Raw genomic sequence first — 57,671 nt, 5'->3', positions numbered from 1 at the left:
GCAACCGCCTACGTTAGAGAAGATGCGGTAATCCTGCTAGTTTCGCCTAACCGCCGCCAATATCTCATGGAATGGCTGGATAAATATATTTTCTATGCAGATAAGGTGGAATTATCTGATATTACCCAATACACCAATACCTTCAGCCTCATTGGTCCGGGAAGCGACGCTGTTTTAGAAAAGTTGGGTATTGGCGAACTCATCGGCCAACCTTACGCTAGTCATAAAGTATACACGATCGCTCCGGCTGAGGGCGTGCGAATTGCTGTGGGTAGTGGGTTAGCTGCGCCTGGATACACCTTTACTTTCCCCTATACTGACAAAGAAACGGTGTGGAACAAATTGTTAGAAGCTGGGGCGGTAGAGATGAGCGATCGCGCCTGGGATGCTTTGCGAATTTTACAAGGTCGCCCCGCTCCAGATGCGGAACTCACAGATGATTACAATCCTCTGGAAGTTGGTTTGTGGCAAACAATTTCTTTTACTAAAGGTTGCTATATTGGGCAAGAAACTATTGCTCGGTTAAACACATATAAAGGTGTAAAACAACACCTTTTGGGTATCCGCCTCAGTGCCCCTGTAGAAGTTGGAAGTGCGATCGCAGTTGGAGATGAAAAGGTCGGCAAACTGACTAGTTACACCCAAACCGTGGATGGTTACTTTGGACTAGGTTACATTCGCACCAAAGCTGGTGGCGTAGGCTTAAAAGTCAAAGTGGGAGAAACTGAGGGTGAAGTCATAGAAATCCCGTTTGTTTCTCACGAATATCCGTAAGTAATTCAAATCAAAATATCTTTCTCTTTCTCCCTAGCGCCGTAACAAAATTCATCTACCCAAGAAGCTATACTACGCGCATTTGTAGTTGGTAAATTCACTTTGCTCTTAACTTCTTGTGGTTGAATATTCGGATCTTTGACGTTACTTTTAACCTCAGTAGTAATTGCTAGCGATGCTCCTGAAGGGAGCCGCCCAAGGGGCGATCGCACTGGTTTGCCGTTAGTAGAAATCTCATTGGTAACTGCCAACGATGCATCCACAGGGATTCGGCTAGATGGCGCGTTGCTCTTAACTTCGGTAGCTAATGCTACAGATGGCATAGTTTTGGCTTTGCTGTTAACCTGACTGGTCATTGTCGCCGATGCTCCTGAAGGTAACTGACCAGAGTGCCAACGTACTAGTTGATATTCCCTTAGCAAACCGGAGGATGGTGTTTTTACCGGAGTATCAGGAGCAATTTTAGTTGCTGCTACTACCAACTCAGGTTCGCGTGTGCGACTTACCTCAGTAGTAGCTGTAAACGATCGGACAACTCGATCGGCGCGTGGCAAGTTGTAGTCTAGAGTTTTGGCGAGAGAATTAGGCGCAATCTTGGTAGCAGTTTCAACCGATGACAGATGTTTATCCTCAGAATACTTCTCATCTGCCGACTCGTTTTCAACTTGACTGGTAGTTATAGAATGGTCTGATTTGATTAAACGTAACTCTTCATCAGGATTGAAGTTAAGACCTAAAGCAGCGACTATTTTATCTGGATCGTTATTCAGATCCACCATAAAAGAAAGTATTTCATCAAACTGGGGTTCTAAAACAGACAGTGTTGCCAAAATAAAACCGGACAAAGGACGACGCAGACCATCGTAAGTGGCCCAAATTCGCATTTTGACCAGCCAGGAAATATTTTGCTTGTAGTAAATAAGCCACTTTTGTTTTAAGGATTGACGCAGCTGCTGGATATTCATTGGATGCCTCACTTCAGTCAACAAGATTGCAGACCTTGATATTAAAAATTTAGCTTGATTTCTGGGGATGAAACCGATAATAGAGCATCTGTTTGACTCTTTGACCACCTAGCAAATGATTTTCTATCAGTAGAGATACTTCATCCGGTTGAACCCCGCTATACCAGACCATATCCGGTAATATCAGCACCATCGGCCCATTGCCACATTGTCCTAAACAGCTGCTAGCCGTTACAGTTACACCAGGGATTGGCAAAGCTGTAAAAGCTGCTAAAACCTTGGCTGCACCTTGCTTTTTACAAGTACGATTTTGACAGACTCGCACACATTTAGAAGAGTGTTGGTCTATTATCGGGAAGTCTGATGGTTGAGTAATGTTGGTCATTTGTTCTTTGTCATTTGTCATTTGTCATTTGTCAAAAGTCGGAAGTCGGAAGCTAATGACCAATCTGACTTTTCACGGCATCTGGAAAACCTCTCTCTAAATCTCTCTCCTAAAAGGAGAGAGACTTTGAATTTTCCCCCTTCCCGCGACGAGTTGGGGGTTAGGGGGTTAGGTTTTTGGTGGACTTTTCCACATAATGCGAAAAGTCAGAATGACCAATAAACTCTTGGAGAGGCTGCGCCAACGACTACGCTAAGTACAAGTGAATAATAACTAATGACTAATGACTAATGACCAATGACTAATCTATTGAAAGTCCTTTTGAGGCTAGCCATTCCGGGTTGAATATCCGCGACTGATACCGGGAACCACTATCACACAAGATGGTGACGATGGTATGTCCTGGCCCCAATTGCTTCGCTAAGGCAACAGCTGCCCCAACATTAATACCCGTTGAGCCGCCCATTAACAACCCATCTTTCCTCAGCAGTTGGTAAACTGCTCGCAAAGCTTCCTGGTCATCGATTTGGATGGCATCGTCAGCAGGTGCGCCTTCCATATTGGCTGTGACGCGACCGTTACCGATGCCTTCGGTGATGGAATTTCCTTCTATCTTGATTTCGCCAGTTTTGACATAACTATAAAGTCCACTACCCAGTGGATCGGCTACAACACATTTAATTGCTGGATTTTGTTCTTTTAAGTACAATGCTACACCAGCATAAGTACCACCAGTACCAGTTGCAGTTGTCCATGCATCTATTTTACCATCTGTCTGCGTCCAAATTTCCGGCCCTGTGGTTTCGTAGTGAGCGAGGCGGTTGGCTAAATTATCAAACTGATTTGCCCAAATAGCATTTTCCAACTCAGCAGCGACTCTACCAGATAGCTTGACGTAGTTGTTCGGGTCTTTGTAGGGTACAGCGGGGATGGGACGAACTTCTGCTCCTAGTGCTGTTAGTGCATCTATCTTTTCTTGTGACTGGGTATCGGGAATAATAATTAGACATTTGTAGCCTTTGGCGTTGCAAATATGTGCTAGTCCAATGCCAGTATTACCAGCGGTTCCTTCTACAACCGTGCCACCAGGTTTGAGTAGACCTTTCTTTTCTGCATCTTCGATGATGTAAAGTGCGGCGCGGTCTTTAACGGAACCCCCAGGATTGAGAAATTCTGCTTTCGCAAGGATTTCACACCCTGTTTCTTCGCTAAAACTGTTTAAGCGAATTAAAGGGGTATTGCCAACAGCGCCAACGAAGCCATTCTTTATATCCATTTTGACTGTACTTGTGTGAGTCTCTATAAAAATTTTGGCTTATACCCGTAGCATGATTTACAACTGATTTGCCTAAAATTCTATGATACTTACATTGGAGCGATCGCTGTTGGTGTACTTCCTATCTCACTCTAACTCCCTACTAATTCACTTTCCGTAGTAAACCCTGGCATTACCGTATCCGATCTTTCGTATATACTTGTTCCATTCCTCAGCTTGGAATCGATTTTGGAAAGGCCCTACCGCTACGTGTGGGCCCCGTGGTTGCGTCCTTTCGAGGATTCCACCAGATCGTCCTAAATCTTGTGTATATCCGCTTAGATTCTGCCTAACTTGTGCTGCGATCGCAGGTAACTGTTCGGAAGTGGTGGGAATGGCGACATAATATCTAGAAGAGCGCCTATTAGCATTTATATTATTGCGATCGTCTCTATAATTATCGTCTCTATAGTTATAGTTGCCATTGTCTGCATTTATTTCCTGTCCGTTACCAAAGCTGATAATTCGGGCGTTATATATGCCTCGTGACTGTAGCTCATTCACCCGTTGTTGGGCGTTGGCGACTCTGTTAAAAACTCCTGACTGAATTACAGTTCGGCCTTGGAACTGGCGAATGTAAGCACTGGGTTCAATCTGACGTATTGCTTGTAGTGTCTGGAAATCACTGCCATCAACGTAAACTAAATAGCGCTCAAAGTTCTGGTTATATTGACTAAACTGTGAACGTTGAGAGGGCTGAAAATTTTGCTCAAATTGATTGTTCGGTAATGGTTGAGAGGGCTGAAAGTTCTGCTCAAATTGATTGTTCGGTAATGGTTGGGAAGGCTGAAAATTCTGCTCCAATTGAGTGTCTTGTACTGGTTGGGAGGGCTGAAAGTTCACTTCCGGTTGATTGTAATCCTCTGCTTGAGCCGGTTGTAACTGCGGTGATGGCTGTTGACCAAAGGGAATTGGCGTTGGCGGTAAAATCTCACCAGTTTCTTGAGCTAGTAATACGTTGCTGTTGGAAATTTGTGCTTTTGCTGGGGTAGAGTAGGGAATCAGTACTAACCATCCTCCCACTAACAAAAAGATAAGTCTAATAGTGGGCTTCCAACCCTGAGAATTTCGGCGCTGCATCTGAAATGGGATAAATTTACTTGATATTCCTCTCGACATAATAGTTAGAAAGTAGTCACAGTATTTTTAGGTAATTTCCTTCAGGAACTTATTAGTTCACCGTTGTAGCAACTATATAGCGTTAACGTAAAGTTACCTCATCTGCGTGGCAAAAAATACATCTGTAATTAATCTTAGATGAAAGCTGTTTACGGACGCGCTTGCTTCCGTTATGGATGGAAGAAACAAGTCAAATTCTCTTCCTTTCTGCCTCCTGCCTCACTTCTCTACGAGAGGCTGCGCCAACGACTACGCTCAGTGACCACCTGCCTCCTGCCTGGTTGTTGAGCGTAGTCGAAACACTGCCTGCTGCTTTAAAACTGAAGCGCTTTAGTAGCAAGGCTTTGAAGAGTGTATGCTACAATTGGACAACCACGCAGCTATCGTGTCGTGCTTTGTATGAAAAAAGTCGTCGTTGGTCTTTCTGGTGGCGTTGACAGTTCCACCGCCGCAGCTATCCTGCACCATCAGGGCTATGAAGTGATTGGTTTGACTCTTTGGCTAATGAAAGGCAAAGGTCAATGTTGCTCTGAAGGTATGATCGACGCGGCTGAACTCTGCGAACAACTGGGCGTTCCCCATCAGGTTGTAGATATTCGGGATGTCTTTCAGACGCATATTGTCGATTACCTAGTAACTGGTTACAGTGCTGGGATTACACCTTTGCCTTGCTCCCAGTGCAATAAAACGGTGAAGTTTGGGCCAATGGTGCAGTATGCTCGTGAAGAATTGGGGTGCGATCGCATTGCCACTGGTCATTATGCCCGAATTAGCTATGACGAAGCAACTGGACGTTACCAGTTATTAAGGGCTGTTGACCGCAACAAAGACCAGTCATACTTCCTCTATGATTTATCTCAAGATTTACTTGCAGCAACTATATTTCCTTTGGGCGAACTAGAAAAAACTGAGACGCGGCGAATTGCAAGTGAATACGGACTGAAAACTGCTGACAAGCCAGAAAGTCAAGACTTATGCTTAGTGGAAAGTAACGGTTCCATGCGGGCATTTTTGGATAAATATTTAGCTCCCAAAACAGGCGATATTGTCGATGTTACAGGCAAAGTTTTAGGACAGCATGATGGTGTCCATCACTACACCATTGGCCAGCGCAAGGGTTTGGGGATTGCGGCTGCCGAACCGTTGTATGTGATTGAATTAGATGCGGAAAATAATAAAGTAGTAGTAGGCGATCGCACTAAGGTAACTCAGCCAGAATGCACTGTAAATCGGGTAAACTGGGTTTCCATTGCCGAACCATCTACCCCAATTCATGCCGAAGTGCAAATTCGCTATCGTTCAACACCTACACCAGCGACAGTGATTCCGTTGGAAAACTCCCGTGTGCGTTTGGTGTTTGATGAACCCCAAATCAGCATCACCCCCGGACAAGCTGCGGTGTGGTACAACGGGGAAAAAGTGTTAGGTGGCGGAATTATTGAACAGTTTAGTTGAATCTTACCCTCATTTTGGCTTCTGCTAAAACCGCCCCTTCTCATCAGCGAGGAGGGGTATTTTATTCCTTTTATTGCTTGCTGTCTAACATCAGCTAAATTGCAATACGCTTGGGTTAGTGCCAAAAGCCTTAATCTGCGTAGGTTGGGTTGAGGAACGAAACCCAACATTATTAGTAAAAATTAAGTCGTAGCCTTTTTACCAACCTCTTGCACCTATTTTTCTACACACATAGGTCATTCCCATTCCACTAGCAGATTGTGACTTAAAGGTTATTTCTTCGGGTGTCTCATCTTGTCCTAATAGTTGCCCTGACTCGCTGTAAGTTTCCATATTAGTCATTGTTAATCGAGAGTCCCCACAAACAGCATAAAAAGTCATTTTAAAAATTTTGTTTGCATGACGTGTTATTAACTTAAATTCAGTTCCTTCAATTTCTTGTGTATCAAGTAGGATGGGTTCACCTACTTTGTTAGTACCTAAATATCTATATCTTTCAGTCTGTTGTGCATTTGCACTTCCAGATATTAAAATTCCAGTGATTATAATGAATGCTGTAATTTTCTTGAGGAACATATACTTTTTTGGGTTGTTTCGCTGTTTTTAGCTTGACCCTAATATTTTTTTTAATCCTCAGTGATTACATCAAAAATTGTATAAAGACTTGGTGAACTATTTTATTTTGCAGAAGTCATTAGAAATGGGGTGGCCGCCGAGATACGTGTCAATATTCTCCAAAGCCTGTATACTTCCTACTTACCAAAATTGTTCAACTGTAGCGGCAATAATCTTAGTCAAAGGGATATTTGGAAACGTGGGACTGCTCTCATTATCCATCTCTGGGCAAATAAATTGTAAGCTTATTACTATGGAAAATCCATAATTCTGGAACTGGATTGCTTATCCTAAAAGTGACACCTTAAAATACTCGTAATTATTATTCCAAGTCATTCTCTCCTAAATCTTCATCCAAGATTGCTTCAATATCTCGTCCGCCATAAATAACTCTAAGAATCTCTACACCCGAATCCGAAGAAAGATAAAAAACAAGATACTTTTTAAATCCTTTTATTGCTTGCTGTCGAACACCAGCTAAATTAGGATGAGAGAATTGACAAGGTTTTCCCATTCCTGGCATTTTACTCAGTTGTTTGAAAGTTGTTTCTGCTGCTGCAAGAAACCTATCTGAAGCTTCCAAGCTATCTTCTGCAATATAAGTCGCTAATTCTATCAAGTCGCGGATGACTTGGGGTCGTTTGCTTACGTCGCTCATTAATCTTGGTTTGACCCTTTATGCTTGGCGATTCTTTCCCGCACAGCTTGGCGTATATCTTCCCAATCGTCAGGAGTCATCTCAGTTGCATTCCCAGAATTTAGACCTTCTAAAAGCATTGCTTCCAAACGTTCAGCTGCTTGACGCTTTTGGTCTTGGCGCACTAACTCACGAAAATATTCACTGACGCTGCTGTAACCACCAGTTGCCACTTTCTCTTCTATATAAGTCCGCATCGCGTCAGGGAGAGATATATTTATACTTTTCACTGGCACAACTTCCCTAATTTTTCCTTCATAATATTATTTTATGGCAGTTTATGCCATTTATTGCCATACAAGGATCAATTAGCAAAAGCTATACCTGCGGTGGTCTACGCTTACGTACTCTTTATCAAAAACTACTTCTATCTAATGCCCCTTCAAATTCTTTCAAAGCCTGTACGGTTCCTACTTGCCAAGCTCGTTCAACTGTAGCGGCAACGATTTGAGTTAGAGGGATATTTGGAAAGTTAGGACTGTTATCTGATTCGATGTAATGTCCATCCCTGAGTGAATAAATCCTCAGCTTTTTACTATCGTAAATCCATAGTTCTGGAACAGCGATCGCAACGTATGCATCAAGAGTTGTTTTTGATGTCACATCTGTTTCAATTGCCAAATCAGGAGGCGGATCGTTTGGTTCCAGTTTGCGACGACCAATCATTCTTTGGTAATTTTGGATGTAGAAGCAAGCATCCGGTTCTACCCCCGCTATATTTTCCCGCTTAAAGGTGGTTGAACCAAAGGGTTCATAACTTTTCCCTGCGATCTTCAGCAAGATTTTTACAATATCCGAAATTAAGTCCTTTGATTTTTCGTGTTCGGGTAGAGGAACCATAATTTCTAACGTAGACTTGCTGTAAGCAACTCGTAGCGATCGCTTTTCCCCCAGTTCTTGCAAAATAGACTCAAATTCCTCCCAACTGATATCCTGGATATTCACTGTACTACCAGGCGCTAGCCGCATTTGGCTAACAGGTTTAACAACGGGAGATACAGCAGTCATAAGCATTTTCCTTATAAAGGAACTATTCTGAAACTTGAGGCTGGATTAGCTTTAGCCTAACCTAATCAGCTCGCTTACAGGCTAGTTGCAAAATTTTCCTCCATTTCCTAAACTCTTTTTTTCTACGTACCAGCATTTGATAAGTTAGTACATAATCTGAAACAATAACAGTTAATACAAAGAGGGGATTACGTTGAGTCAAAATCCAGATGCCATAGCCCCCCACGGCGGACAGTTGGTTAACCGTATCGCCACACCAGAACAAAGAGCAGAGTTTCTCTCAAAAGCTGACTTTTTGCCGCGAGTGCAACTTGACGATCGCGCCGTTTCCGATCTAGAAATGATTGCGATCGGTGCTTTTAGTCCGCTGACGGGTTTTATGAACCAAGAAGACTACGATCGCACTGTGACAGAAATGCGATTAGCTAACGGTCTTGTGTGGTCAATCCCGATTACACTATCGGTAAGCGAAGAAGTAGCTTCCCCGTTACAAGAAGGCAGCTTAATCCGTCTGGATAACTCCAGAGGCGAATTTATCGGAGTTTTGCAACTCACGCAAAAGTATAACTACGACAAAACCCGCGAAGCAATCAAAGTCTACCGCACTGATGATGTCAAACATCCCGGCGTGCAGGTACTCTATAACCAAGGTACTGTACATCTGGCGGGTGATATTTGGTTGTTGCAACGCGAACCTCATCCCCAGTTTCCCACTTACCAAATCGATCCAGCTGCCTCACGGCAACTATTTCAAGACAAGGGTTGGAAAACCATCGTCGGCTTTCAAACTCGCAATCCCATCCATCGCGCTCATGAATATATTCAAAAGTGCGCTTTAGAAATCGTTGATGGTTTATTTTTGCATCCATTAGTCGGGGCGACAAAAGAAGATGATATCGCCGCTGACGTGCGGATGCGCTGTTATGAAATTTTGCTGGAACATTACTATCCTTTAGACAGAGTAAGTTTGGCAATCAATCCCGCCGCAATGCGTTATGCTGGGCCTCGTGAGGCTATATTCCATGCTTTAGTCCGCAAAAACTACGGCTGTACTCACTTTATCGTCGGACGAGATCATGCTGGTGTCGGTGACTATTACGGCACTTACGACGCTCAATATATCTTTGATGAATTTGAACCAAGTGAATTAGGCATTGTGCCGATGAAATTTGAACACGCTTTTTACTGCACGCGCACTAAGCAAATGGCAACATCTAAAACCAGTCCCAGCAGGCCAGAAGAACGCATTCACCTATCAGGGACAAAAGTTAGAGAAATGCTGCGGCGCGGTGAATTACCTCCACCAGAATTTTCTCGTCCAGAGGTAGCAGCAGAGTTGGCGCGGGCAATGCGAATAGAAGTACCAGCTTAGGACATGGGGCAAAACAGTTCCGAGTTAGGAGAAGAGTTAGGAGTTACGAATTCTCCCCCTGCTCCCCTGCCCCTCTGCCCCTCTGCCCCTCCACTCTCCACGTTTTTGTAACTTTACAATACAGAGTTCAGCCCTGTAAGCTGCTAACTGAATAGCTGAGGGCTGATAGCTAATTATGAAACGTCGCACGTTTTTAGAGAGAATTGGCTCAATACTCGCGGTATTGGGGATAACTGAAGCTGAGTGGTTGTCTTTGGGAAATCGCTATTACCAGGCTTTGGCACAACCCAGTCCGCGTAAATTGGCATTACTAATAGGTATTAACCAATACCCAAAAATTCCAGACCTCAGTGGTTGTCTGACGGATGTGGAACTACAAAGAGAGCTTTTGATTCATCGCTTTGGTTTCCAAGGGTCAGATATCCTAACTTTAACTGAGGAACAAGCTAGTAGGGAATTCATTGAGGCGACTTTTTTGGATCATCTGGGTAAGCAAGCTAAACCCGATGATGTGGTCGTCTTTCACTTTAGCGGTTATGGTAGTCGTGTCAAATTGGAGACATCACCAGAGACAATGCAAAATGCTCTGGTGCCAGCTAATGCTAGTTCCAAATCACAAGATGAAAAAATAGTCAACTATATATTAGAAGAAACTCTACTGCTATTATTGCGATCGCTCCCTACAAATCGAGTCACAGCAGTATTAGATACTAGCTATTATGCGCCAACCCCAGTATTAGGATTAAAAGTTCGTGCCCTTCCAGAATCAGTAGAGGCAAAGCTAGCAGCAGAAGAACTCGACTTTCTCCAACAACTTAAAACTCAAAAGTTACCCAGCACGCCGATTGTCTTAGCAGCTACCTCAAATCCCAAGCAGCCTGCCAGGGAAGAACTCTTTTCTGGTTTTAGTGCCGGGTTATTTACTTACGCCTTGACGCAGTATTTGTGGGAATTCACTCCAACTACCAGAATTCAAGTCGCTCTCTCCTATGTAGAAAATTCTCTATCCAAATTGGGTAGCAGACAACAACCAGGGAATCTGGAAAACCTCTCTCCTAAGAGGAGAGAGGCTTTGAATTCTCCCCCTTCCCTTGTAGGGAAGGGGGCTGGGGGGTTAGGTTTGCCAGACAATATCATTGGTGCAGAAGGCGCGGTGACAGCCATTGAAGAAGACGGCAAAACAGTCCAGCTGTGGTTAGCAGGATTACCGCCACAAGTGCTGCTATACTACGGAGTTAATTCTCGATTTACCTTAGCAACAACAACAGACGAATTAGTATTGCGATCGCGGACTGGGTTAACAGCAAAAGCGCAAATTACCCAAATAGAAGGTGCAAATTCCCTACAAGTCGGGCAACTTGTCCAAGAAGCAGTCCGGGTTTTAGCCCGAAATATTAATTTAATAATTGCTTTGGATACTGGATTGGAAAGAATTGAACGGGTAGATGCTACAAGTGCCTTTGCTGCATTTCCCCATGTCTCCACCGTAGTTGCAGGGGAAAAACCAGCTGATTATTTATTTGCCAAACTACAGCAAACACCTAGTCGCTATGGTTTATTTTCTCTTGGTGGCGAACTAATTTCTAATGCCACGGGGGAAGCAGGAGAAGCTGTAAAATTAACAGTGCAAAAGTTAGCGCCAAAATTATCAACCTTGTTAGCAGCCAAGTTATGGCGGCTGACAGAAAATCAAGGTTCTTCCCGCTTGGCTCTCAAGGCAACCTTAGAAATAATTAATAACATATCGCCTCGCGTCATCATGCAGCGCGAAACAGTACGAACTTTCAAAACAGAAACTTCGATTCAAAAATCACTCCCTACTCCGATTGTCCCTATCGGTAGTCGAATGCAGTATCGGGTAGAAAACCAGAGCGATCGCCCAGTATATTTAATCTTGCTAGGATTAAATAATAATCATACAGCGATCGCCTTCTATTCTTGGGAAACTCCCCAAGAACCAAACACCGCAGACACCAAGCCTCTGCTTAAAGAAGTCGTCATCGCTCCAGGTGAAACCCTCACCCTACCCCAAACGAATACTGCTTCCGAATGGGTGATTTCAGGGCCAGCTTCTGAGTGCGAACACCAACTGATTTTTAGTACTACCCCCTTTAACGGAACTCTCGCCGCCTTGAACACTGCCAAGTATTCCACAGCCGAACAAGGGCCAATTGGCCCATTATTGAATTCCTTAGACGTTGTACAAGCCTTGCTACAAGACTTACATAACGCTAGTACCCTCAAAACGGAGATGAACGTCACAACAGCCGATTCACATCGCTTGGATGTGAATAATTGGGCAAGTCTTAGCTTTAGTTTTCAAGTGTTGTAAGTAAGTGGGTGTGAATAATTAAAGATTTCTAGTTAGTGCCTCTACTAAAGCCTGATTTTGCTCATCTGTCCCAACAGTGATGCGTAATTTATCATCTAGTCCAGGCTGCTTGAAGTAGCGGATTAAAATTCCCTGTTCCTTGAGTTTTTGATAGAGATATTCTGCGTTTCCTTCTCTTGGCTGTGCCAGCAAAAAGTTAGCTTCGGAATCCCAGATATGAAAACCTAATTGTTTCAAGTCTGTTGCTAACTTAGTCCGTGATGCTTTAATCTTGGCTACACAAGCATTTTTATAAGCTTGATCGGTGATAGCAGCTGTACCAATTGCACAAGCGATCGCATCAATGTTATAGCTATCTTTAACCTTAAACAATCCCTGCAAAAGTTTAGGATTCGCCACCCCAAAGCCCAATCGTAATCCTGCCAACGAGTACCCCTTAGATAGTGTCCGAAGCACAATGACGTTTTCGTATTCCTTAACCAAAGCCAATGCATTCTCTTCGGTAAAATCTATATATGCCTCATCAATCGCTAAAACTCCAGATAACTGGCTGGCTAATTTTCGCAAATCATTTGTTGCCACCACATGCCCCGATGGACTATTGGGCGACGCAATAAATGTTACCGCCCCATTGGCAGCAACTAATTCGTCCTTTGGTAAACTGTAGTCTTTGCTGTAGGGAATCTCAATAATTTCCGCCGCTTGCATTTCTGTTAATGTGCGATATAGCACGTAAGTAGGCATCGGATAAACTACCTTTTTTCCAGGTTCAGCACAGGCTCGAATCACCACACTTAACAATTCATCACTGCCATTTCCGACAATTATCCAATCACTAGGAACTCCTAAAACTTTACTTGCAGCTTGCCGAAACTCCCCCCCGAAAGGTTCTGGATACCGCCGCAACCACTCACCATCAATATTTCGTAGCACAGCTAATGCCGCAGGAGAAGGAGGATAGGGGTTCTCATTGCTGTTAAGTTTAATAATTTGTGTACCGCGTTGAGGCTGCTCGCCGGGAATGTAGCTAGCCATTGCATCAACATTAGAGCGAAAGTAGTTGGTCATAGGGCATGGTAAATTGGGTGGGATGTCTACGGTGGTAACAGAGCGCCCGCTTTGCTATAAATAACCTCTAAACCAATCTGTTAAAAACATTTACATCGACTTCTTTATGACTAATAGCATTAATTTCACAATAATTCCCTTACCTAATGCTATCAAATCAAAACTTGGACTTTCAGATGAGGTAAATTTAGCCTCGTCCAGTTCAGGAATTTATTTAGATTTTGACCATGATTTGCAGTTAAATTTAGATAAAGTTTTTAACATCCATAGTACAGTTCCACACATGAATGTGGCGCTTTATAGAATCATTTTTGAAATATTTTGCAAGCCTGAAATTAGAATATCTGCACCACAATATAAAATTTATGAACTTCATCAAGAAGTTGAACTCAGCTTTAAAGGATTACTAAACAACCAAGATATTGAATTATTTTTTGGCAAACAAACTACATTAAAATATAAATTAAATGAAGATTTTATTTTTAGTAACCTAGCGAGTCAGCTTCCTATTATCAACGATTTAAAATTAAGCAATCCAGAGCTAATTATCACTGATGTTGAACATTCTGTTATACATTCAAAATTAGGTTGCATTAACTTAAGCAGAGGATTCAACTTTATTGGAAACATTGATTTCAATAATCTCCAGACAAATTTCAGCAGTTTTATTCATCAAAGCTTAGGAATTGGATGTTTAGGAGCCATAATTAACTTTAATCCGGCAGGACAGGTTAGTTTAACAGGTAATATTGCAGGTGATATTCAGTTATTTTCCCAGCAACAATTTAAAGCTACTTTTAATAACTTGCTCATAGGGTTAAATATTGGGGCTGATTTAGAGCCAAACTTTGGATTAACTGGAAATTTGATTCTTCAAGGCTACGATCCCACCCAAGAAAAAGAACCTAAACTATTTCTCTCTGGTAGTCTCTCTCTCGAACCCGAATCTTTAACAGCATACTTTTGTCAGCAAGGTGAAAAATCTTGGTTGAATCCCTATGGATTGGTAGGAACTGAACTTCGCAATATCAGGTTTCAAGGAGGCGGAACGTATTTACCTCCTTACTTCGATAACTTTGGCTTCATTGGTGATTTGAAATGGGAAAAAACAGACCTTGAGGTAGCTTTTCTGATGGACACTAACGATCCTGAAAGATTAGCTTTAATTTTAAATCCCAAGCAAGCGGTTAGCTTAATAGATTTGTGGCGGGGGCCAGTCGCTTCCTTTCTTAGCAAACAAGTAGGTTATTCAACCGATTTAGTTAAGAAAGCACTAGGGCTTTTAGAAGGCTTAGTAAACTTAAACATCGAATCAATTGATGGGGATGGAGACGGAAAAATTAATGCTTTAATTAAGTATGTTCCTTTTCCGACAATAATTGCGGCTCAAGCGATATCAGAAGGTTTAGAAATTAATGGTAAACTTAATGCTTGGGGGCATGAGGCAATCTTAATCCTTCAAGGAGATAAAACTTTTAATAATATTTCTGGTTCATTAAAAGTTCTGGAAATTGATTTAGGATTTCTGAAAATTAAGGGAACGGATGATGATAGTTTAGATTTATCTTTAAAGGTAACGCCTAGTGAGCAGTATCTTCAGGGAGATGGTTATCTAGAAATTCTGGACAACGAAATTGCGAATGTTGAATTTAAAATTACCCCTACCAATACTACCTTTAAAAACTTTGACCTGAGTTTAGGCAATCTGTTGAGTATTGATGTTGATGCCCTGAGTATCGATATAAAATCTGGTAGTGGTAGTGGTTTAGGAACAATTTCAGTTTTTGGGAATACCCTAGCAGGCATTATGTTTGATGTTACTCAAAATAGTGTCAATCTGAGGGAGGTTCGACTGAGTTTAGCAGGTTTCTTGACTTTGACTATTCCGAACCTGACAGTTAATTTGAAGAATCAAAGCGCAACAGGAACAGCAAATATTATTGCTTTTAATCAATCTTTAGGTAGCGGCACTTTATCATTTAACACTCAGAACGTTTCAATTAATGAAGTAGCTCTTAATTTAGGCAATGTTCTAAAGCTCAATGTTCCGAGTTTTAAACTTGATTTAATTAATAAAAAGGTTTTTGGTTTAGGCGATGTTACTCTCCTAGGCAAACAATTCACCGCGTTAGGTATCAGCCTGAACGAGAGCGGGTTTCAAGCTACAAGTAATTTCAATTTTGGCATTTTAGCTTTCAACGGCGCTACAGTCACTCTGACCAAAGGAACTAATGGTAATATCAATAATTCTGCCAGTATTGCCGGAAGCCTCAAGTTTTTAGGCTACACCTTTGCCAATATGACAGCTAGCATTAATAGCAACAAATTAATTGCATCGGGTAGTTTTAATTTTGGTGGTATTTTAATACTTAAAGGAGCAAATAATCGAAGGAATGCGACAATAACGCTTAACAGAGCAAAAAACGAACTGGACAATTGGGTTAGTATTATGGGTAGCTTTTATCTCTTGGGTCAACAGTTAACATCACTCACTATCCACCATAATAATAGTACTTTAAAAATTTTAGGGATGCAGATTATCAGAAAGCCCAACCATTCAAAAGGAATACATAAATAAGGTAAAAACGAGTTAAATTCAAGTTATAGTTAGTCTTAGTGGCACTAAACTAGGTTAGCACAATAAATTTTGCAAGCTCTAAGATTTTTTAAGCTCTCTATGCATTATTCATATTAATATTTGTAAGTTAATTTTAATAAATCTACTACCAAAATACAAAATTATAATAACTTATACAGATTTAATATAATATTTTACATATATTTTTTAAGTTAATATTACAAGCATGAAAAAAGTATTAATTTATTTTTATACCAGCAATTCTCTCATTTTTGTTACTTATTAAAAATTTTGATTTATCAATTTCAATAACTTCATAATTCTCTGTTATAAATATAGAATAGATGCTAGCTATCATATCTGCTAAATCGACTTTAGATAATATCAGTAATTGCAAATTAAAAAATGATTTAGGAACAGTTTTAACAATTAAACATAATCTTCTATCATTTACGTGCCATACACCAGTAAATTTATTACCCGTGATAAATTCGCTGGGTTTAGATAAAAGAAACGTTTGAATTCTAGTTTGCTCATAAGTCATATTATCTTTAAATTCAATAGAAATTTTTTCCCAATTTGTATTAAAACGCCATTTTCCAAAAAGTAAAATTTCTATTTCTGTATCAGATAGATTCATATTATTCATTGGCTTTCTCCCTGATTATGAAATAATGTGCAATTTACTTATGGTAAAGTTTCATGACAAGTTTTGACACGAGTAAAAAATAAATGCATCTGCCATACTAGCCAAGATCCAACTCGCCAAGCTGCCATTGACAGGGGGGTTGTAGATGAATGTGAAGGCATGTTTAATATATTTTGGTCATAATGTAACCATTTAACTGGTAAATGTCCCATAGGTGTCGTTGGGGATAATTTAAAAGTTAGTTGGTCGTAATTTAACCAGTTTCCCTCTTTTCGCCAACCCAGGCGATCGCCAAGTCTTTTTTCTGTTTCATAATCTATTTGACCGCCTATTTCGTTCCAAATACTTTGCTGAACACTAAAGCCAAAGTAACCATGACTGTATTGTTGCCAAAGTCGATCGATTTTATGAAAAGCTTGACATGAAAAGTTAAGAATATCATGTTTATAAACTTCATTCCAATCATTTTTGCCCATGACTTGTAGCATTAATTGAGCTGTTTCAATATCAGCTTCTTGCCACTTGTACTGTGTAAGAAGGTTTTGCAATTTACTGTAATCAATATTCCAATTATTTTTAAATTCTGTAAGAAGCTCCATATCATTATTAGGTTGTTCCAGCAATTCTGTTTTCTCGATAAAAAGTTGAGGATAAGGATAAACAATATCTATTTCTTCTATTCCTAGCACTTTCTTTTGAGCAACCAATTGAGTAGACATATAATTAGATATGAGGTAAATTGCTTGATTTAAAGTTATCTCATCTTTACTTATATCAAAGTCATGAACCTGTAAATCTAATAATTTTGACTGAAAAAAAGCATCTTGCAGTCTATCTTTTTTCTCATAACTTGCCACTAATAAATTCAGGATGTCATGAGACATAGTAGTATCTTGTATCGTTAATAAATTAACTTGAGAATCTAGCGTACTACTTGCTAAATTTTGAATTTCTCCTACAATTGCGTAAAAATCTGCATCTACTTTTACTACATCATCTATTAAAGATTGAAAGGGACTAAAGTAATCTTGTAGAGACTTTTCTAGATTAATTGCTGTTTCAGCTATTTTTGCGATTTCTTGACGAATTTTTGTAGCTTTGACTTGGTATTCATAAATTTCTTGATACACCTCTATATCTTTAAGTATTTTCTGAATAGCTTGCTTTTGATTTTTAGTATCTTCCGCTAAATTTTTAATTCCTTCACTTAGTAGTTGTACTTTTTCTAAAATTAAAAAGTTAGTATTACTTAATAGCAAAATAGATTTTAAATTTTCTTCTTTTTCCAATTTTAACTTGTAAATTATTTGAGGATTTTTATGATTTTTTATCTCTAGCTTATTTCTTTGTTCATTTACTTTTCTAATTTCATCATATTTTTGGTTAAATAGATTTTTCCAGTCATCTATAAATTTTAATAAAAAATTTTGATAACTATTTTTATAATTTTCTAATGAATCAAGAAGTTGAATATAATCTGTAACTAATAATTTAACCTCTACTAAAGTTTCTCCTTGACTAATTTCTTTTTTCCATTTGATTATTCCCCAAAAATAAGAATGATATTTGGTACCTTCTCTAATTAAGTTTTGGCATTTTCTAATTTTTCTTTGAACTTTTTTTAGTTTGGGATTTTTTAAAGTTGGAAATTTATAAGGTTTTTCATAAATTGTAATAGATTTATAAGTAACTAATTGTTTTGGCTTTCTAATTAGCATCACTTATTTTGAAATATACAAATAGTTGCTACACTCTTACCCACTTCAATACCTCCGGGTTTTTGTTATAGCGGTAGGTTACATCATCCTTAGTAGTCACAGACTTTTCTTGACTAGCCTTGCTTCTAATAGTACTAAGAGAATAGTCTGTTAATGTCTGAAGCTCTTTATGAGAAAGTCCTATAATTGTGGCGCTTGCTGCTGATTCTGGTTTCATTTTAAGTTCATTTTTCGGGTAAATATCTATCGTAATTTGCTCCTTTTCAACTGGTTTAACAGCAATTCCTTTTTGCAATTGATAATCTGGCATAGAAACAAGTTGCCAATTAGAACCTTGTGAAAGCTCTAACACCCATTGATGATAATTAAATAAGCTTTCTCGATGACCAACGCTGATAAAAGTTGTTTTCGTTGATTGTAACTGTTGATATAAATTACCTTCGTTATTTAAGTCTAAAGCACTCGTTGCTTCATCTAAGATAGTGAAACTAGGATGTGTAATTAATAGCCGTGCAAAAGCGAGGCGTTGTTGTTCTCCTAACGACAATATATTTTCCCAAGGAACTTCCGTATCAAAGGCATTTACGCGGGTAAGTAAGTGTTGCAGGTTAACTTGTTGCAAAATATGTTCGAGTTCTTTGTCGCTCATTTTCCTATCTGTGTGAGGATAGAGCAACTGTTGGCGCAAAGTCCCTAAAATGATATAAGGGCGTTGGGGTAAGAATAATACTTCTTTTAGGGGAGGACGCACTAGACGACCAGTTCCTGCATTCCATAAACCAGCGATCGCTCTCAACAAAGAACTTTTACCTCTACCACTAGGGCCAACAATCAATAACCCTTCTCCTGGCCCAACAGCTAGTGACAAATTTTCAACAATCACCTGTTCATAATTTGGCGTTTGTAAAGTGACATTCTCAAAAGCTAAACGTTCTTCTTCTAGAATTTGAATAGTATTGACGTTCTCTGGTTGTTTGCTAGCAGCCTGTAGCGCATCTGAAAACTCTGCTAAACGCTTTACATAACCAGAAAATCGCCCTGAAATCCCAAACTCAGATATTAGTTCTCCTAAAGCATTAGAAAACATAAAGCAAGCAAAACTAGCTTGGTTTATTTGTCCATAATCAATTTGATCTTGAAGAAATAAAGGTGTAAGAATAAACATCGAGAATACGCTAATAGCAGACTGATATGCTCTGCCAAAAGCGTCTTGTCCCCTCTCCAAATTCAGTCGGCGTTCAGCAGTTTTTAAAACATTATTAAATCGGCGCTGAATTATATTTAATTCTTCATCTTCTCCCTGAAAAAAAGCGATTGATTCAGCGTGATTACGAACATGAGTTAAGCAATAGGCAAAATCTGCTTTAAATGCAAGTTCTTCTTGGTTAACTTTATTTATTCCTTGATTCAAGTAAACAGCTATTAAATTACCTATAATTGTATAAATAACTAAATAAATTGCAATTTCTGAAGAAACTATCCAGAGAATAATCAAAGAGCTTCCCATTTCTAAAGATTTTTCTAGTAAAGAAGATGAGAATCTCAAGCCAATGCTAGTAATAGGTTCTATTTCTTGGGATAAGCGTTGATCTGGATTATCTATATCAGATTTAAAATTGATTTTATAATAAGCTTGATTGCTTAAATATTTTTCTAGAACATGAAGATTTAGCCATTTGTACCAGTCAAGAATTATTTTTTTTTTGATATATCTCAAAAGAGTCACTAACAAGACCATCCCGACAATAATGAGACTGGACAGCCATAAAGTACTATTATATTGATCAAGGTCTCTCTGTTCAATAACGATATCAATTACATAGCGATTCCAGTAACTATTTGCAGCATTTGCTCCGACAATTACGACTATTAATAATACTAAGAGAATGAGCATTCCCCATGAGCGAATCACATCTGAAAATGCTCTTCCTTCTGCTTTGGTTGGATACCAATAAGGCCCGGCAACTACTTTTACATCCTGCCAAAATTGAATCAAGGTTGAAAAAGGATTTATTGTATTTTGCTCACGCACAGATGGAGTTTGCATATTCTAAAAATGTAGCCGTTACTAATTACACTAGAAATTTTGAAATGACCTTTGAGAATTAAGTTAGACTCAAAGGCCATTTTTCCTTTTAGATAGCGAACAAGTTGGCAGAGCTGCAAGGGCGCACTGGCTCCTTTTGACTTCCGCCTTGTAAGTACTAAGTCAATGGTTCGTCATCAACAATTTCGACTGTTCTGGGAAAAGGGCCTTGATCAGGCTCAGTAACGACTACTGGACTAATATGATGTTTCAGTTTGAGTTTTAACTCATCTGAAATGGGCAATTCTTGAATTTCTTTGAGAAGAAATCTGACAGATTCAGTTTTGCTACGTTCTGTATAGACGAGCTTGAGAATATTTTCAATTCCAAATCCCGCTATATATTCCCCTAAAACGGCTACCAGCCCAAGCAAGCCTAAACCTCCTAAGAGGCCTAAAGGTCCGCCCAGCGTTGAAAGCATAGCGACAACGGCAGCGACATTACCCCCTGATGCACCCGTTGCGATCACGAAAAGTATGCCAGGAAGACCTAAACCAGAAATTTTTTTGACGAGTTCATCCATTGTACTTACCTACAATCCTTATAAAGTGAAAACATGACTAAGAGAGTCATTACTAATTCCTTTTGTGAAGAAATTAAAAATCTTACATCTTGTACCAGCTAACTAATGCAAGATGTAAGGAATCTGATTTATCCTAACAAAAGACTACATAGTTCATCGATTTGTTGACTTTTTTGAGATATTAATCGATGGCCTATAGCTTGTAACTGACGAGTATTTTGGAGTTTGGTATTATCTATTTCTTCTAGTTCACTATCTAACAATGTTTGAAAGCGATAATAAAAACTTTTAGCTTCTTTATCAGTAGGTTCAAACAACTGTTCTAATTCTCCAGCTACCACTTCACTACTACCATCAAACATAATATTTAAAAGCGGTCTTCCCCATTGTAAAAGTCCCCATTTTTTGACTTCTTTATAAGGGTAAACACTCGTCAGCGAACCTGTACCTAAAGAAACTACTAAAATATCTTCTGTATTGAGGACTTTTTGTGCTTTTCGTTTACTACTGATTTGTGCTTCTAAAATAGCTAAATGGGCTGGATTATTAGCAAATACTCCACCATCGATTAAAGTATAGGGGATGCCGCTATTGTGAGGGTTTACAAGCCGATGAGGAGCAAAATAAGTCGGAGTGGCACTAGTTGCCAATGCTGCATCTAAAAGCGAAAAACCCCCACATAACTTCTGAAAACTCTTATATTCTATTTGCTGTTTTTCTATTTTATTTGTAAAAAATATCGGAATTCGCTGCTCGATATCGTAACTCGTTACAAAAACTTCTTTGAGATTATTTTCTATAAGGGCATTACCAAAATATTGCCTGAAAATTTCTTCTTTGCTTTCGGAAGGATATTTTGGCTGGAGAAATATATCCTCTAATGGGCCAAGTAGTCTTTCAAACAACGGCTCATAAAATATTTCTACCCCATACTCAAGAAAGAACTGTAGGAGATCCTCGGCAGTGTATTCAGCTACTGGCAAGTTATCAGATACATCAGAACTTAATCGTGGTTTAGTTAGTCCAAGTGCTAAAATTCCGCCACTGGAAGTGCCAGTAATTAAATCAAACAAACTGAATATAGGCTTTTGTGTCCGCCGTTCAATTTCTGATAGGAGTAATGCAGGAATAATGCCCCGAATACCGCCTCCATCAATGGAAAGTATTTTATATTTGGGACGGGTTTTTGTATTCATGGTTTCTGGCGATTCCTCCTGAGTTAATATTTGTGCTTGTTGGATATTGACGGGATCTTCAGTTTGGTCTGTTTTGGTTTCCTCGTCATGTGGTTCGAGAGCGATCGCGGTTGGAATAATCTCGGATTCTTCGCTGTTTACTTCTGTCTGTTGAATTTCCTTTGGTTGGTTTTCGTCGTCGCTTACTAACGATACCGTTGTTGCTAATAAACTTGTAGTTAGTGGTGAGATATTTTCTTCAGGAATAACTGCTGTCTCAGTTTGGATCTCTTCAAGTTGAATATCTTCTTGATTGGATAATTCTGCTGCAAATGGAACTGGATTTGATGATTGTGTTGCGAATGGAATTTCTGCTAAAGTCCAAATAGGATTACCACGAAAATTTCCTTGATAAGACTTTACAGTTTGGTTTTTGACAGTTGTACCTTGCCCTTCGTCTAATTTCCAGTAAGCCACTAATCCTGATTCATCTCCGAGTATTAGCCCACAACGATGAGTCTGGATTTGTGCTTGAGTACAGGGATAATTCCAAACGCTAATGTTTGCTAATTGTCCTTTGAAATAAACCTGTTTGTGTAAGGTTGCACCCAGAGTTACAGAACTTGTGGCTTTGTTTAAAGATGAACCTCTAAGAGAATCGTTGTATTCGCGCTCGTCAAGATATATAGTTAGTTGACCACTATTAAAAACAATAGCAAAAAAATGCCATTGTTCTATAGTTAGTTCTCCTTGCCCGAAGGTTTTGATACCTTTGCTAACAGTTTCATCAATGTAGACATCTAGGTTTCCTGTTTCACTGATGCCGAATTCAAAATTATCGCTGAATCTCTCTGAAGAACGGGCAAAAAATACATTGCGCGTCCCGTAACTAGTGGCTTTATTTGTTAATTCATGTGGATTTACCCATCCTGAAACCGTAAAAGCTGAACTCCCTTGAGCGAAAACGCCGCCAATATCGTTTCTGCCAAAATCTATATAATCCTTTTCCCCATCAAATGTTAAAACTGTTTGTGTATTTACTAGGTTTATCACAAGAATCTAATCTCCAAATATCAATAATTTCGTAATTTTAAATAAAGAATTTAATATAAATAAACTTAATAGTTAAATCTCATTAACACCTTTCAAAATACAAGACAATAAAATATACAAGGCTCAATTTCCTAATTTTTATTAGTCAGTAATACCTCTGCGATCGCCTGCGAAATGGGGTAGTGTGGTGGATATATCTCCAGCCAAAAAAATTCCCCGACTGGGTTAACTTCGAGGAATACATGACGACCATCAGGGGTGACAATAATATCAATTGCTCCATAGTTTAAGCCAAAATAAGCCATCAGTTTGAGCAGTTTTTTCTCAATATCTTCTGGCAAATCGTAGGGTTGCCAATTGTTAACTAAGGCTCTCCCCTCTTTGCGCCAGTCATAAGTAGCTCCTGACAAGCTTTGGGAATCTACTGCGGCAGTAAATACGCGGTGTCCGACAATAGTTGTCCGCAACTCCAGCGCCTTGGGCACATTTTCTTGAAACGTCATCGGACAAAAACGCAGTCCTTCCATATTCTCCAGATCGTCATCTGTAACTGGAGTAGTAAACACAACGTTTTCTCGCCCCCGATCGTCGTAAATAGCAAAGGAAGAAAGCATCTTGGTAACTATACCTTGGCTACACTCTTGAGCAAATTGCTTGACTGCTTCTGGATTGTTTGAAGTCAGAGTACGTGGAGTTACAAGACCAACTTCTCGTGCAACTTGCAATTGTAGTTGCTTATTATTAGCTCGATCCACATTGGACATTCGATCGAAGTGGAATCCCTGAAGGCTGGCAATCATCCCCCTGACTGTGGCGCGACATTCGTTAATTGACGCATCTCTGTATTGCTTGTCCATTGAGTCGGGGATTTTTTGTCCGTAGCGCATCCGCCGATACCAAACTGAGGAGACTTCACTCAAATCTAGCTTCTGTTCGCCATCAGTAATAATTACTCGTTCAGTAACGCCAGAGTAAATATCTAGCTTGACTTCGGTGGGATATCTGTCTGTGTCAAACCGAAATGCTTTTTCTCCTCTAGCCTCAATTTTTTTGATGACTAGAGGAATGCTTTCGTTGTCTTTACTAAACGTGACTATTAATACGGTCATAAAAGTATGAGGTGTGAAGTATGTAGACACCCTTTGGGTGGCTTACCACAGGCTAGTATCAAATATTAAATTTTTGATTATTCATTCTTTCTTTGAAGTAGGGCATCTGCGATCGCACTTGCAATGGGTAAGTTTAAATCTTTTTCCAGCATTCCCCACTCCCCCAGAGGGTTGATTTCCAAAAAGACGTATTCGCCTGATGGTGTGACGATGAAATCTAACGCTCCAAACAACAGCCCAAATTTCCCCATAAAGGCTTTGAGACGGCGAACTACTTCATCAGGAAGCTGGTGATGTTGCCATGTGCCAACCTCAACACCTGGTTTACGCCAATCAACTTTGGCTGCTGCATACACATCTGCATTTAGCGCCCCCACAAATACATTACCATTCACATACACCACCCGTAATTCCTGTTGCTTTGGAATTTGCTCTTGAAAAACCATTGGGCAATAGCGCAGTGACTCAGCATCTTGTAAGTCTTCTTCTTTCACGATGCTGGTGTACAGAAAAAACGAAGAGTTAGCTTCCATACTGCGGGAAAGAGAAGTTAACAGCTTGCTCACCATTTTGCCGTTGACTTGCCCAAAAAACTCTCGTGCTGCTTGGGCTTTGTTGGTAACAAGAGTCTGAGGAATAACAAAACCTACTTCAGACGCAATCCGCAGTTGACGCAGCTTGTTACTTGCATAATCTATCCGCTCTAAATTATCTACCCATGTAGCTCCCTTGAGACTGTCCCAAAAACCATCTAATGTTGCAAGTGATTCTCTAACGCAAGCTTCTCGGAATTTTGGCGCTAATTCTTGGCTCAGTTGTGGTTCCCAAATCCGGCGCATCCATACAGCTTGCACCTGCTCTGTGCTGATAGAGCGGTTGTTATATTCTATAGTGTGGTAGCTTTTAGACTTGTCAAAATGTGCTGTTAATTGCACTTCTAGAGGAAACTTATCAGTATCTAGACGAAATGGTTGCACCCCTTTTTTTAATAAGGCTTCTGCCACTCTATCTATTGTGAAGAAATCACCACTGTGGGTGATTAATAAAACAATATCACGAGACAGGTGCATAAATATTATTTCAGAATAATTTTAGAAGGTAGCTATTAATAAATAGCAGACAAATTGCTTTTGATACCCAAAAATCTTTAAAGAATTTAAGGAACTAGAAAAAGCAATCACCTCCATGTTTGGAAAAGGTAATATGAAAGCGATCGCCTCCGGCGGGTGTTCTGCACCATCGCGTCTCTAAGAGTAGTTTTCAGTTATTTGATAACTGCTACTTTATTAAATTATGATTCAGCCAATTACAAGGTATCTTTCCGAGAAGAAAGGGCAGGAGGCAGGAGGTAAAGCTATTGCTATTCCTAGCATTCACGCTTGTAATTAAGTCCTAACCTATGTGGCTACGGCTATACTTTCAGATGTAGAAGAGTAAATAAATTATTTATCTTCCAAATCTGAAGGAAACTTGTAAGTCCAAGGAACTTCTGTCCCTTCAGTAGCTTGCTCTGACAAGAAACGCGCAAAGAATGGTACCGCTACAACATCCACTGTTTTGACTGTCTTTGTAGGCATAGAGTTTTCCTTAAAAAATTAACTTGTTTTTCAACTTAAATGTATATCATTAATTAAATATTTTTTCAAGGTCACTTAAGACAGTTAAGAAGTAATGATTCTAAGTAATTTAAGAAACTTAAGAAATTTAGGAAAGTTAAGTGGGCAGTTAATAGAAAATAACTGTCTTAACTGTCTTAACTGTCTTAAATTAATTGCTTTAAAGGCTGTTGCATTTTATCTAGAAAAATGAGACTATGCTTTAATTGAAATTATAAGTATGTTAATTTAAAGGAAACGAGTTGGTTTTAACAATAAATTCGTCTTTATCAAAAAAGGTAAAGTAATCAGTCATATCAGGAGTTAGTTATGCTGCGATCGCAGCCACACTTACAGCGCTGGGAACTCCGTTTGGTATCGTAGGAGGTATAAAGATGTTTGGTCTAATAACGGTTGTAGGAAATAGTCTAAGGGGATATGGAATTAAAGCCAGGACCAAGGCTATTTATGCAAATGTAGCAAGAGCGAATCTGTAAGATTGCTTCTCAAATAAATTAAAAATTTACTCATTATAGAAAAGTTTAAGCCTTGTTATATAAGTCAACTCATTTTTATCAAAGGTTCAGTAAGGTAATATTGATTTAAACAAATAGAATATTTAGGAAGATGTAGAAACTAATACAGTTAAAGAATTAGAGTTAGTTTTAGTGAGTTTAATTATGAACGATGAAGCAGAAATTATTAACATTAAGTCAGAGGCGATCGCCATTATTGGTATAGGGTGTAGATTTCCAGGAGCAAATAATTATAATGAGTTTTGGGAAAGTTTAGAGAAAGGAGTTAATAGTGTAACAGATATACCTCAAGAGCGATGGAATATTGATAATTTTTATTCTTCAAATATGGAACTTCCCAATACAAGTACTAGCAAATGGGGAGGATTTATCGAAGATGTAGATAAATTTGATGCTAAATTTTTTCAAATATCAGAGAGAGAAGCTCGGCGAATAGATCCTCAACAAAGGATCATGCTAGAACTGAGTTGGTCATGCTTAGAAGATGCTGGATATTCACCATTAGAATTATCAGGAAATAACGTTGGTGTTTTTATTGGTGTTTGTAATTTCGATTATAAAGAATTACAAGATAAGGGCGAATTTATTGAAGGATATAATTCTACAGGTACATATAGTTCTATTATTCCCAATAGAATTTCCTACTTTTTCAACTTTCATGGCCCTAGTATTCCTATAGATACTGCTTGTTCTAGCTCACTTGTAGCCATTCACCAAGCAGTGAATGCACTCAATCAAAATGAATGTGAGATGGCATTAGTTGGTGGTGTCAGTGTATTGTGTACACCGACTATCTATATTTCTCTTAGTAAATTAGGTATGTTATCACCTGAAGGTAAATGCAAAACCTTTGATGCTCAAGCAGACGGTTATGTGCGAGGTGAAGGGGCAGGTGTCATTTTATTAAAACCTTTGAAAAAAGCAGTTGAGGATAAAAATTATATTTATGGAATAGTTAAAGGGAGCGCCATAAATCATGGTGGTCATGCACGTACTTTAACCTCTCCCAATGCTTATTCTCAATCACAAGTTGTAAGGTCTGCATGTATAAAGGCAAATATTACACCTGATACAATATCTTATATAGAAGCTCATGGAACAGGTACGCCGTTAGGCGATCCAATTGAAATTAATGCTTTAAAACGAGCATATACACAACTGTATCAGCACTATGGTATTGAACAAACCGCAGAAAGCTATTGTGGATTAGGTTCAGTAAAAACAAATATTGGACATTTAGAATCAGCAGCAGGTATTGCCGGGATCATAAAAGTATTATTGGCAATGAAATATAAAAAATTGCCAAAAATTAACAACTTTCAGCAATTAAATCCTCGAATCAAGTTAGATGGTAGTCCCTTTTATATAGTTAAAGAAACAAAAGACTGGCAACATTTAAAGACGAAAGAAGGAAAAATTATTCCTAGACGAGCAGGGGTAAGTTCTTTTGGTTTTGGGGGTGTTAATGCCCATGTAATCCTGGAAGAGTCGTCAGTGCCAGAAGAAATAGTGATGACGAGAATTGAGCGTCCAAGCCACTTGATGGCACTTTCAGCGAAAACTGATAAGGCTCTAGAAGAACTAGCAAAAAGATATCAAATCTATTTAAAATCTGATTTGAAGATATCTCTAGCAGATATTTGTTACACTGCCAACACTGGGCGATCGCATTTTGACTACCGCCTTGCTATTGTGGCCGACTCTAGAGAGCAGTTGGTCGATCGACTCACTGCTTTCGTATCTGGAAAAGACACCGCCGACTTAATTAGCGATAAACCCGGCAAAAAGCCAGCAAAGATAGCCTTTTTATTCACTGGTCAAGGCTCCCAGTACATCAATATGGGTCGCCAACTCTACGATAGCCAACCCATCTTCCGCCAAACCATCGAGCAGTGCGATGAAATTCTCCGCCCTTATCTGAAGCATTCTTTGTTAGAAGTACTTTATCCTGTCCAAGCAGGCGAGAAAGAAGAATTTTCCCCTCTGCCCCTCTGCCCCTCTGCCCCTCTGCCTATTGATCAAACCGCCTATACCCAACCAGCATTATTTGCTTTTGAATATGCCCTGTATCAACTGTGGAAATCTTGGGGCATTGAACCAAATGTGGTGATGGGTCATAGTGTAGGCGAATATGTTGCGGCAACTGTCGCAGGCGTTTTCAGTCTAGAAGATGGACTTAAACTCATTGCCTATCGGGGACAGTTGATGCAGCAATTGCCTTCTGGAGGCGAGATGGTTTCACTGATGGCTTCAGAGTCAAGAGTGCGGGAAGTTATAGCGCCATTTCATGACACAGTGGCATTAGCAGCCATCAACGGCCCCGAAAGTGTAGTGATTTCGGGAGCTAGTGAATACATTGCTGCTATTTGTCAGCAACTGTCAACACAGGGGGTAAAAACGAAGCGGTTACAAGTCTCCCATGCTTTCCATTCTCCATTCATGACACCCATGTTGAAGGAGTTTGAGCAAGTAGCTAGTCAAATAACCTACAACCAACCCCAGATACCATTAGTCTCTAATATCACCGGACAAGTTGCTGACGAGAATATCAGCAGTGCACAATACTGGGTGAATCATATCCGGCAAACAGTGCGGTTTGCTGATAGTATGCAGACATTACATCAACTTGGGCATGAAGTCTTTTTAGAGGTTGGGCCTAAGCCAATTTTGTTAGGTATGGGTCGTGAGTGTTTGCCTGAGAGTATGGGTTTGTGGTTGCCTTCTCTGCGTCCGGGAGTGCCAGAATGGCAACAGTTGCTTTCAAGTTTGGGTGAGTTATATGTAGGTGGAATGGCAATAGATTGGTCAGGGTTGGATCGCGACTATTTCCGCAAGAAAGTTACATTACCCACTTATCCGTTTCAACGACAGCGCTATTGGATTGAGAATACACCCCCTAAACCTCAACGCCAACAAAACTCGACAAAACTGCACCCATTATTAGACAAAAAGCTTCAGTTGCCCTTAAGTAAAGAAATCCTGTTTGAGTCTGAATTCAGTAGCCAAACCCTACCGTTTTTAGTAGATCATCAAGTTTATAACCAAATTGTTGTGCCTGGAGCCTGTTATCTCTCCTTGCTATTGGGTGCAGCAGGATTGACTTTCGCCAATGAGTCATGTCTGTTAGAAAATATAGTTTTCCCTCAAGCATTGGTTATCCCCGAAGATAAAGCGCGCACGGTGCAGCTGGTGCTGTCTTTTGAGGAGAGTAGCGCATCTTTCCAACTCATCAGCTTTGATACAGTTCCGAATGGGAGTACTCAGGTAAGTCAGTGGCTAGTCCATGCCACAGGGAAAATCTCACAAGGCGTTAACATTACACCAGAAACTGTATTTCTCCAACAGATACAGACGCGCTGCACTCAACAAATAGCTGCTGTGGAAATTTCTCAAAGTTGGCAAAAGCGGCAGATTCAATTCGGTGCAAGCTTTCAGTGGCTTGATTGTGTCTGGTGTGGAGAAGGAGAAGCCCTAGCCAAGCTCAAATGGCTTGACATAGTAGATGATTTAGAGAAGTATCAATTATATCCAGGTCTTCTAGATTCCTGCTTGCAACTGACCAGCTTTTTCTTCCCTAGCGAAGACACTTTTGTACCTTTCGCAATTGAGAGTTTCCAATTTTACCAACGTCCCCAAAGTCAGCAGTTATGGTGTCATGCAGTACGATGTCTCCGACGGGCTACGCCTACGCAGTCTGAGAACTCTGATTCAGATAACCTTGTAGCAAATATCAGGCTATTTGATGCTAACGGGCAGTTGATTGCAGACATCAAAGGTTTTGAGGCTAAAAAAGCGACTCCTAATACTTTGTTGCAAAGTCTCCAGTTAGACTTCAAAGAAAATTCTGTAGAAAATTGGCTGTATGAAGTAGAGTGGCAACCTCAAGTGCGCTTTAGCAATGAGCAACTGTCTCCAAATTACCTGCCAGCACTTGCAGAAATTAGTCCTAAACTTCAGCCACAATATTCTCAATTGATGGCTGAACCACAGCTAAAAGTTTATGAAGCAGCAGTCAGTCAGTTAGAAACACTCAGTATTGACTATGTGCTGCAAGCCCTGACAGCAATGGGATGGAAACCGCAATTAGGGCAGCGCTTCACAACAGGTGCGATCGCTAACCAGTTAGGAGTAGTCAGCCAACATCAACGGTTATTCAAGCGACTACTAGAGATGTTAGCAGAAGTAGGGGTATTAGAAGCAAAAGCTTTGGAATGGCAAGTTATCCGCGAGCTAAAAGACAGCGATCCGCAAGCTAAATTAAATGCCCTGTTAACTCAATATCCAATAGCAATTGCTGAATTCACTCTTCTAGGACGTTGCGGGCCATCATTAGCTCAAGTACTAAGGGGCGAATGCGATCCTTTGCAATTGCTTTTTCCCGAAAACGACTCAACTACAGCCCAGTTATATGAGAATTCGCCACTGACAAAAGTAATGAATATTTTAGCTCAACAAGCCATAATTTCACTTGTCGAGCATTTACCAACTGGACGGGGATTAAAAATATTGGAAATTGGCGCAGGAACTGGTGGAACAACCTCTTACCTACTACCACATTTGTCCTGTGAGCAAACCGAATACCACTTCAGCGATATTGGGATCTCTTTTACCCAAAAAGCCCAAGAGAAATTCCAGGATTTCCCATTTATAAAATATCAAGTATTAGATATTGAAAAAGACCCCACAAGCCAAGGATTTGAAAAGCAGCAATATGATGTAATTGTTGCTGCCAATGTCTTACACGCTACCCAACATTTACAACAAACCCTCAAACACACCAAGCAATTATTAGCACCACAGGGCATATTAATTTTATTGGAAACAACTCAGCGTCAGCGTTGGCTGGACTTAATCTTTGGATTAACTCCAGGATGGTGGCGATTTAGCGATTTGCACTTGCGCCCAGACTATCCCTTAATTAGTGCTGCCCAATGGCAAGAAGTATTGCAAGAAACTGGGTTTATAAGCACAGTTAATATATCATCTACTCAACAGACTCAAAGCGTTTTATCAAGAGCAATGGTAATGTTGGCACAAGTACCACCATCACCAAATGAGTCGGTACAAGTTGAGCAAAAACATTGGCTGTTATTCGCAGATCGGCAAGGTATAGCGCAACAGTTAGCTGACAAGCTAGATACTCACTCACAACTTTGTACCTTGGTATTTGTTGGTGAGGAATATGAACAATTAGACCAGCAACAATTCAAAATTAACCCAAGCAACCCAGAACATTATCAAAAGCTATTACAGGCAATCAATAGCAAAACCTTAAGTTTATATGGTGTCATTTATTGCTGGAGTTTAGATACAGTTAAAGCAGCAGAACTCACCGCAACCGATTTAACTGCGGCATCTTTACTAGGATGTGGTAGCACCTTGCATTTAGTCCAGGCATTGACAGGGACTAATTTATCCGATCATCCTCGCCTCTGGTTAGTAACTCAGGGAGCAGTAGCGATCGCCAATCTAGAGGGAGTAGCGCAATCAAGCTTGTGGGGAATGGCAAGGGCGATCGCTACCGAACATCCAGAACTCAACTGTGTGCGGGTAGATTTAGCTCCAAAGGCAGATGCAAAAGTGGTGCAAGCCTTATTTGAGGAAATTTGGTTCCCGACTACAGAAGACCAGGTTGCCTTTACAGACCAACTGCGTTATGTCGCTAGGTTAGCTCGCTATCAGAAGCCTAAAGATTATTTAGAAACAGCACCCAAACCTCTAAGCTTCCGTGAAGATAGTACCTACCTGATAACTGGGGGTATGGGTGGTTTGGGTTTATTGGTAGCTCGTTGGATGGTGGAACGGGGAGCAAGACATTTGGTGTTAGTTGGGCGTAGTAGTGCAAGTGTCGCTGTTCATGAGCAACTTCAAGAATTAAAACAAGCTGGCGCTCAAGTAAATGTTATTCAAGCCGATGTGTCTGATGTCGAACAAATCACAAAAGTACTCTCAGAAATTGAGCGAACTTTACCACCACTGTGCGGAATTATTCATTCTGTTGGTGTTTTGGATGATGGCGTTCTACAACAACAAAACTGGCAACGCTTTGCAAAAGTTTTGGCTCCAAAAGTAGAAGGAGCTTGGCATCTGCATACTTTAACTCAGAGCCAGCCTTTAGACTTTTTTGTGATGTTTTCTTCTATAGCTTCTTTACTTGGTAATGCAGGTCAATCCAACCATGCGGCAGCCAATGCTTTTCTTGATGCTTTAGCCCATCATCGCCAGGCTCAAGGACTAGCAGGTTTGAGCATTAATTGGGGAGCTTGGTCGCAAGTAGGAGCCTTCGCAGAGCGTCAACTTGATGAGCAAACAAAAACGCGGGGTATTGGAACGTTTTCTCCAGAACAGGGATTAGTTGCTCTAGAGCAATTACTGTGTCAATCCTCTACTCAAGTTGCAGTTATGCATATAAATTGGGTGCAGTTTTTAGAAAAATCAAATTCAGTTTCGCCATTGTTCACTAACTTTTTACAAACTTCAGTAAAAACTGTGGTTATGCAATCTGAGGTGGTTGAACAAATCAAGACAACAAATATTACCAAGCGCCGAAAACTTTTGCAGGATCATATTTTTTTAGTAGTGGCTAAAGTCCTCGGTTGGCATCTATCAGAATCTATCGATCTACAAAAAGGCTTTTTCGAGTTAGGAATGGATTCACTAACTTCTTTAGATTTGAAAAATCACCTGCAAAAGAGTTTAAAATGCTCTTTGCCACTAAATTTAGTTTTTAAGTATCCTACTGTAGATTTGCTAACTGATTATCTATTGGAAGAACTTGGCTTAGATTCTGATGAGAAATCAGACAAAGAAGTTCAGGAGGAAAGTAATGAGCCATTTCAACTAGTAAATATCAAAAGTAGTAATAGGATTAAAATAGAATTATGAATTTATTAGAATTTTTACAAGACATTTCTTTTAAAGGAATTGAGTTAGGGCATGATGGAGAAAAATTACTAATAGATGGTTCCGAAAGTTTATTAACTCCTGATGTCATTGCTCAACTAAAACAGCACAAAACTGAAATTTTACAGTTACTGCGCGATCGCTCAGATATTTTAAATATTTATCCTCTTTCTTACGGTCAACAATCCCTGTGGTTTCTGTGGCAATTAGCACCTAAAAGCGCAGCCTATAATGTAGCTTTTACCTGTCGGATATGTTCACCGATAAATGTTACAACTTTACAAAAAAGTCTCCAAATTATTCTTGAGCGTCATCCACAATTACGTAGCAAGTTTTTTAAGCAAGATAATAATGTTGTTCAACAGATCCATCAAACTCAGTTCACAGATTTTCAGCAGATAAATGCCTCTACTTGGAGAGAGCAGGAGCTTGAGCAAAAAGTTTTTCAGGAATACCAACAACCCTTCAACATCGAAAATGACTCGATAATGCGGGTGCGTTTGTTCAGTTCCTCACAGCAGGAACATATCTTGTTAGTGACCATACACCATATTGCTGTTGATGCTTGGTCTGTACTATTACTAATAGAAGAGTTAATAACGGTCTATCTTGCACTAGAGTTAGGTGTTCAGCCATCTCTAACTCCTCTAAAGCACTCCTATATAGATTACGTTCGTTGGCAAAGAGAATTATTAACCAGTACTCAAGGAGAAAAACTGTGGAACTATTGGCAGCAAAAACTCGCAGGAGAGTTGCCTGTACTCAACTTGCCAACAGATAGACCAAGACCAGCGATACAAACCTATAACGGCGCTTCTTATAATTTCAAAATATCCCAAAAGCTCACAGAACAACTGAAAAAGCTAGCTCAAGCAGAAGGCGTGACCCAATACATAGTTCTGCTAGCTGCATTTCAGGTTCTCTTGTATCGTTACACGGGGCAAGAGGATATTCTGGTTGGTGCGCCCACATCAGGTAGAACTCAACCGGAATTTGTGCCACTAGTTGGCTATTTTGTCGATCCAGTGGTTATGCGGGCGAATCTTTCAGGAAATCCTAGTTTTCAAGAGTTTCTGGCTCAAGTTTGCCAAACAGTATCAGAAGCATTAGCACATCAAGATTTTCCCTTTGCTCTACTGGTAGAAAGATTGCAGCCACAGCGCGATCCGAGCCGTTCTCCTATCTTTGGGGCTGTATTCAACTTCCTTTTCCAGAACTTGGGGCAGTTTCAGCATACGCAACAACTGTGGTTAGGAGGTGAAGTAGATAAAGAAGGAATTAAACTCAAACCTTTTGAAATGCCTCAGATGGAGGGTCAGTTCGATCTAAATCTGACGATCGCAGAAGCAAGTTCTTCTTTATCTGGGATTTTTAAGTACAACACTGGCCTTTTTGATGCCAGCACTATCGAGCGGATGCTGGGGCATTTTGTGATCTTGCTGGAAGGAATTGTGGCCAATCCACAACAAAAGATTTCGCAATTGCCAATGCTTACAGAAGTTGAGCAACACCAGTTATTGATTGAGTGGAACAACACACACGTAGAGTATCGCCAGGATAAGTGTATCCATCAATTGTTTGAAGAACAGGTTGAGCGAACCCCAAATGCAGTAGCAGTTGTATTTGAAAATCAACAACTGACTTACCACCAGTTGAACTGTCGCGCTAACCAGTTGGCGCATTACTTGCAGTCTTTGGACGTGGGAGCGGATGTGCTGGTTGGGTTGTGTGTGGAGCGTTCGCTAGAAACAATCGTGGGAATATTAGGTATTCTCAAAGTGGGTGGTGCTTATGTGCCACTTGACCCAGAGTATCCGACTGAGCGTCTAAGCTTCATGTTAGAAGATGCTCAAGTTTCGGTGCTGCTGACCCAACAGCAATTAGTAGAGTCTATTCCCAAACATCAGGCGCGTGTCGTCTGCTTAGACAGCGACTGGGAAAAAATTGCTCAAAAAACCGAATCAAATCCGAAAAACCCCGCGACACCAAGTAATCTAGCTTATGTCATCTACACTTCGGGTTCCACAGGTAAGCCCAAGGGCGTTTTAGTAAATCACTCAAATGTAGTTCGTCTATTTGAAGCCACAGCAGCATCTTTTAGCTTCAATCAAGATGATGTCTGGACACTGTTCCACTCTTATGCATTTGACTTTTCCGTATGGGAAATTTGGGGAGCTTTACTGTATGGTGGACGACTGGTAGTAGTGCCTTATTTAGTGACGCGATCGCCCGAATCCTTCTACCAATTACTAGCTCAAGAACAAGTCACAATTCTCAATCAAACACCTTCAGCTTTCCGTCAATTAATTCAAGCCGAACAGTTAACAGCAACTACTGGCAATTTGAACTTGCGTTTGGTTATCTTTGGTGGGGAAGCTTTAGAACTCAAGAGTTTACAGCCTTGGTTTGAGCGTCATGGCGACAAGTCACCCCAATTAGTGAATATGTACGGGATTACGGAAACCACTGTACACGTCACTTATCGCCCATTGAGCAAAGTTGATTTAAATAGCACAGCCAGTGTAATTGGTCGTCCGATTCCCGACTTACAGGTGTATGTGCTGGATGAATATAAACAGCCAGTGCCGATTGGTGTTCCTGGTGAAATGTACGTTGGTGGTGCAGGGGTGGCGCGTGGCTATCTCAATCGTCCGGAACTTACAGCACAGAGGTTTATATCTAGTCCTTTTGACAATTCAAAATTATATAAAACAGGAGACTTGGCGCGGTATTTGCCCAATGGCGATTTAGAGTATTTAGGGCGCATCGATAACCAAGTCAAAATTCGCGGCTTCCGCATTGAGTTGGGAGAAATTGAGGCACTACTAGCGCAACACCCAGCTGTTTGGGAAAGCGTGGTGGTGATACGAGAGGATGAACTTGACGACAAACGTTTAGTAGCTTACGTAGTGCCGAAGGTAAAACAATCTTCTACAGCCGCAGAACTACGTCAGTTCCTAGCCAACCAACTCCCCAGCTATATGGTGCCAAACACTTTTGTGATGCTGGAATCCTTACCCCTGACATCTAACGGCAAAATAGACCGCCGCGCATTGCCAAAACCGGAGTTAGACAGCACACTGCTAGAAAAATTTGTCGCCCCACGCACCCCAATTGAAGAAATGCTGGCACAAATTTGGGCACAAGTGCTGAAAGTAGAGCAAGTAAGCATTTACGATAACTTTTTTGAACTTGGGGGACATTCGCTACTAGCAACCCAACTACTTTCACGCATTCGCACCAACTTGAAAGTAGAACTACCATTGCGTAGTCTGTTTGCCGCAGCAACACTAGCCGAATTGGCACAAGAGATAGGGCAGTTGCAGCAACAAAGCTTAGAAAAAACCTCTCTAGCCATCTTACCAAGAGCAAGGGATGCAGAATTACCACTGTCTTATGGCCAACAGCGTTTGTGGTTTTTAGACCAGTTCGAGCCGAACAGCGCCATCTACAACATACCTACAGCTTTGCATCTTCAAGGAACTCTCAAGGTTGCAGCCTTAGAACAAAGCTTGCGAGAAATTATTCATCGCCATGAAGCGTTACGCACCAACTTCATCACACTTGATGGAAAACCCTCTCAAATCATTCAAACACAAACAAATTGGACGTTCTCAGTTGTTGAGTATCAGCATTTATCTACAACTGAACAAGAAATTGCCACACAGAAATTAGCGCAACAACAACTTATTCAACCCTTTGACCTAGCAACTGAAGCATTAATTAGGGCGACATTAGTAGTGCTTAATAAGACAGAACACGTCTTGTTAGTGTGTATGCATCACATTGTCTCTGATGGCTGGTCAATGGATGTATTTGTTCAGGAGTTAGCAGCACTGTACAATGCTTATTCTCAAGGTAAACCGTCACCCTTACCACCATTACCGATTCAGTATGCAGATTTTGCAATTTGGCAAAGACAGTGGTTGCAAGGGAATGTACTGCAAAGCCAATTGAGTTATTGGCAAAAACAACTGGCAGATGCACCAGGTTTATTAGTGCTTCCCACAGACCGACCAAGACCTGCTGTGCAGAGTTTTGCAGGGGCATATCAACAGTTTGCACTTTCCAAGCAGCTAACTAGTGGGTTAATACAGTTAAGTCAAGAGCAAGGAGTTACCCTGTTCATGACGCTGTTGGCAGCTTATGATACTCTACTTTACCGCTACACAGGTGTAGCAGACATTTTGGTTGGTTCACCGATCGCAAATCGCGATCGCAGTGAAATTGAAGGGTTAATTGGCTTTTTTGTCAATACCTTAGTCATGCGTACCAACTTATCAGGCAATCCTAGTTTCTGTGAGTTACTGGGTCGTGTTCGGGAAATGGCAATGGATGCATACTCTCATCAGGATTTGCCTTTTGAAATGTTAGTAGAAGCATTACAGCCAGAACGGGATCTAAGCCATACACCACTGTTTCAGGTGGCCTTTGTCCTCCAAAATGCTCCCATGTCTCAATTGGAGTTGACTGGGTTAACCGTTAGTCCACTGGTAGTAGAAGGTACAACTTCCAGGTTTGATTTGACTTTATCAATGCAGAACACTGCTGCTGGACTGGTGGGGCTGTGGGAGTATAACACTGATTTATTTGATTCTAGTACCATTGAGCGAATGACGGGTCATTTTATGACATTGCTCGCAGGTATTATTACTAGCCCCAATGAGCGAATTTCGCAATTCCCACTGCTGACAGCAGTTGAGCAGCAGCAGTTACTTGTTGAGTGGAACTCTACTCAAGCTGATTATCCACCAGATAAGTGTATTCATCAGTTATTTGAGGAACAGGTGGAGTGTACACCGGATGCTGTAGCAGTGGTGTTTGAAAATCAACAACTGACTTACCACCAATTGAATGCCAAAGCTAATCAGTTAGCTCATTACTTGCGCTCATTGGGCGTACAAGCAGATGTGCTAGTGGGCATTTATATAGAACGCTCATTGGAAATGATTGTTGGACTGTTGGGGATTCTTAAAGCGGGTGGTGCTTATGTACCACTTGACCCAGACTATCCCCAAGAGCGTTTGAGCTTTATGCTTGAAGATGCTCAAGTTTCAGTGCTGCTGACACAACAACAACTTATTGAAAGGCTGCCTGAGCATCAAGCGCAAATTGTATGTTTAGATACTGACTGGCAATCTATTTCTGTATCAAGTCAGGATAATCCAATTACTGGTGTGCAAGATAGTAACTTGGCTTATGTGATTTACACTTCCGGTTCGACTGGAAAGCCCAAAGGAGCAATGAACACTCACTTGGGGATTTACAATCGCCTACTGTGGATGCAACAAGCTTATCAATTAACACCAGTAGATTGCATTTTACAGAAAACTCCTTTTAGCTTCGACGTTTCAGTTTGGGAGTTCTTCTGGCCATTAATCACTGGAGCGCGTTCAGTTTTGGCTAAACCAGGTGGACATAAAGATAGTGCTTACTTGGCCAACCTAATCCAGGAACAGCAGGTGACTACACTGCATTTTGTACCTTCTATGCTTCGGGCTTTCGTAGAAGAAGAAAGTGTAAAAAATTGTAGTAGCTTAAAACGAGTTATCTGTAGTGGCGAAGCTCTGCCTTTAGAACTCCAGGAACGCTTTTTCGCTCGGTTAGACTGTGAATTGCACAATCTCTATGGGCCAACAGAAGCGGCAATTGATGTCACTTATTGGCAATGCAAACCAGATACTAATCTTAGGACAGTGCCTATTGGTCGTGCGATCGCCAATACACAAATTTATATTTTAGATTCTCACTTACAACCAGTACCGATTGGTGTACCAGGAGAATTGCACATCGGTGGTGTGGGGTTGGCACGAGGCTACCTCAATCGCCCCGACTTAACCAATGAGAAATTTATCCCTAGTCCATTTAGTGACGATCTGCATTCACGGCTTTACAAAACAGGCGATCTTGCACGCTACTTAAGCGACGGTAATATTGAGTACCTGGGGCGTATCGACAATCAAGTTAAGCTGCGGGGCTTCCGCATAGAGTTGGGAGAAATTGAAGCCGCGCTAACACAACACCAGGCTGTGGGAGAAACTGTAGTCATCGCTCGTGAAGACGATCCTAACAATAAGCGTCTGGTAGCTTATATTGTCCCCGACCAAGAGTATGCCTTCCCAGTTTTGCAACTACTTCGTTTTAAAAACAAAGGTCTGCTGAATGAAGAGTTACTCTATGAGTTGCCCAATGGCATGGTGATTGCCCATTTGAATAAAAACGAAACAGAATTCGTCTACAAAGAACTTTGGGAGGAACAAGCTTATTTAAAACATGGTATTACCATCAATGAAGGGGATTGTATTTTTGATGTCGGTGCCAATATTGGTCTGTTCGCACTATTCGCAGGTCAAAGATGTAAAGATGTTTCTATTTACGCATTTGAGCCAATTCCACCTGTTTTTGATCTGTTACGCCTAAATACTCAGGGCTATGGCTTAAATGTAAAGCTATTTAATCTTGGTCTTTCGAGCGAGACAAAGAGTGACATTTTTACATATTATCCTCAAGTTTCCGTCATTTCCGGGCGCTTTGCAGATACCGATCAAGAGCGAGAGGTACTTAAATCCTTTTTGTTCAAACAACAAAATATTGGAGAAAATGACACAGGAGTATCTAGTCAGGCAATTGATGAACTTCTAGCAGAGAAATTGCAGAGTCAGCAATTCACTTGCCACTTAAGAACAATTTCTGATGTAATTTATGAGCATGGCATTGAGAAGATCGATTTGCTAAAAATCGATGTGGAGAAAAGTGAGCGGGATGTGCTTTCTGGCATCCAACAAAAAGATTGGCAAAAGATTCAGCAGATAGTTGTAGAGGTTCATAACATTAACGGTAGGTTGGAGGAGATTGCAGACCTGCTAAGAGAACATGGATACGACCTAACTATAGAGCAGGATGCTGTATTAGAAAATACTGGACTCTACAATATCTATGCCAGACGCCCATCCAGAAACCAGTATCAACGACAGGAGTCTGGTAGTACTTTAGTCAGTGATTCTGTAAAACCGACCTGGAGCAGTTCGAGTTTATTACTCAGTGAAGTTCGCTGCTTCCTGCAAAAGAAGCTACCCGAATACATGGTGCCATCAGCCTTTGTACTACTGGAGTCCTTGCCCCTGACATCTAACGGCAAAGTAGACCGCCGCGCACTGCCAAAACCAGAGTTAGATAGCAAACTGCTAGAAAAATTTGTTGCCCCGCGCACCCCAATTGAAGAAATGCTGGCACAAATTTGGGCACAAGTCTTGAAACTGGAGCAGGTAGGCATACATAATAACTTCTTTGAACTTGGGGGACATTCGCTACTAGCAACCCAACTGCTTTCACGCATTCGCACCAGCTTTAAAGTAGAACTAACATTACGTGAGCTGTTTGCAAAAGCGACAGTAGCCGAATTGGCGCAATCGATTGGGCAGTTACAGCAACAGGACTTAGAACTAACTTCCCCACCCATCTTACCAAGGGAAAAGGATGCACAATTACCACTGTCTTATGCTCAAACACGGCTATGGTTTTTAGACCAGTTAAAGCCGAACAGTGCCTTCTACAACATACCCGTAACTTTACGTCTAGTCGGAACTCTCAATCAAGTTGCCTTAGAACAAAGCTTACAAGAAATTATTCATCGCCACGAAGCATTACGCACCAACTTTATCACCATTGATGGAAAACCTTCTCAAATTATTCATACACAAACGAATTGGACAGTCTCAGTTGTTGACTGTCAGCATTTATCCACACTTGTACTGAGCGAAGTCGAAGTAAGCGAACAAGAAATAGCCGCACAGCAATTAGCTCAACAACAAGCTATTCAACCTTTTAACTTGGCAAGTGAAGCATTAATTAGAGCAATATTAGTAGTGCTTAATGAGACAGAATATGTCTTGAGTGTATGTATGCACCATATTGTCTCTGATGGTTGGTCGATGGATGTGTTTGTCCAAGAACTAGCAGCACTGTACGATGCTTATTCTCAATACCACTTATCACCTTTAGCGCCACTGCCGATTCAATACGCAGATTTTGCAATTTGGCAGAGAAACTGGTTGCAAGGAAATGTACTCCAAAGCCAACTGAGTTACTGGCAACAGCAACTAAAAGATGCACCAGCTTTATTGTCACTTCCCACAGACCGACCAAGACCTGCTGTGCAGACTTTCGCTGGCGCATATCAAAAGTTTGCACTCTCAGTTGAGTTAACCGATAAATTAGTAAAACTAAGCCAAGAGCAAGGTTGTACCCTCTTTATGACGCTGTTGGCAGCTTATGATACTCTACTTTATCGCTACACAGGACAAGCAGACATTTTGGTAGGGACACCGATCGCAAATCGCGATCGCAGTGAGATTGAAGGGTTAATTGGCTTTTTTGTCAACACTTTAGTGATGCGTACCAACTTGGCAGGCAATCCTAGCTTTAGCGAATTACTTAGTCGCGTTCGAGAAATGGCAATGGATGCATACTCTCATCAAGACTTGCCTTTTGAAATGCTGGTGGAAGCATTGCAGCCAGAACGGGATCTTAGCCACACACCACTGTTCCAAGTGGCGTTTTCCCTCCAGAATGCACCCATGCAGCAAGTAGAGCTTGCTGGGTTGACTGTCAGTCCATTAGTGGTACAAGGGACAACTGCTAAGTTTGATTTGGGTTTATTAATAGAGAACACTACTACTGGACTGGTAGGGTGGTGGGAACATAACACTGATTTGTTTGATGGCAGCACCATTGAGCAAATGACTGGTCATTTTCTAACCTTGCTTGAAAGTATTGTGGCTAATCCACAGCAACAAATTTCCCAATTGCCAATGCTTACAGAATATGAGCAACAGCAGTTATTAGTTGAATGGAACAATACTCAAGCAGACTATCCCCAAGATAAGTGTATCCATCAGTTGTTTGAGAGCTTTGTTGAGCGCACCCCCGAAGCAGTAGCGGTGGTATTTGAGCAGGAGCATTTGACCTATCGGGAATTAAATTGTCGTGCGAATCAATTGGCGCATTACCTGCAAACTCTGGGTGTAAAACCAGATGTGTTGGTTGGCATTTGTATAGAACGTTCAGTAGAAATGGTGGTATCCCTATTAGGGATTCTCAAGGCGGGTGGAGCGTATGTACCGCTTGACCCCGATTACCCAACTGAGCGTTTGAGCTTCATGCTAGAAGATGCTCAAGTTTCGTTACTGTTAACTCAGCAGCGACTCGTTGATAGATTGCCTAATTCTGAGGCGAAACTTGTCTGCTTAGATGAGGTATGGTCACAAATTACCCAAAACAATCAAGGTAATCCTGTCAGTGGAGCCAGAGCTTTTCATCTAGCTAATGTGATTTATACTTCCGGTTCAACAGGCAGACCTAAAGGCGTGATGGTTGAGCATAAGGGATTATGCAACTTAGCTCAAGCTCAGATTCAAACTTTTGGCTTGACTTGGGATAGTCACATTCTTCAATTTGCCTCTTTCAGTTTTGATGCTTCTATCTGGGAAGTCGTGATGGCTTTGGGGTCAGGTGCAACACTTTACCTTGGAACAAAAGACTCTCTATTACCAGGAAAGCCATTAATTAAGCTATTACGTGATTATTCTATTACGCATATCACGCTACCACCATCGGCGTTAGCAGTTATGCCTGAGTCGGAACTTCCGGCACTGCAAACAATAATTGTAGCCGGAGAAGCCTGTTCTGCTGAATTAATCAAGCAATGGTCTGTTGGCAGAAACTTCTTCAACGCTTACGGGCCAACAGAAGCTACTGTCTGTGCCACGATAGCTACGCTAGCCACAGGCAACACAAAATTCAATGATGACGAGAAAATAACTATTGGTAGCGCGATCGCCAATACACAAGTCTACATTTTAGACGAAAATTTACAACCAGTGCCGATTGGTGTGCCTGGAGAGTTACACATCGGTGGTGTGGGGTTAGCCAGAGGCTACCTTAACCGTCCAGAGTTGACACAAGAGAAATTCATCTCCAATCCGTTTGAGGAGATAGGAAAGAGTAAATTATATAAAACTGGAGATTTGGCGCGTTACTTACCAAACGGCAACATCGAATACTTGGGAAGAATTGATAATCAAGTAAAAATACGCGGTTTCCGCATTGAGTTAGGCGAGGTTGAAGCAATACTGAGCCAAAATGGTGATATACAGACATGTTGTGTCATCGCCCGTGAAGAAATTCCAGGTAATAAACGCTTAGTCGCCTACGTAGTACCGCATTCACAGGCGACTTGTACTGAGCCTGTCCTGAGCGTAGCCGTTGGCGCAGCCTCTCGTAGAGAAGGGCGGAGTCGAAGTACACCCACAACCAGCGAACTACGACAGTTCCTTTCCAATAAACTGCCTGGGTATATGGTGCCAGCCGCTTTTGTGATACTGGAGTCCTTACCCCTGACACCTAACGGCAAAGTAGACCATCGCGCTCTACCTGACCCAGATTTACATCAGGAACTATCAGATTATGTAATGCCAAATACAGAAGTAGAAAAAATCATTGCTGGTATTTGGCAAAAAGCGCTAGAAGTAGAAAATGTGGGAGTTTACAATAATTTCTTTGAACTAGGAGGTCATTCGTTATTACTAGTACAAATTAATCAGCAATTGCAAGAAAAATTTGGTTTAGAATTGTCAATAGTTGATATGTTTAATTACTCAACTATACATACTTTAAGCGAATACTTGAATACTAAATTAAATCAAGAAGATACGTTTACAGAAAAGAGTTCTCGTATTCAACCACATAGTGACAGCAAATCTTTAAGAAACCAACAATTACAACTTAGACAACAGCATCGTTCTCAGAAAAAAAGGTAAAAAAATGAAAGTAGATTCAATTAATAACAATAATGATCTAAACAATTCTGAGATAGCAATAATTGCTACTGCCGGACGGTTTCCAGGAGCAAAAGATATTGAATCTTTTTGGCATAACCTACGTGATGGTGTAGAGTCTATCTCCTGGTTGACAGATGAAGAATTGATAAATTCTGGTATTTCTCTAGATTTGCTGAGTAATTCTAATTATGTGAAAGCTAGTGCTGCTTTATCAGAAATTGAATTGTTTGATGCAAATTTCTTTACTTATAGTGCGAAAGAAGCTGAGTTAATAGATCCACAACAACGCCTATTTTTAGAATTAGCTTGGGAAGCTGTAGAAAAAGCTGGTTATGACCCACAAACTTACAACGGTTTAATCGGGGTTTATGGTGGTGTGGGGATAAATAGTTATTTGCTCAATAATCTCTATCCTCATCATCAATTATTAGAGACATTTAGCCTTCTCCAATTGGGAATTTCCAACGATAAAGATTTTTTGCCGTCACGAGTTGCTTATAAACTCAACTTGACAGGGCCAGCCGTAAATGTACAAACTGCCTGTTCTACTTCTTTAGTTGCTGTTCATTTAGCTTGTCAAAGCCTATTAAATGGTGAATGTGATATGGCTTTAGCTGGTGGAGTTTCTATCAGCATTCCCCAAAAAAGAGGTTACTTGTATCAAGAGGAAATGATTCTTTCTCCTGATGGACACTGCCGTGTTTTTGATGCTCAAGCACAAGGAACTCTTGCCGGTAGCGGTGCTGGGATTGTGGTATTGAAAAGATTAAAGGATGCAATAAGCGATCGCGACCACATCCATGCAATTATTAAAGGCTCGGCGATCAATAATGATGGTGCAATCAAAGTTGGCTACACTGCTCCCAGTGTGAGTGGTCAAGCAGCAGTCATTAGCGAAGCTCAAGCTATAGCTGGTGTAGATGCCGAAACAATTTCCTATATTGAAGCTCATGGTACAGCTACACCTTTAGGAGATCCGATTGAAATCGCAGCTTTAACTCAAGCTTTTAGTCAAACTACCGATAAAAAAGGCTTCTGTGCTATTGGTTCAGTAAAAACCAACTTTGGACATTTGGATACAGCAGCAGGTGTCACAGGTTTGATTAAGACTGCATTAGCACTGGAACATCAAATGCTGCCTCCTAGTTTGCACTTCGAGACACCTAATCCCAAAATTGATTTTGCTAACAGTCCTTTTTACGTCAATACAACCCTGACTGAATGGAAAACAAATGACACCCCTCGCCGTGCTGGAGTTAGTTCTTTTGGTATGGGGGGGACGAATGCTCATGTGATTTTGGAAGAAACTCCTTTGTTAGAGCAAGGGAGCAGGGGAGCAGGGGAGCAGGGGAGAAATTATCAACTTTTGGTACTTTCTGCTAAGACTGCAACTGCACTGGAGAAGGCGACAAATAATTTAATCACGCATTTAAAAGAGCATCCAGAACTCAACTTAGGCGATGTAGCTTATACCCTCAATAGTGGTCGCCGGGGTTTTAATCATCGACGGATATTAATTTGTCAAGACTTAGAAAATGCTGTCAAAAATCTCAGTAGTTTAGCAGCCCAACAAGTTTTCACCAACTATACAGAGATTACAGAACGACCTGTTGTCTTTATGTTTCCCGGTCAAGGTTCTCAGTATGTCAATATGGCGCGGGAAATTTACGAAACTGAGACAGTATTTAAAGAACAAGTTGATTATTGCTCAGAAGTTCTTAAACCCTTACTAGGGCAAGATTTACGTCATATTCTTTACCCCAGTGACGAAAAGATTGATGAGGCATCGCAGCAACTTCAACAAACAGCGATCGCTCAACCTGCTATTTTTGTAATTGAATACGCCCTAGCTAAATTATGGCAGTCTTATGGAGTGGAGCCACAAGCTGCGATCGGTCATAGTATTGGCGAGTATGTAGCAGCAACTCTAGCAGGAGTTTTTTCCCTAGAAGATGCTTTATCTCTAGTAGCAGCACGCGGACAGATGATGCAGCAACTTCCTAGTGGGGCAATGCTTTCTGTTCCCCTGCCCGCAGAGAAAGTAAAATCCCTATTAGGATCGGAACTTTCTGTTGCAGCGATTAATCAACCCTTGCAGTGCGTGGTTTCCGGTTCTATAGCAGCAATAGAGGCACTACAAAATCAGCTAGCTACTCAAGGGATTGAATGTCGCCGTCTGCATACTTCTCATGCTTTTCATTCGCAAATGATGGAACCAATCTTAAACGCATTTGCAGAACGAGTAAAACAAGTTACCTTAAATCCCCCAAAACTTCCTTATATTTCCAACCTGACTGGTACATGGATTACAGTCACACAAGCCACAAATCCTGACTATTACGCTCAACATCTGCGTTCCACAGTGCTTTTTGCCCAAGGTGTAGAGAAATTATTGGCAACACCTGAGCAAATCTTACTAGAAGTGGGGCCAGGACACACACTGACTACATTAGCTAAAAGGCATCCAGAGAAAGCAGCCGCACAAACGGTGTTGACTTCGGTACGTCATCCTCAAGAAAAGCAATCCGATACTCGTGTTTTATTCAATACATTAGGTCAACTCTGGCTGGCTGGAGTCAATATAGATTGGTTTGGATTCTATAGTCAGGAGGAATATTATCGTCTTCCCTTACCGACTTATCCCTTTGAGCGCCAACGTTATTGGATTGACCCCCCACAAAAAACAGCTTGGGGGCAGTTGCAAACCTTACCCACAACATCACAATTGTGGACATCGCTCATAGAAGCAGGCCAGAATCAAGCAAGTGTTAGAAATGGAGAACTCAACGAGTTAACATATCAAGAGAACAGACAGTGGTTGGATCGTTTATGTACAGCCTACATCAACTCTGCATTCAAGCAATTAGGGGCTTTTAAGAATGCCGAAGAAAAGTATTCTTTAGAGAATTTGTTAACGCAATGCCATATAACTCCTCGTTATCAACAATTAGTGTGTAGATGGTTGCAAATATTAGTAGAGCAAGGACAATTACAGCAACAAGAGGGGTTATTTACTGGATTAGTGCCATGTTCGCAAGATTTAATTCATGAACTTTTAGAAGAAGTCAGAGTGAGAATGGCTGCTAAATCTCTAACAGTAGATTTAGTGCAGCGTTGTGGTAAAAATTTAGCTGCCGTTGTTGTTGGTGAACAAGAACCCTTAGAGTTTTTCAATGAACTGATTTATCAAGAAGAAAACAACGGTTCAAATTCAGAATTGGCATTACTAAATTACTACAACTCTATCTTGCGCTCAAGCCTGGAACAAGTGGTCAAGTCATTGCCATCATCAGTTCACCTGAGAGTTCTGGAAATCGGCGCGGGTACTGGTATGTCTACGCAAGCATTACTACCTGTGTTGCCTTCAAAACAAACCAACTATACTTTTACTGATATTGGTAGCGGCTTCCTGACTAAAGCGCAACAGAAATTTAACGAATACCCATTTGTTGAATATCGATTACTAGATATAGACAAGTCTCCAACTGAGCAAGGATTTGAAAAGTGTAGCTTTGATATCATCATTGCCTCTAATGTGTTGCACGCAACTCGGAACATAGATCAAACACTCCACCATGTACGCTCTTTATTAGCTCCTGGCGGTTTCCTATTAGTGTGGGAAATTACTCAGCCGAAAATAGACTTTGATATCACTTGGGGTCTGCTGTTGAAACTTTTAGATGATAATAGACGCAGCCCAGGTCAGCCTTTTATTATCAAAAATGAGTGGTTTGAAGCATTACGCGCTCAAGATTTTGTCCAAGTTGCTGCTTTTCCAGAAACTGAAGCATTTGAGCATAAGATTATTATGGCTCAAGCTTCTATACCAGTCGCGTTTAGCACAAAGTTTGGACAAAAAGAGACTGACCAAAAATCACAGCTTTCATTACAAAGAAAGTCGGATAATTTTCAGCCAGAAAAATTATCTGCACTCCACTCAAGACCCGATTTGCCAAATTCATATATAGCTCCCCGCGATGAAATTGAGCAAAAAATTGCTGATATCTGGCAAGAATTCTTGGGGATCAAACAAGTGGGAATAAATGACAACTTTTTTGAATTGGGAGGAGATTCCTTAGTAGCTGTTCAGGTTTTGTCCCGATTACGAAATATTTTTTATATCAAATTATCTCTAGCAAGTTTGTTTGAGTCTCCCACAATAGCTGAAATAGCATTAAAGCTAGAGAAACAACATCCAGAACCAGATATTAACTTAGGTGCAATTGATAGAGAAGAAATAGCAATATGAACCGTATCCAATAATTTTGGATTTTAGATTAAGAAATATTTTCAATCTAAAATTCAAAATCTAAAATTGAAAGACCTTTTGTAATCTTTCAATCCAAAATCCAAAATTTAAAATCTAAAATTCGGTATGAAGGTAATAATTATATGAATATCAAGCAATTTGTAACTGAACTTTCCCAGCAAGGTGTGAAATTGTGGGTTGACGGTGAACAGTTGCGTGCTAATGCTCCAAAGGGAGTAATGACAGCAGAAACTCGTGACTTATTAGTTAAGAATAAAGCAGAACTTATTTTGTGGCTGCACCAGAAAAATGAGTTAGCGTACCCCAACGGGGAAGCAAGCTACGTGCAGCGTCCCGTTGGCGCAGCCTCTCGTACAGAAGGGAAGCTCACCGGAGGTATCGCCACTGATACTGATTTACCCCCGATCAAAGGCGATCGCACTCAGAACTTACCTCTGTCTTTTGGCCAAGAACAAATCTGGTTATTGAACCAGTTAGAACCAAATAACCCCTTCTACAACGAACAAGCAGCTCTACGATTTCGTGGTAATCTAAACGTCGTGGCACTAGAGCAAAGCCTCAACAAAATTATTGCCCGCCACGAAGCCTTACGTACCAACTTCCGAACCTTTAACGAGCAGCCAATTCAGGTAATTGCTGAAAGCTTAACCTTAAATTTGTCAGTAGTAGACCTAACAGAGCTACCTGAAAGTGAAAAAGAAATCGCTTGCCAGCAATTAGCCACGGCAGAAGCTATTCGACCCTTTGACCTCGCTAACTCTGGTTTAATCCGAGCTTCTGTGCTTAAACTCACAGAGCTAGAACACGTCTTGTTACTAACATTACACCACATCGTCTTCGATGCTTGGTCAGTGGGCGTATTGATGCGGGAGTTAGCAACCATTTACTCAGCTCTGTGCAATAACTTGTCTCCAGAGCTACCTGAGCTACAAATTCAGTATGGCGACTTTGCTATTTGGCAACGGCAGTGGTTGCAAACAGAGGTACTCCAAACGCAGCTTAACTACTGGCAGCAACTACTCAAAAACGCTCCTAACCTACTAGAATTACCCACAGACCGACCTAGACCAGCCATTCAAACTTTCCGAGGAGCGCGTCAACATATAAAACTTTCAATTGAACTGAGTGAAGCACTTGCCAATTTTAGTAAGCAAGAAAAAGCCACTTTGTTCACGACGCTGTTCACAGCATTTGTTACCTTACTTTATCGCTATACAGACTCTGATGACATTTTAGTGGGTACGCCCATTGCTAACCGCGATCGCTTAGAAACTGAAGACTTGATTGGCTTTTTTGTCAATACTTTAGTGCTACGTACCGATTTGTCAGGTAATCCCAGTTTTAAGCAGTTGCTGAGTCGAGTGCGTCAACTGATGTCGCAAGCTTACGCTCATTCAGACCTGCCTTTTGAGGAGTTGGTAAAAGCATTGCAGCCAGAACGGGATCTCAGCTATACACCGTTGTTTCAGGTGATGTTTCTCCTCCAGAATGCTTCCATATCTCAAGTGGATCTAACTGGGTTAACTGTCAGTCCATTAGTGACAGAAAGGACAACTGCTAAGTTTGATTTGACTTTATTCATGGAAAACACTACCACTGGACTAGTGAGTACGTGGGAGTACAACACCGACTTGTTCGATCCAGGCACTATCGAGCGGATGGCGGGTCATTTTGTAACTTTGCTAGAAGGCATTGTTGCTAATCCCAAAGAGCAAATTTCGCAATTGCCCTTGCTGACAAAACCGGAACAACGAAAGTTACTTGTCGAGTGGAACGATACTCAAACTGACTATCCCCTTGATAAGTGTATCCATCAGTTGTTTGAGGAGCAAGTAGAGCGTAACCCAGATGCTGTAGCAGTGGTGTTTGAAAATCAACAACTGACTTACCACCAATTGAACTGTCGCGCTAACCAGTTGGCACATTACTTGCAGTCTTTGGGTGTGAAAGCCGATGTGCTGGTCGGTTTATGTGTGGAGCGTTCATTAGAAATGGTAGTGGCATTGTTGGGAATTCTCAAGGCAGGTGGGGCTTATGTGCCACTTGACCCAGAGTATCCCAGCGAGCGCCTGAGTTTCATGCTTGAAGATGCTCAAGTTTCAGTGCTACTAACCCAGCAGCGACTCTTTGAGAGACTGCCTGAGCATCAAGCACATCTTGTTTGCTTAGATACTGACTGGCAGGCAATTTCTAACTCAAGTCAGCACAATACCATTACTAGTGTACAAACGAATAATTTAGCTTATATAATTTATACCTCTGGTTCTACGGGTAAACCTAAAGGTGTAGCCCTTAATCAGCTTGCTCTTTGCAATCTGATTCTGTGGCAACTTCAAAATAATACAATTTCTACTGGAGCAAAAACCCTGCAATTTGCCCCTATTAGCTTTGATGTCTCCTTCCAAGAAATATTCACTACCTGGTTTTCGGGAGGCACATTGTTCTTAATTGCGGAGGAACTACGCCGAGATCCAGTAGCTTTGTTAGGTTTCCTCGAAGAAAAAGCTATTGAGAGACTGTTTGTTCCCTTTGTTGTTTTACAGCAACTAGCTGAAGTCGCTATTGATAGTGAGTTAGTTAATAGTCATCCGAGGGAAATTATTACTGCTGGGGAACAATTGCAGATTACTCCGGCGATTTCTCAATGGTTGGACAAACTTAGTGATTGTACATTGCACAATCATTATGGGCCATCGGAAAGTCATGTGGTTACTACTTTTAGACTGACTGAGCCAGTGGAAAATTGGCCGTTACTTCCTCCCATTGGAAAGCCAATTGCAAATACACAGACTTATATTTTAGATAAATATTTACAGCCTGTACCTATTGGTGTCCCAGGAGAGTTGTACATCGGTGGTGTTTCCCTAGCTAGGGGCTACCTCAATCGTCCAGAGTTGACACAAGAGAAGTTCATTTTAAACCCGTTTGATGAGACAGGAGAGAGTAGATTATATAAAACTGGGGATTTAGTACGCTATTTAACAGATGGCAATATTGAATACTTTGGTCGCATCGATAACCAAGTAAAAATACGTGGTTTTCGCATCGAGTTAGGCGAAATTGAAGCAGTATTAGGCCAACATAGTGATGTACAAGCAGTTTGTGTCATCGCCCGTGAAGATACCCCAGTTGATACTTGTACTGAGCGGAGTCGAAGTAAGCGTTTAGTCGCCTACGTAGTACCGCATCAGCACTGTATACTCTCAATCAATGAACTGCGGCAATTTCTCAAAGCAAAGCTGCCAGAGTACATGATACCCAATGCTTTTGTGATATTGGAGTCGTTGCCATTAACTCCTAGCGGCAAGGTAGACCGCCGCATCCTACCCGCACCAGATTTACACAGCGAACTCAAAGCCAAATATATAGCCCCGCGCACCCCCGTTGAAGAAATGCTGGCACAAATTTGGGCGCAAGTGCTGAAAGTAGAGCAAGTGGGCATTAATGATAACTTCTTTGAACTTGGAGGACACTCGCTACTAGCAACGCAACTGGTTTCACGCATCCGCAATGTTTTCAAAGTGGAACTACCATTGCGTGAGTTGTTTGCCAAAGCGACAGTGGCGGAATTAGCACAAGCAATTGAGCAGTTGCAGCAACAGGACTTAGATATGTCTGCACTGCCTATCTTACCAAGACCAAAAAATGCAGACTTACCACTGTCGTTTGCTCAACAGCGTTTGTGGTTTTTAGACAAATTAGAGCCGAACAGTGCCTTATACAATTTACCCATAGCTTTACGTCTAGTCGGAAATATCAATCAAGTTGCTTTAGAGCAAAGCTTACAAGAAATTATTTATCGCCACGAAGCTTTACGTACCAATTTCGTCGTCGTTAATGGACAACCAACTCAAATCATCCAAACACAACCAAATTGGACAGTCTCAGCTGTTGATTTCAAGCATTTATCTACACTTGTACTGAGCGAAGTCGTTGGCGTAGCCTCTGCCTCAGCAGAAGTAACCGAACAAGAAATAGCCGTCCAGCAATTAGCACAAAAACAAGCTATTCAACCATTTGATCTCGCTAGTGAAGCATTAATTAGGGCGACATTAGTAGTTCTTAATGAGACAGAACACATCTTGTTAATGTGTATGCACCATGTAGTCTCTGATGCTTGGTCAATAGGTGTGTTTGTGCAAGAACTAGCAGCACTTTATAATGCTTATTCTCAAAATCGACCATCACCTTTAACACCATTAGCGATTCAGTATGCAGATTTTGCCATCTGGCAGCGAAACTGGTTACAAGGAAATGTGCTGGAAAGCCATCTGAGTTACTGGCAACAGCAACTCAAAGATGCACCAGCTTTATTGTCGTTACCCACAGACCGACCCAGACCTGCTGTGCAGACTTTCGCTGGCGCACATCAAGAGTTTGTACTATCAGTTGAGTTAACTAATAGATTGGTAAAACTAAGCCAAGAGCAAGGTTGTACTCTGTTTATGACGCTGTTAGCAGCTTATGATACCTTGCTTTATCGTTATACAGGATCTGATGACGTTTTGGTTGGTTCACCGATCGCAAATCGCGATCGCAGTGAAATTGAAGGGTTAATTGGCTTTTTTGTCAATACCTTAGTGATGCGTACCAACTTGGCAGGCAACCCCAGTTTTAGCGAATTGCTCACTCGTGTTCGAGAAATGGCAATGGATGCATACTCTCATCAGAATTTGCCATTTGAAATGCTAGTGGAAGCATTGCAGCCCCAACGGGATCTCAGTCATACTCCACTGTTCCAGGTGATGTTTGCACTCCAGAATGCCCCTATATCTGAAGTAGAGCTTACTGGCTTAACTATCAGTTATTTACCGGCAGCAGGTGCAACTTCCAAGTTTGATTTGTCTTTGTTAATGCAGACCACTGCTACTTCTGCTGAGGCAGAGGCTTCGCCAACGACTACGCTCAGTACAGGTGCTGGACTAGTGGGTGTGTGGGAATATAGCACTAATTTGTTTGATGCCAGCACAATCGAGCGCCTGACTGAGCATTTTGTGACGTTGCTTGAAGGTATTGTTGCTAACCCACAGCAGAAGATTTCACAGTTACCTCTGCTGACAGAAGTTGAGCAACAGCAGTTATTAGTTGAGTGGAATGATACTCAGGCGGATTATCTCCAGCATAAGTGTATCCATCAGTTGTTTGAGGAACAGGTAGAGCGTATCCCTGATGCTGTAGCTGTGGTGTTTGGAAATCGACCACTGACTTATGGTGAGTTGAATAGTCGTGCTAACCAGTTGGCGCATTACCTAAAGTCTTTGGGCGTGGGAGCGGATGTGCTGGTTGGGTTGTGTGTTGAGCGATCGCTAGAAACAATCGTGGGAATATTAGGTATTCTCAAAGCTGGTGGAGCTTATGTGCCACTTGACCCAGACTATCCTCAAGAGCGTTTGGCATATATGCTAAATGATTCACAGGTATCAGTCCTGTTGACTCAAGAGAAATTGCTCACTAGCTTACCAGAACATGGGGCACATGTACTGTGCTTAGATAAAGACTGGGAAGACATATCCACCGAAAGTAAAAATAATCTCGTTAGTGGCTTAACAACTGATAACTTAGCTTATGTCATTTACACATCAGGATCTACAGGTCAACCGAAAGGCACCTTAGTCAACCACTCAAATGTAGTTCGTCTATTTGAAGCGACAAATTCTTGGTATCACTTCAATCAAGATGATGTGTGGACAATGTTCCACTCTTACGCTTTCGATTTCTCTGTTTGGGAAATTTGGGGAGCTTTACTTTATGGTGGACGACTGGTAGTAGTGCCTTATTTAGTGACGCGATCGCCTGAGTCTTTCTATGAATTGTTATGTCAAGAGAAAGTCACAATTCTCAATCAAACACCCTCAGCTTTCCGTCAGTTGATTCAAGCCGAACAGTCAACAGCAACTACTGAGGATTTGAACTTACGCTTGGTAATTTTCGGTGGAGAAGCCTTAGAACTAAAGAGTTTACAGCCTTGGTTTGAGCGTCACGGCGACCAATTGCCACAGTTAGTAAATATGTACGGGATTACGGAAACTACTGTACACGTCACCTACCGTCCATTGAGCAAAGCCGATTTGAATAGCACGGCAAGTGTAATTGGTCGTCCGATTCCTGACTTACAGGTGTATGTGCTAGATGAACATCTTCATCCAGTACCGATTGGGGTTCCTGGCGAGATGTACGTTGGCGGTGCTGGGGTAGCGCGTGGCTATCTTAATCGCCCTGAACTGACAGCACAGAGGTTTATCTCTAATCCCTTTAGCAATAACCCAAAAGCACGACTATATAAATCCGGTGACCTAGCACGTTATTTGCCTAATGGCGAGTTGGAGTATTTAGGGCGAATTGACCAACAAGTGAAAATTCGCGGTTTCCGCATTGAGTTGGGAGAAATTGAGGCACTACTAGCGCAACACTCAGCCATTTGGGAAAGCGCGGTGCTGGTTCGGGAGGATGAACCGGGCAACAAACGTTTAGTAGCTTACATAGTGCCGAAAACAGAACAATCTCCCACAGCCGCAGAACTACGTCGCTTCCTCAAACAAAAGCTGCCAGAGTACATGATACCAAGTGCTTTTGTGCAGTTAGAAGTTCTACCATTGACAGCAAATGGTAAGGTAGACCGTCGTGCTTTGCCTGTACCTGACACCGCAAGACCAGAATTAGAAGATGTTTTTGTCGCACCTAGCACTCCAGAAGAGAAAATATTAGCCGCCATCTGGACTAAGATTCTCGGTGTTGAACAAGTAGGTATTAATGATAACTTCTTTGCTTTAGGTGGGGATTCTATCCGTAGTATTCAAGTGCTGTCTCAAGCTAAAGAACAAGGTTTGAGTTTCTCTCTTGCACAGTTATTCCAATATCAAACGATTCACGAGCTAGTCCAGGAACTGAAAACACAAGAAAATGACATCACAAGATTAGAATTAACTCAACCATTCAGTCTGATTTCTCAAGCAGACAAACAGCAGTTACCTGATGGTCTAGAGGATGCCTATCCCCTTGCTATGCTGCAAATGGGAATGATTTACCACAGTGAGTACAGCCAAGATAGTGCAGTCTATCACGATATTTTCAGTTTCCACCTTAAAACCCCTCTTGATGTTCAACTTTTACAGGTCGCTATTCAAGATTTAGTCAATCATCACGCTGTACTGCGGACTTCATTTGAGCTTAGTAACTTCAGTATTCCGTTGCAACTGGTTCATCAGCAAGTTGAGGTTCCCTTGCAGGTGGAAGATTGGTGTCATTTGCATCATTCCCAGCAAGAAGAAGCCTTAGCTGCTTGGTTTGAAGTTGAAAAGAAACGGCATTTTGATTGGACTCATCCTCCCTTAGTGCGTTTCTTTGTTCATCGTCGCACACAAGAAACATTTAATCTGGCTTTGAGTTTTCACCACGCCATTCTCGATGGATGGAGTGTTGCCTCGATGATGAGTGAGTTGCTTAAGCGTTACTTGTCGCTTTTAGGCGAACCAGTCGATTATGTATCGCCACAATTCAGTATTGCGTTCCGGGATTTCGTGGCTTTAGAGCAACAAGCGATCGCTTCATCGTCAACTGGGCGATACTGGAGTGAAAGGTTAAACGACAGCACTTTTACCAAATTACCTCGCTGGTCTGTTGTGCAAACAAATACCAATGTTCGAGAAGTTGGTGTGCAAGAGGTGACTTTATCCCCTGAAATTTTTGCAGGCTTAAAACAACTGGCTCAGTCTGCAGAAGTTACACTCAAGAGTGTGTTGTTGGCTGCCCATCTGCGAGTATTAAATTTCCTCACTGGTGAAGAGGATGTAGTAACGGGTCTAACAGCTAACGGACGACCTGAGCAAAGTGATGGTGAACGAGTCCTGGGACTATTCCTCAATACATTGCCATTCCGCCTGCAATTTGCTGGAGGCACTTGGACAGACTTGGTGCAAAAAGTGTTTGCAGCAGAACGAGAAATGTTGCCGCACCGCCGCTATCCTTTGGCGGAAATGCAAAGGAATTTGGGTGGTGAGCCTTTATTTGAGACGGCGTTTAATTTTACCCATTTCCACGTCTACGAACAGGTGCTGGGACTCGATAATTTGCAGCTGCTAGGTGGAAAGTTTTTTGAACAAACAAACTTGACTTTTATTGCTCAATTCAGCGTCAGTCCCAACTCTTCTGATATAGTACTGAATTTGAAATACGATTCCTGCGAGTTATCCTCTGAACAAGTCAACGGGATTAGTGATTATTATCTGAGAGTTCTGGCGGCAATGGCAAACCAGCCACAAGGGCGTTATGAGTTGCACTCTCTTGTTTCTTCAGAGGAGCGTCATCAACTTCTAGTGGAGTGGAACAAAACAGTAGTAGACTATCCACTAGATAAATGTCTCCATGAGTTGTTTGAGGAGCAGGTTGAGCGTACACCAGATGCTGTAGCAGTGGTGTTTGAAAATCAACAACTGACTTACCAGCAATTGAACACTCGTGCCAACCAGTTAGCATATTACTTGCAATCTTTGGGTGTAAAACCAGATACGCTGGTGGGTATTTGTGTAGAGCGTTGCCTAGAAATGGTGGTGGGACTGTTGGGTATTCTCAAAGCAGGTGGGGCATATCTACCACTTGACCCAGACTATCCTAGCGATCGCTTGAGCTTTATGCTCGAAGATGCTCAATTGAGAGTGCTGCTGACACAACAGCAACTCCTGGAAAAGTTGCCACAGCATCAAGCCCGGGTTATATGTTTAGATACTGACTGGCAATCTATCTCTCAATTAAGTCAGGATAATCCAATTACTGCTGTACAAGCAACTAACTTGGCTTATGTGATTTATACCTCTGGTTCTACCGGAAAGCCTAAAGGAGTGATGCTTTCTCATCGCAACCTTTGCAACCACATGTTCTGGATGCAAGCAACATTCCCGCTAACTCAAACAGACAAAGTGTTACAGAAAACTCCCTTTAGCTTTGATGCTTCAGTTTGGGAATTCTACGCTCCTTTGTTAGTAGGCGGACAGTTGCTATTAGCTCAACCCGGAGGTCATGCTGACACTGCTTACCTGTTAGAGTTAATTGCCCTACGGCAGGTCACTACTGTTCAATTTGTACCATTTTTGTTACAAATCCTCATAGAACAAGGAGGACTCGAAACTTGTCACTCTCTCAAACAAATTTTCTGCGGAGGTGAAGCTTTACAAGTTGCTCTGCAAGAGAAGGTGTTAAGCAATTTCAATGTGAACTTGCATAATCTCTATGGCCCGACGGAAGCTTGCATTGATGCAACATTCTGGACTTGCAAACCAGGTCTTGACCGACAAGTTGTTCCCATCGGTCGCCCAATAGCCAATACGCAAATCTACATTTTAGACAAGTATCTGCAACCAGTAACCGTTGGCGTACCTGGAGAACTGCACATTGGTGGTTCTGGGTTGGCACGAGGCTATCTTAACCGTCCAGAGTTGACAAAAGAAAAATTCATTCCTAACCCGTTTGAGGATGCAGGAAGGAGTAAGTTATATAAAACAGGGGACTTAGCACGTTATCTGCCGGATGGCAACATTGAA

The 57,671-nt window shown here is 41.2% G+C and carries 27 protein-coding genes (2 of these 27 cut by a window edge); 10 read left to right on the top strand and 17 right to left on the bottom strand.

What is annotated here, in order from left to right; all coding sequences use genetic code 11:
• On the top strand, window positions 1-774 hold the 3' portion of the coding sequence (gene ygfZ / locus V7K84_RS28765) for a CAF17-like 4Fe-4S cluster assembly/insertion protein YgfZ (protein WP_334843237.1). 222 nt of this gene lie to the left of the window's left edge; 774 of the gene's 996 nt are visible here — the last part of the coding sequence; its start codon lies beyond the left edge, outside the window; its stop codon occupies window positions 772-774.
• Between the two features lie 5 nt (window positions 775-779).
• On the opposite strand, the gene V7K84_RS28760 is transcribed toward ygfZ, so the two are convergent.
• The 4 genes from V7K84_RS28760 to V7K84_RS28745 form a co-directional block, all read right to left on the bottom strand.
• Window positions 780-1,739, bottom strand: a complete 960-nt coding sequence (locus V7K84_RS28760) for a DUF5331 domain-containing protein (RefSeq protein WP_334843234.1) — start codon at window positions 1,737-1,739, stop codon at window positions 780-782.
• A 49-nt stretch (window positions 1,740-1,788) separates the two neighbouring features.
• Window positions 1,789-2,124, bottom strand: a complete 336-nt coding sequence (locus tag V7K84_RS28755; RefSeq protein WP_334843294.1) for a (2Fe-2S) ferredoxin domain-containing protein — start codon at window positions 2,122-2,124, stop codon at window positions 1,789-1,791.
• Between the two features lie 301 nt (window positions 2,125-2,425).
• Window positions 2,426-3,400 (bottom strand): cysteine synthase A, encoded by a 975-nt coding sequence (locus tag V7K84_RS28750; RefSeq protein WP_334843233.1) that lies wholly within the window; start codon window positions 3,398-3,400, stop codon window positions 2,426-2,428.
• Between the two features lie 147 nt (window positions 3,401-3,547).
• A complete protein-coding gene (locus V7K84_RS28745; protein ID WP_334843231.1) occupies window positions 3,548-4,519 on the bottom strand; it encodes a hypothetical protein in 972 nt (323 codons plus the stop codon).
• A gap of 215 nt (window positions 4,520-4,734) precedes the next feature.
• On the opposite strand from V7K84_RS28745, the gene V7K84_RS28740 reads away from it, so the two are divergent.
• Together V7K84_RS28740 and mnmA are read left to right on the top strand one after the other, a co-directional pair.
• Window positions 4,735-4,995, top strand: a complete 261-nt coding sequence (locus tag V7K84_RS28740; protein ID WP_334843230.1) for a hypothetical protein — start codon at window positions 4,735-4,737, stop codon at window positions 4,993-4,995.
• Complete coding sequence (gene mnmA / locus V7K84_RS28735) at window positions 4,958-6,013, top strand: tRNA 2-thiouridine(34) synthase MnmA (protein ID WP_334843228.1); 1,056 nt, start codon at window positions 4,958-4,960, stop codon at window positions 6,011-6,013. The genes V7K84_RS28740 and mnmA overlap by 38 nt, the downstream gene beginning before the upstream one ends.
• A 198-nt stretch (window positions 6,014-6,211) precedes the next feature.
• On the opposite strand, the gene V7K84_RS28730 is transcribed toward mnmA, so the two are convergent.
• The 4 genes from V7K84_RS28730 to V7K84_RS28715 form a co-directional block, all read right to left on the bottom strand.
• Window positions 6,212-6,589, bottom strand: coding sequence for a hypothetical protein (locus V7K84_RS28730; RefSeq protein WP_334843227.1), 378 nt, complete (start codon window positions 6,587-6,589; stop codon window positions 6,212-6,214).
• A gap of 361 nt (window positions 6,590-6,950) precedes the next feature.
• Window positions 6,951-7,286, bottom strand: coding sequence for a type II toxin-antitoxin system RelE/ParE family toxin (locus V7K84_RS28725; RefSeq protein ID WP_334843226.1), 336 nt, complete (start codon window positions 7,284-7,286; stop codon window positions 6,951-6,953).
• The gene (locus V7K84_RS28720; protein WP_334843224.1) at window positions 7,286-7,555 is read right to left on the bottom strand and encodes a type II toxin-antitoxin system ParD family antitoxin; all 270 of its coding nucleotides are present in this window, start codon (window positions 7,553-7,555) and stop codon (window positions 7,286-7,288) included. Before V7K84_RS28720 ends, V7K84_RS28725 begins: the two co-directional genes overlap by 1 nt.
• 124 nt (window positions 7,556-7,679) lie before the next feature.
• The gene (locus V7K84_RS28715) at window positions 7,680-8,333 is read right to left on the bottom strand and encodes a Uma2 family endonuclease (protein WP_334843222.1); all 654 of its coding nucleotides are present in this window, start codon (window positions 8,331-8,333) and stop codon (window positions 7,680-7,682) included.
• A 193-nt stretch (window positions 8,334-8,526) separates the two neighbouring features.
• On the opposite strand from V7K84_RS28715, the gene sat reads away from it, so the two are divergent.
• Complete coding sequence (gene sat / locus V7K84_RS28710; RefSeq protein ID WP_334843219.1) at window positions 8,527-9,705, top strand: sulfate adenylyltransferase; 1,179 nt, start codon at window positions 8,527-8,529, stop codon at window positions 9,703-9,705.
• A 175-nt stretch (window positions 9,706-9,880) separates the two neighbouring features.
• Entirely contained in the window at window positions 9,881-12,037 is a 2,157-nt protein-coding gene (locus V7K84_RS28705) for a caspase family protein (protein ID WP_334843217.1), read from the top strand.
• A gap of 18 nt (window positions 12,038-12,055) precedes the next feature.
• On the opposite strand, the gene hisC is transcribed toward V7K84_RS28705, so the two are convergent.
• On the bottom strand, window positions 12,056-13,105 hold the full coding sequence (hisC, locus tag V7K84_RS28700) for a histidinol-phosphate transaminase (RefSeq protein ID WP_334843215.1): 1,050 nt from the start codon (window positions 13,103-13,105) through the stop codon (window positions 12,056-12,058).
• Between the two features lie 106 nt (window positions 13,106-13,211).
• Here hisC and V7K84_RS28695 point away from each other — a divergent pair, with 106 nt between their 5' ends.
• A complete protein-coding gene (locus tag V7K84_RS28695; RefSeq protein WP_334843213.1) occupies window positions 13,212-15,683 on the top strand; it encodes a hypothetical protein in 2,472 nt (823 codons plus the stop codon).
• 238 nt (window positions 15,684-15,921) lie between these two features.
• On the opposite strand, the gene V7K84_RS28690 is transcribed toward V7K84_RS28695, so the two are convergent.
• The 8 genes from V7K84_RS28690 to V7K84_RS28655 form a co-directional block, all read right to left on the bottom strand.
• Window positions 15,922-16,332, bottom strand: a complete 411-nt coding sequence (locus V7K84_RS28690) for a hypothetical protein (protein WP_334843212.1) — start codon at window positions 16,330-16,332, stop codon at window positions 15,922-15,924.
• Window positions 16,333-16,370: 38 nt separating this feature from the next.
• Entirely contained in the window at window positions 16,371-18,050 is a 1,680-nt protein-coding gene (locus tag V7K84_RS28685; RefSeq protein WP_334843211.1) for a GUN4 domain-containing protein, read from the bottom strand.
• A gap of 28 nt (window positions 18,051-18,078) precedes the next feature.
• Window positions 18,079-20,097 (bottom strand): ABC transporter ATP-binding protein/permease, encoded by a 2,019-nt coding sequence (locus V7K84_RS28680; protein WP_334843209.1) that lies wholly within the window; start codon window positions 20,095-20,097, stop codon window positions 18,079-18,081.
• A gap of 157 nt (window positions 20,098-20,254) precedes the next feature.
• Entirely contained in the window at window positions 20,255-20,659 is a 405-nt protein-coding gene (locus tag V7K84_RS28675) for a hypothetical protein (protein WP_322648170.1), read from the bottom strand.
• A gap of 128 nt (window positions 20,660-20,787) precedes the next feature.
• Window positions 20,788-22,887: a patatin-like phospholipase family protein gene (locus tag V7K84_RS28670; protein WP_334843207.1), complete on the bottom strand. Its 2,100-nt coding sequence runs from the start codon at window positions 22,885-22,887 to the stop codon at window positions 20,788-20,790.
• A gap of 131 nt (window positions 22,888-23,018) precedes the next feature.
• A complete protein-coding gene (locus V7K84_RS28665; protein WP_334843205.1) occupies window positions 23,019-23,996 on the bottom strand; it encodes an MvdD family ATP-grasp ribosomal peptide maturase in 978 nt (325 codons plus the stop codon).
• A gap of 77 nt (window positions 23,997-24,073) precedes the next feature.
• A complete protein-coding gene (locus V7K84_RS28660; protein WP_334843203.1) occupies window positions 24,074-25,066 on the bottom strand; it encodes an MvdC family ATP-grasp ribosomal peptide maturase in 993 nt (330 codons plus the stop codon).
• A 372-nt stretch (window positions 25,067-25,438) separates the two neighbouring features.
• Window positions 25,439-25,573: a microviridin/marinostatin family tricyclic proteinase inhibitor gene (locus tag V7K84_RS28655; protein ID WP_334843201.1), complete on the bottom strand. Its 135-nt coding sequence runs from the start codon at window positions 25,571-25,573 to the stop codon at window positions 25,439-25,441.
• Window positions 25,574-26,271: 698 nt separating this feature from the next.
• On the opposite strand from V7K84_RS28655, the gene V7K84_RS28650 reads away from it, so the two are divergent.
• The 4 genes from V7K84_RS28650 to V7K84_RS34370 form a co-directional block, all read left to right on the top strand.
• Window positions 26,272-33,012, top strand: coding sequence for an SDR family NAD(P)-dependent oxidoreductase (locus V7K84_RS28650; protein WP_334843198.1), 6,741 nt, complete (start codon window positions 26,272-26,274; stop codon window positions 33,010-33,012).
• Complete coding sequence (locus tag V7K84_RS28645; protein ID WP_334843196.1) at window positions 33,009-43,847, top strand: amino acid adenylation domain-containing protein; 10,839 nt, start codon at window positions 33,009-33,011, stop codon at window positions 43,845-43,847. The genes V7K84_RS28650 and V7K84_RS28645 overlap by 4 nt, the downstream gene beginning before the upstream one ends.
• 4 nt (window positions 43,848-43,851) lie before the next feature.
• Window positions 43,852-48,117 carry a beta-ketoacyl synthase N-terminal-like domain-containing protein gene (locus tag V7K84_RS28640; protein ID WP_334843193.1) on the top strand — a complete coding sequence of 1,422 codons (4,266 nt, stop codon included), beginning with the start codon at window positions 43,852-43,854 and terminating at the stop codon, window positions 48,115-48,117.
• A gap of 143 nt (window positions 48,118-48,260) precedes the next feature.
• Window positions 48,261-57,671: the 5' portion of an amino acid adenylation domain-containing protein gene (locus V7K84_RS34370; protein ID WP_442941023.1), read on the top strand. The gene runs 651 nt beyond the window's last position; only the first 9,411 of its 10,062 coding nucleotides appear in the window; its start codon is at window positions 48,261-48,263; its stop codon lies beyond the right edge, outside the window.

This window comes from Nostoc sp., assembly GCF_036917315.1.
Lineage (GTDB): Bacteria > Cyanobacteriota > Cyanobacteriia > Cyanobacteriales > Nostocaceae > Nostoc.
Note: the sequence above shows the minus strand (reverse complement) of the source record. Positions and strands in the feature narration are given on the sequence as shown.

Coding starts and splice junctions, on each gene's coding strand:
- V7K84_RS28760 (WP_334843234.1), bottom strand. CDS start 1,739: ATGAATATCCAGCAGCTGCGTCAATCCTTAAAACAAAAGTGGCTTATT.
- V7K84_RS28755 (WP_334843294.1), bottom strand. CDS start 2,124: ATGACCAACATTACTCAACCATCAGACTTCCCGATAATAGACCAACAC.
- V7K84_RS28750 (WP_334843233.1), bottom strand. CDS start 3,400: ATGGATATAAAGAATGGCTTCGTTGGCGCTGTTGGCAATACCCCTTTA.
- V7K84_RS28745 (WP_334843231.1), bottom strand. CDS start 4,519: ATGCAGCGCCGAAATTCTCAGGGTTGGAAGCCCACTATTAGACTTATC.
- V7K84_RS28740 (WP_334843230.1), top strand. CDS start 4,735: ATGGAAGAAACAAGTCAAATTCTCTTCCTTTCTGCCTCCTGCCTCACT.
- mnmA (WP_334843228.1), top strand. CDS start 4,958: ATGAAAAAAGTCGTCGTTGGTCTTTCTGGTGGCGTTGACAGTTCCACC.
- V7K84_RS28730 (WP_334843227.1), bottom strand. CDS start 6,589: ATGTTCCTCAAGAAAATTACAGCATTCATTATAATCACTGGAATTTTA.
- V7K84_RS28725 (WP_334843226.1), bottom strand. CDS start 7,286: ATGAGCGACGTAAGCAAACGACCCCAAGTCATCCGCGACTTGATAGAA.
- V7K84_RS28715 (WP_334843222.1), bottom strand. CDS start 8,333: ATGACTGCTGTATCTCCCGTTGTTAAACCTGTTAGCCAAATGCGGCTA.
- V7K84_RS28705 (WP_334843217.1), top strand. CDS start 9,881: ATGAAACGTCGCACGTTTTTAGAGAGAATTGGCTCAATACTCGCGGTA.
- hisC (WP_334843215.1), bottom strand. CDS start 13,105: ATGACCAACTACTTTCGCTCTAATGTTGATGCAATGGCTAGCTACATT.
- V7K84_RS28695 (WP_334843213.1), top strand. CDS start 13,212: ATGACTAATAGCATTAATTTCACAATAATTCCCTTACCTAATGCTATC.
- V7K84_RS28690 (WP_334843212.1), bottom strand. CDS start 16,332: ATGAATAATATGAATCTATCTGATACAGAAATAGAAATTTTACTTTTT.
- V7K84_RS28685 (WP_334843211.1), bottom strand. CDS start 18,050: ATGCTAATTAGAAAGCCAAAACAATTAGTTACTTATAAATCTATTACA.
- V7K84_RS28680 (WP_334843209.1), bottom strand. CDS start 20,097: ATGCAAACTCCATCTGTGCGTGAGCAAAATACAATAAATCCTTTTTCA.
- V7K84_RS28675 (WP_322648170.1), bottom strand. CDS start 20,659: ATGGATGAACTCGTCAAAAAAATTTCTGGTTTAGGTCTTCCTGGCATA.
- V7K84_RS28665 (WP_334843205.1), bottom strand. CDS start 23,996: ATGACCGTATTAATAGTCACGTTTAGTAAAGACAACGAAAGCATTCCT.
- V7K84_RS28660 (WP_334843203.1), bottom strand. CDS start 25,066: ATGCACCTGTCTCGTGATATTGTTTTATTAATCACCCACAGTGGTGAT.
- V7K84_RS28655 (WP_334843201.1), bottom strand. CDS start 25,573: ATGCCTACAAAGACAGTCAAAACAGTGGATGTTGTAGCGGTACCATTC.
- V7K84_RS28650 (WP_334843198.1), top strand. CDS start 26,272: ATGAACGATGAAGCAGAAATTATTAACATTAAGTCAGAGGCGATCGCC.
- V7K84_RS28645 (WP_334843196.1), top strand. CDS start 33,009: ATGAATTTATTAGAATTTTTACAAGACATTTCTTTTAAAGGAATTGAG.
- V7K84_RS28640 (WP_334843193.1), top strand. CDS start 43,852: ATGAAAGTAGATTCAATTAATAACAATAATGATCTAAACAATTCTGAG.